46 protein-coding genes, 1 tRNA gene and 1 pseudogene (1 of these 48 running past the window's edge) are annotated in these 47,415 nt (G+C 36.9%); 37 read left to right on the top strand and 11 right to left on the bottom strand.

Annotated elements, in window-relative coordinates:
* Positions 1–2,310: hypothetical protein (locus FNW07_RS10135; RefSeq protein WP_221931746.1), on the bottom strand; the 2,310-nt coding region annotated here is incomplete at its 3' end.
* 808 nt (positions 2,311–3,118) lie between these two features.
* On the opposite strand from FNW07_RS10135, the gene FNW07_RS10130 reads away from it, so the two are divergent.
* From FNW07_RS10130 to FNW07_RS10090, 9 genes are all read left to right on the top strand, one after another.
* Entirely contained in the window at positions 3,119–3,439 is a 321-nt protein-coding gene (locus tag FNW07_RS10130; protein ID WP_158626882.1) for an anthrone oxygenase family protein, read from the top strand.
* A gap of 158 nt (positions 3,440–3,597) precedes the next feature.
* The gene (locus tag FNW07_RS10125) at positions 3,598–3,945 is read left to right on the top strand and encodes a hypothetical protein (protein WP_126744953.1); all 348 of its coding nucleotides are present in this window, start codon (positions 3,598–3,600) and stop codon (positions 3,943–3,945) included.
* A gap of 244 nt (positions 3,946–4,189) precedes the next feature.
* The gene (locus FNW07_RS10120) at positions 4,190–4,627 is read left to right on the top strand and encodes a DUF1801 domain-containing protein (protein ID WP_126744952.1); all 438 of its coding nucleotides are present in this window, start codon (positions 4,190–4,192) and stop codon (positions 4,625–4,627) included.
* Between the two features lie 117 nt (positions 4,628–4,744).
* On the top strand, positions 4,745–5,134 hold the full coding sequence (locus FNW07_RS10115) for a DUF1398 domain-containing protein (RefSeq protein ID WP_126744951.1): 390 nt from the start codon (positions 4,745–4,747) through the stop codon (positions 5,132–5,134).
* Positions 5,135–5,384: 250 nt separating this feature from the next.
* On the top strand, positions 5,385–6,437 hold the full coding sequence (locus FNW07_RS10110; RefSeq protein ID WP_185964640.1) for an ice-binding family protein: 1,053 nt from the start codon (positions 5,385–5,387) through the stop codon (positions 6,435–6,437).
* Between the two features lie 199 nt (positions 6,438–6,636).
* Complete coding sequence (locus tag FNW07_RS10105) at positions 6,637–7,053, top strand: hypothetical protein (protein ID WP_126744949.1); 417 nt, start codon at positions 6,637–6,639, stop codon at positions 7,051–7,053.
* Between the two features lie 120 nt (positions 7,054–7,173).
* Positions 7,174–8,403, top strand: coding sequence for an alpha/beta hydrolase-fold protein (locus FNW07_RS10100; protein WP_126744948.1), 1,230 nt, complete (start codon positions 7,174–7,176; stop codon positions 8,401–8,403).
* A 149-nt stretch (positions 8,404–8,552) separates the two neighbouring features.
* Entirely contained in the window at positions 8,553–9,023 is a 471-nt protein-coding gene (locus FNW07_RS10095) for a RidA family protein (RefSeq protein ID WP_255512749.1), read from the top strand.
* Between the two features lie 281 nt (positions 9,024–9,304).
* Positions 9,305–10,405, top strand: coding sequence for an ABC transporter ATP-binding protein (locus FNW07_RS10090; protein ID WP_126744946.1), 1,101 nt, complete (start codon positions 9,305–9,307; stop codon positions 10,403–10,405).
* Positions 10,406–10,585: 180 nt separating this feature from the next.
* On the opposite strand, the gene FNW07_RS10085 is transcribed toward FNW07_RS10090, so the two are convergent.
* Positions 10,586–11,239 (bottom strand): NAD(P)-binding protein, encoded by a 654-nt coding sequence (locus FNW07_RS10085; protein WP_126744945.1) that lies wholly within the window; start codon positions 11,237–11,239, stop codon positions 10,586–10,588.
* Between the two features lie 432 nt (positions 11,240–11,671).
* Between FNW07_RS10085 and FNW07_RS10080 the strand changes: the two genes are divergently transcribed.
* The 4 genes from FNW07_RS10080 to FNW07_RS10065 all read left to right on the top strand — a co-directional run bounded on the left by FNW07_RS10080 (position 11,672) and on the right by FNW07_RS10065 (position 15,593).
* Positions 11,672–12,688 carry a type I restriction enzyme HsdR N-terminal domain-containing protein gene (locus tag FNW07_RS10080; RefSeq protein ID WP_126744944.1) on the top strand — a complete coding sequence of 339 codons (1,017 nt, stop codon included), beginning with the start codon at positions 11,672–11,674 and terminating at the stop codon, positions 12,686–12,688.
* A 66-nt stretch (positions 12,689–12,754) separates the two neighbouring features.
* The gene (locus FNW07_RS10075) at positions 12,755–13,435 is read left to right on the top strand and encodes a hypothetical protein (protein WP_126744943.1); all 681 of its coding nucleotides are present in this window, start codon (positions 12,755–12,757) and stop codon (positions 13,433–13,435) included.
* 33 nt (positions 13,436–13,468) lie between these two features.
* Complete coding sequence (locus FNW07_RS10070) at positions 13,469–14,683, top strand: AbiH family protein (protein WP_126744942.1); 1,215 nt, start codon at positions 13,469–13,471, stop codon at positions 14,681–14,683.
* A gap of 145 nt (positions 14,684–14,828) precedes the next feature.
* A complete protein-coding gene (locus FNW07_RS10065; RefSeq protein WP_126744941.1) occupies positions 14,829–15,593 on the top strand; it encodes a hypothetical protein in 765 nt (254 codons plus the stop codon).
* A gap of 30 nt (positions 15,594–15,623) precedes the next feature.
* Here the strand turns inward: FNW07_RS10065 and FNW07_RS10060 are convergent, their stop codons facing one another.
* A complete protein-coding gene (locus FNW07_RS10060; protein ID WP_126744940.1) occupies positions 15,624–15,812 on the bottom strand; it encodes a hypothetical protein in 189 nt (62 codons plus the stop codon).
* Positions 15,813–16,045: 233 nt separating this feature from the next.
* Between FNW07_RS10060 and FNW07_RS10055 the strand changes: the two genes are divergently transcribed.
* Positions 16,046–16,477 carry a hypothetical protein gene (locus FNW07_RS10055; protein ID WP_255512748.1) on the top strand — a complete coding sequence of 144 codons (432 nt, stop codon included), beginning with the start codon at positions 16,046–16,048 and terminating at the stop codon, positions 16,475–16,477.
* 158 nt (positions 16,478–16,635) lie between these two features.
* Entirely contained in the window at positions 16,636–17,922 is a 1,287-nt protein-coding gene (locus FNW07_RS10050) for a DEAD/DEAH box helicase (protein ID WP_126744938.1), read from the top strand.
* A gap of 160 nt (positions 17,923–18,082) precedes the next feature.
* On the opposite strand, the gene FNW07_RS10045 is transcribed toward FNW07_RS10050, so the two are convergent.
* Complete coding sequence (locus FNW07_RS10045) at positions 18,083–19,618, bottom strand: YifB family Mg chelatase-like AAA ATPase (RefSeq protein WP_126744937.1); 1,536 nt, start codon at positions 19,616–19,618, stop codon at positions 18,083–18,085.
* 116 nt (positions 19,619–19,734) lie between these two features.
* On the opposite strand from FNW07_RS10045, the gene FNW07_RS10040 reads away from it, so the two are divergent.
* The 7 genes from FNW07_RS10040 to FNW07_RS10010 all read left to right on the top strand — a co-directional run bounded on the left by FNW07_RS10040 (position 19,735) and on the right by FNW07_RS10010 (position 25,217).
* On the top strand, positions 19,735–20,226 hold the full coding sequence (locus FNW07_RS10040) for a hypothetical protein (RefSeq protein ID WP_144265624.1): 492 nt from the start codon (positions 19,735–19,737) through the stop codon (positions 20,224–20,226).
* Positions 20,227–20,307: 81 nt separating this feature from the next.
* Complete coding sequence (locus FNW07_RS10035; RefSeq protein WP_126744935.1) at positions 20,308–20,685, top strand: PH domain-containing protein; 378 nt, start codon at positions 20,308–20,310, stop codon at positions 20,683–20,685.
* 131 nt (positions 20,686–20,816) lie between these two features.
* A complete protein-coding gene (locus FNW07_RS10030) occupies positions 20,817–21,251 on the top strand; it encodes an Rrf2 family transcriptional regulator (protein ID WP_126744934.1) in 435 nt (144 codons plus the stop codon).
* Positions 21,252–21,381: 130 nt separating this feature from the next.
* Complete coding sequence (locus tag FNW07_RS10025) at positions 21,382–23,511, top strand: cbb3-type cytochrome c oxidase subunit I (RefSeq protein ID WP_255512747.1); 2,130 nt, start codon at positions 21,382–21,384, stop codon at positions 23,509–23,511.
* A 5-nt stretch (positions 23,512–23,516) separates the two neighbouring features.
* Positions 23,517–24,530 (top strand): cytochrome c, encoded by a 1,014-nt coding sequence (locus FNW07_RS10020; protein WP_126744933.1) that lies wholly within the window; start codon positions 23,517–23,519, stop codon positions 24,528–24,530.
* Positions 24,531–24,548: 18 nt separating this feature from the next.
* Positions 24,549–24,803 carry a hypothetical protein gene (locus tag FNW07_RS10015; RefSeq protein ID WP_126744932.1) on the top strand — a complete coding sequence of 85 codons (255 nt, stop codon included), beginning with the start codon at positions 24,549–24,551 and terminating at the stop codon, positions 24,801–24,803.
* A 6-nt stretch (positions 24,804–24,809) separates the two neighbouring features.
* The gene (locus FNW07_RS10010) at positions 24,810–25,217 is read left to right on the top strand and encodes a cytochrome C (protein ID WP_126744931.1); all 408 of its coding nucleotides are present in this window, start codon (positions 24,810–24,812) and stop codon (positions 25,215–25,217) included.
* 73 nt (positions 25,218–25,290) lie between these two features.
* Here the strand turns inward: FNW07_RS10010 and FNW07_RS10005 are convergent, their stop codons facing one another.
* Genes FNW07_RS10005 through FNW07_RS09995 form a run of 3 tightly spaced genes read right to left on the bottom strand, consistent with a single transcriptional unit; the run spans position 25,291 to position 30,042 of the window.
* Entirely contained in the window at positions 25,291–27,375 is a 2,085-nt protein-coding gene (locus tag FNW07_RS10005) for a cytochrome c biogenesis protein CcdA (RefSeq protein WP_126744930.1), read from the bottom strand.
* Positions 27,372–28,685 (bottom strand): tRNA lysidine(34) synthetase TilS, encoded by a 1,314-nt coding sequence (gene tilS / locus FNW07_RS10000; RefSeq protein WP_126744929.1) that lies wholly within the window; start codon positions 28,683–28,685, stop codon positions 27,372–27,374. Before tilS ends, FNW07_RS10005 begins: the two co-directional genes overlap by 4 nt.
* 58 nt (positions 28,686–28,743) lie before the next feature.
* Positions 28,744–30,042 (bottom strand): anthranilate synthase component I family protein, encoded by a 1,299-nt coding sequence (locus tag FNW07_RS09995; RefSeq protein ID WP_126744928.1) that lies wholly within the window; start codon positions 30,040–30,042, stop codon positions 28,744–28,746.
* A 426-nt stretch (positions 30,043–30,468) separates the two neighbouring features.
* Between FNW07_RS09995 and FNW07_RS09990 the strand changes: the two genes are divergently transcribed.
* Positions 30,469–30,849 (top strand): DoxX family membrane protein, encoded by a 381-nt coding sequence (locus FNW07_RS09990; protein ID WP_126744927.1) that lies wholly within the window; start codon positions 30,469–30,471, stop codon positions 30,847–30,849.
* A gap of 55 nt (positions 30,850–30,904) precedes the next feature.
* On the opposite strand, the gene lpdA is transcribed toward FNW07_RS09990, so the two are convergent.
* The 3 genes from lpdA to FNW07_RS09975 all read right to left on the bottom strand — a co-directional run bounded on the left by lpdA (position 30,905) and on the right by FNW07_RS09975 (position 33,594).
* A complete protein-coding gene (gene lpdA / locus FNW07_RS09985) occupies positions 30,905–32,308 on the bottom strand; it encodes a dihydrolipoyl dehydrogenase (RefSeq protein WP_126744926.1) in 1,404 nt (467 codons plus the stop codon).
* A gap of 152 nt (positions 32,309–32,460) precedes the next feature.
* Complete coding sequence (locus FNW07_RS09980) at positions 32,461–33,057, bottom strand: DUF1579 domain-containing protein (RefSeq protein ID WP_126744925.1); 597 nt, start codon at positions 33,055–33,057, stop codon at positions 32,461–32,463.
* 78 nt (positions 33,058–33,135) lie between these two features.
* On the bottom strand, positions 33,136–33,594 hold the full coding sequence (locus FNW07_RS09975) for an Lrp/AsnC family transcriptional regulator (RefSeq protein ID WP_126744924.1): 459 nt from the start codon (positions 33,592–33,594) through the stop codon (positions 33,136–33,138).
* Positions 33,595–33,737: 143 nt separating this feature from the next.
* Between FNW07_RS09975 and FNW07_RS14015 the strand changes: the two are divergent.
* The 3 genes and pseudogenes from FNW07_RS14015 to FNW07_RS09960 form a co-directional block, all read left to right on the top strand.
* Positions 33,738–34,064, top strand: a pseudogene (locus FNW07_RS14015) (cystathionine beta-lyase); the annotation flags it as partial.
* Positions 34,065–34,174: 110 nt separating this feature from the next.
* A complete protein-coding gene (locus tag FNW07_RS09965) occupies positions 34,175–35,536 on the top strand; it encodes a T9SS type A sorting domain-containing protein (protein ID WP_126744923.1) in 1,362 nt (453 codons plus the stop codon).
* Positions 35,537–35,586: 50 nt separating this feature from the next.
* Positions 35,587–36,621: a leucine-rich repeat domain-containing protein gene (locus FNW07_RS09960; protein WP_126744922.1), complete on the top strand. Its 1,035-nt coding sequence runs from the start codon at positions 35,587–35,589 to the stop codon at positions 36,619–36,621.
* Positions 36,622–36,692: 71 nt separating this feature from the next.
* Here the strand turns inward: FNW07_RS09960 and FNW07_RS09955 are convergent, their stop codons facing one another.
* Entirely contained in the window at positions 36,693–38,372 is a 1,680-nt protein-coding gene (locus FNW07_RS09955; RefSeq protein WP_126744921.1) for an amino acid permease, read from the bottom strand.
* 263 nt (positions 38,373–38,635) lie between these two features.
* Here FNW07_RS09955 and FNW07_RS09950 point away from each other — a divergent pair, with 263 nt between their 5' ends.
* The 11 genes from FNW07_RS09950 to FNW07_RS09900 form a co-directional block, all read left to right on the top strand.
* Positions 38,636–39,271 carry a peroxiredoxin gene (locus FNW07_RS09950; RefSeq protein WP_126744920.1) on the top strand — a complete coding sequence of 212 codons (636 nt, stop codon included), beginning with the start codon at positions 38,636–38,638 and terminating at the stop codon, positions 39,269–39,271.
* Positions 39,272–39,277: 6 nt separating this feature from the next.
* On the top strand, positions 39,278–39,586 hold the full coding sequence (locus tag FNW07_RS09945; protein WP_126744919.1) for a co-chaperone YbbN: 309 nt from the start codon (positions 39,278–39,280) through the stop codon (positions 39,584–39,586).
* Between the two features lie 2 nt (positions 39,587–39,588).
* On the top strand, positions 39,589–39,846 hold the full coding sequence (locus FNW07_RS09940; RefSeq protein ID WP_126744918.1) for a hypothetical protein: 258 nt from the start codon (positions 39,589–39,591) through the stop codon (positions 39,844–39,846).
* 118 nt (positions 39,847–39,964) lie between these two features.
* Positions 39,965–40,462, top strand: coding sequence for a thiol peroxidase (gene tpx / locus FNW07_RS09935; RefSeq protein ID WP_126744917.1), 498 nt, complete (start codon positions 39,965–39,967; stop codon positions 40,460–40,462).
* A 9-nt stretch (positions 40,463–40,471) separates the two neighbouring features.
* The gene (locus FNW07_RS09930; RefSeq protein WP_126744916.1) at positions 40,472–40,846 is read left to right on the top strand and encodes a diacylglycerol kinase; all 375 of its coding nucleotides are present in this window, start codon (positions 40,472–40,474) and stop codon (positions 40,844–40,846) included.
* Positions 40,847–40,900: 54 nt separating this feature from the next.
* Entirely contained in the window at positions 40,901–43,363 is a 2,463-nt protein-coding gene (locus tag FNW07_RS09925; RefSeq protein WP_126744915.1) for a DNA translocase FtsK, read from the top strand.
* Positions 43,364–43,369: 6 nt separating this feature from the next.
* Positions 43,370–44,059, top strand: coding sequence for an outer membrane lipoprotein carrier protein LolA (locus FNW07_RS09920; RefSeq protein WP_126744914.1), 690 nt, complete (start codon positions 43,370–43,372; stop codon positions 44,057–44,059).
* 6 nt (positions 44,060–44,065) lie between these two features.
* A complete protein-coding gene (locus tag FNW07_RS09915; RefSeq protein ID WP_126744913.1) occupies positions 44,066–45,493 on the top strand; it encodes an LptF/LptG family permease in 1,428 nt (475 codons plus the stop codon).
* Positions 45,494–45,498: 5 nt separating this feature from the next.
* On the top strand, positions 45,499–46,632 hold the full coding sequence (ribB, locus tag FNW07_RS09910) for a 3,4-dihydroxy-2-butanone-4-phosphate synthase (protein WP_126744912.1): 1,134 nt from the start codon (positions 45,499–45,501) through the stop codon (positions 46,630–46,632).
* A 176-nt stretch (positions 46,633–46,808) separates the two neighbouring features.
* Positions 46,809–46,893: transfer RNA gene (locus tag FNW07_RS09905), tRNA-Ser, on the top strand.
* A gap of 181 nt (positions 46,894–47,074) precedes the next feature.
* Positions 47,075–47,415: the 5' portion of an alpha/beta hydrolase gene (locus FNW07_RS09900; protein WP_126742543.1), read on the top strand. 754 nt of this gene lie beyond the right edge of the window; only the first 341 of its 1,095 coding nucleotides appear in the window; its start codon is at positions 47,075–47,077; its stop codon lies beyond the right edge, outside the window.

Here is a 47,415-nt window from a genome sequence, read left to right as displayed (position 1 = left end):
TCCTCCGGTGAAAGTCCAATGCGCATTTCCTCCGGGAACATCGGTATAAAAAGTTCCGAAATCCAATCCGGCGCTTAGATCAGCTCCGCCAACACCTGTGGCTGTTCCGCTTGCACCATGAGATGCGGCATCGTAAACTCCGGTATAACCCACCACGGAAACCACTGCATCCGCTTTTGAAATGGTAATGGAAACATCGCCATTTTCATCCAAGTAATTCGTTCCTCCGGTGAAAGTCCAATGCGCATTTCCTCCGGGAACATCGGTATAAAAAGTTCCGAAATTCAGGCCGGCGCTTAGATCAGCTCCGCCAACTCCGGTGGCTGTTCCGCTCGCACCATGAGATGCGGCATCGTAAACTCCGGTATATCCAACAATGGAAACTGTTGCATCTGCTTTATTTACTGTTATCAAAACGCTTTTTGTCGCAGCATTGTAATTGGAAGTTCCTCCAACATTTACCTGAAGGGTTTGATTTATTCCAGCATTTAATAAAGTACCAAATGTAGGCGAATAGGTTACTGCTCCGGTGGGTGATCCCCCAACGACTCCAGTAACTGTTGCGTTAAGCTGGGTTGCACTCAACAATGTTCCATAAGTAATATCAGCAGGATTGCTCCATGTGATGATTTGACTGGCTTTAAGCACGTCTACTCTAACTGTCTTCGTTGCCGCATTGTAATTTGAAGTCCCCGCTGCATTTACCTGCAGGTTTTGATTCATCCCAGCATTTAATAAAGTACCGGCTGCGGGTGTATAAGTTAACGCTCCAGGTAATGTTCCACCAGCCACACCGGCAACTGTTGCGTTTAACTCTGTTGCACTTAATAATGCTCCATAAGTTATATTAGCAGGGTCGGCCCATGTAATATTTTGGTTTGCTTTATTTACAGTGAGTGACACTGTTTTAGTTGCAGCATTATAATTTGATGTTGCCGCTGCACTTACCTGTAAGATTTGACTTCCGGCATCTAATAAAGTACCTAAAGTGGGTGTATATGTAAATGCTCCCGGTGCCGATCCTCCGGCTGCACCGGAAACCGTTGCGTTAAGCTGCGTTGCACTCAACAATGTTCCGTATGTAATGGAGGACGGATTGGCCCATGTGATAGTCTGGTTGGCTTTATTTACATTGATTTGCACTGTCTTCGTCGCCGCATTATAATTTGTCGTGGCGGGTGCATTTACCACCAGGTTTTGACTTGTTCCTACATTTAATAAAGTTCCTGATATGGGTGTGTAGGTTAATGCTCCGGGGGTTGATCCACCCGCTACTCCTACAACAGATGCATTCAGTTGTGTCCCTCCCAATAATGTTCCGTAAGTAATATCAGCCGGATTGTTCCATGTGATTGTTTGATTCGCCTTAAGTACATTGATTTGTACTGTCCTTGTTGCCGCATTATAATTGGATGTTGCCGCAGCACTTACCTGTAAATTCTGACTTGCACCTGCAGTTAATAAAATCCCCGAAGCCGGTGTATAGGTTAATGCTCCTGGCGATGATCCACCGGCTACCCCGGCGACTGTTGCATTCAGTTGTGTCGCACCCAATAATGTTCCATATGTAATATCGGCCGGATTGGCCCATGTAATTGTTTGGTTGGCTTTACTTATTACTAATGTTGCTGTATCAGATTTTGAACCGGCCCCTCCCCCTCCTGTAGCAGTTACGGTAAATGACCCTGTTGGCACATTAGTGGTATTAGAGGTTTGAATCGTAAATACTACCGTTTGGGATCCATTGGGCGCAAGGGTAAATGATGTTGGCGAAAAACTAGCACTGACTATACCACTAGGTAAGCTGGTTGCACTCATGACTGCAGTAAAACTACCGGCACTATTATTAGCCGTAACATTAAAGGTATAGGTTACCGTACCGCCAATTCCATAGGTTAATGTCCCGGATTGCGCTCCAACAGTAAAGTTACTTAAGTTAGCATCCGTAAATACAACATCCGCATAATATCCGGAACTTTGTCCGGTAGCACTTGCCCGTAAAGTAGAATCCAGACAATCATCTTGACAGACATGCCAAGTGGTTACAAAATTACCACTGGCATCTGCCGTGACTTGCCAGGATCCATGGTCTTCTCCTGAATCCGGAGTTTCGTCGGCATGTAGTACCTGCATGTTCACCACCTCATTGGGGTAAAAACCGCTACCGGTAAATGTAGCCGTACTGCCAGGCGCATAATCAGTCTGATCAGAAGTTAAGGTTGCCTGTCCATAAGCCGTACCGACAAATATCAAATTTGTTATAAAAAAGATAATGGACAGAAATGTTGATTTAGGTATAAATGATTTCATATTAATGATATTAAATTTAAACAATTACGTATAACGACGAAGTCAATAAACAAACATAAGTATGGGACTTTACCTGTGAGCAGTAGGAAGCAATTAGTGTTCTGAAGGGGGATTCAGAGGAAGTTTACTTTCGAAAAAGTAAGGTAATTACATGTTTTTCAGGTATTTCTACACTAAGCTACATTATTCATAAAACATTTTTAAATATTTCGAAAGCTTTTCGATTAAAGACTAAAAAAAACCTGTGAAATGATATTTAACAAATTATTTATGAAAGAAAATGGAAAAGTTATTGTGAATGTTAAAAAAAAGTTATTGAATTCGGATGTAATTATTATTTTGCCAAAATTTTGAAGGAAATAATTAACTACATTAGCTTTTCAAAATATAAGACCGACATTAGTAAGAAATTCTAGAAATGAGTGAGGAACTCAACTTTATTGCAGGATAATTAATCAAAAAACGGACATATACATTGGAGTTGGAAAAGAAGGACTGACACCCACTAAATCGAAGTAGATACAATAAAAAAAGCCGATTCTTGCTACAACGCAAAAGAATATAATATCTCAAGGGATTTCTATGCAAGAGCATTTACAATTGAAACTAAAAATTCAAATAGTCTATATAACGCTCCTTGTGCAGCTGCATTAGTCAATGATAAAGTGAATGCATTTAATTGGTAAGCAACTACATATATGGCAAAATTTTTACGGTTTTCAAACATCCTGCTTGCAGCTATCTTTTATGGATTGGCTTTAATCCCAGTAATCTTTCCAGCAACACTTTTTTGGAACAACAACAAAATATGTTGAAGTCGCTCAATATTGTTATGGTTGCACTGGTTTCAATTGCAGCAATAATTACCCTAATTGCTGCATACTGGGAAAGAACCAATACATTGGCTTGCTATACTTTGCTGGTGGCCGCAGCTTGCTTTATATGCTGCATTTTAATTTCGCGATTTGGCAATGCACCAATTCAAAATGAAATGCTGATATGGAAAACCGAAAATATGCCATCCAATTGGACCGTCTTGAGAGACGAATGGTGGAAATGCCACAGACTCAGAACAATTGCTGAATTAATCGCTTTAATGCTGATTTCTTGGGTTCACATAAAAAAGTAAACCATCGAGTTCCTGGGCCTAACTATTTTTTACTTTTAAAAATATTGCAGAGAAAATCGATATATCATTTAACAATACTTTCTGACTTAACTACACTGGTTTTCTGTTATTTAGAGTTAAATTTATGTTTTATAGTTATTAACTTAAAAACATATATTATGAGTACAGATAATCAAGACAAAGGTCAGGGTAAACAAGGTCAGCATCAGGGCCAGGTAGGTCAAAACCAGCAGGGTCATGGCCAAAATGAAGTCAAAGGCCAAAAAGGTCAGGCGCAACAGGATCCATACAAAGGTCAGGGACAACAAGGTACATATCAAGGGCAACAAAATCCGGGTGAGCAGGAACAGCAAAAGCAGGAGCAGCAGGAACAGACCAAACAAGGACAACCCAAACAAGACCCGCAGGGTCAATATCAAAGACAACAAGGTCAGGACAAAAGAGGTCAGCAAGGTTCAATGAATTCACGCAGGGATACTGAAAATGAAGACAAATCTGACCAATAGAGAAACAAACATATAATCTACAGGAAAAGGGTATCTGAACGATATCCTTTTTTTTGTTTCTCCTGAACCCGGGTAGGTAAATCTGCATTTATTAGAATATATTTATTGTCATCACACACGCCAGTGTACTTAGTAGAAAAATTGACGTCTATTTAGAAAACTTATATATTTGATATAATTACTAGCATAGCGGTCATGGTCCCGGATAATAACAAACAATAAAAAGACAGAAATTTGAATATTTATGGCAAAAAATAAGACAACTGAAACAGCAATTAATGTCATTGACTTCATTAACTCCTATGTGGACAAGGACCAAAAGAAAGCGGATAGTTTTCAACTAATAGAATTAATGAAAAAATGGTCGGGGTTTGAACCCAAAATGTGGGGGCCGACAATTATAGGATTTGGTAGTTATCATTACAAGTATGCAAGCGGACACGAAGGGGATTCCCCACTAATTGGATTTTCGCCACGAAAAGCAGAATTCTCACTTTATGTATTCTCCCCAACAAAGGACAATGAACACCTATTGGACCACTTTGGAAAATTTAGGATGGGAAAAGCTTGCATTTATGTAAAAAAACTGGCAGATATAAATGTTTCTGTCTTAGAAAACCTTTGCAAAACAAGTATTGCTTATCTCAACGAACATCACGAATGTGCTTGCAGAGAGAGCTAGAAAATGATAAACAATGAGAATCAACTACTATGAGAAAAGTAAAATTATTACCGGACATTGAACAGTATACTTTTACGTAATTTCAAAAATCGTTTAACAAATTAAAAAAAAGAAAAAATGTTTACAGTAGAACAAATCAAAACAGCGCACAGCAAAGTGAAATCAGGCGCAGATTTTCCTGCATACATTCAGGAAATTAAAAAATTAGGCGTTACCTATTATGAAACTTTTGTCACGGACGGTCATACCGACTATTTTGGTGCAGATGATTATAGAACTTCAAGCCCCTCCAAATATGAGGCCTTAGCTATTACCGAAACCCCAAACAGTGAACAGTTTAAAATCGACATTCAGGCACACCAACAGGGAAAAACAAACTATCCAACTTTCTGTACTGATTGCGCCAAATCAGGCATTGAAAAATGGACTGTTTGTATGAGCAAAATGACTTGTACTTATTATGACAAGGCAAGAAATGAAATTTTGGTAGAAGAAATTCCTCATTAATTAAAAGCGACAAATTAGAAATAGAAAATAAAAAAGGGAGCTATCAATTTTGTCATTCTCATTAACGTAATTTACCCCTAGTGTGCTTTCGGCTAACATCTCTAAAAAAAGTGTGAATTATATAACTCTTCCATAAAGTTGTGTAACATATACGGAAGAGAGCTGCTGTAACTTTGTAGTGTGAAAATCATTCACAACTGGCCGCCAGTAGCGGAAATTAATCTGACCCAAAATGATTAAATTAAAAAAAATGTTTACAGCAGTTATGCTGGCAGCCGTTGTCTTAGTTGTAGGATGTGATAATAATGACGCTCCTGCTCCGACAACTCCGACAATTACAGCACAAAGTCCAAGCAGCAATGCAACTAACGTGGCACTCAATAAAGTAATATCCTTTACTTTCAGTGAGCCAATGAACCCTTCAACAATTAATACTACTACTTTTATGGTAAAGCAAGGTACCACAACGGTTTTAGGTACTGTTGCTTATGCGGGAACTACAGCCACATTTACGCCCTCAGTTGCTCTTACTGCTGGTACGATTTATACGGCTACGATAACTACAGGTGTTAAAAGCGCTGCAGGTGTTTCGCTTGCCGCTAATACCACATGGAACTTTACAACCGGAATCAATGCACAAGGTCTTGCGGCTGTTGACTTAGGAGCAGCAGGTAATTATGTTATCCTTGCAAAAACTGCCATCAACAATAACCCTACTTCAGCTATTACAGGTGATTTAGGATTAAGTCCGGCAGCTACATCTTATATCACAGGTCTTTCTTTAACAAATGCCACTGGATATGCGACTTCTGCACAGGTAACCGGAAAAATTTATGCCGCAGATATGGTAAGCCCAACATCGACAAACCTGACAACGGCAGTAAATAATATGATTACGGCTTATAATGATGCAGCTGGGCGCCCTTCACCTGATTTCTCTGAACTTGGTACAGGAAATATTGGCGGAAAAACACTTACAGAGGGTCTTTATAAATGGACTAATACGGTTACAGCACCTACAAACTTAATAATTTCAGGAAGTGCAACGGATGTTTGGATTTTCCAGATTGCGGGAGACCTTACGGTAAGTTCGGGAGTAAAAATTACCCTAAGCGGAGGAGCACAAGCCAAAAATATTTTCTGGCAGGTTGCGGGTACTGTAAGTATCGGGACCACGGCACAATTTAAAGGTGTGATATTGTCCAAGACAGGTGTTACACTTGCTTCGAAAGCAACATTAAGTGGCCGCGCCTTGGCACAAACTGCTGTAATTCTTGATGCTAATATCGTAACTAAACCGTAATACTATTAGCATAGTGTAATATACTTAAATTAAAATTTTAATAAAGCAAAAGGACAGGAACTAATCTTCTTGTCCTTTGTTTTTTACAAACTAATTGAAGCTGGTTACTATTTAACAATAGTTTCTGAGGCTATTGTATTGATTTTGTGATATTAAGGGTTAAATTTATGTTTACAGTTATTAATTTAAATTTAATATTATGAGCGCAACAGATAATAATAAAGATAAAGGGCAAGGTACACAAGGTCAACAGAACCAACAAGGAAGAGGTGTACAAAACCAAGGTCAGAGTCAGAACCAAAATCAGGGTCAAACAGGTCCAGGTCAAACCGGAGAACGCGCCAAGTGGCAGGAAGGCCAAAAACAAGTAAGTACTGATAAAGAGCGTAAACCAGGTCTGCCAGACCAAAATCCACAAGGTGGCCATGGTCAAAAAGGAGTGGGAGGAAAAATCCTGGGTCAAGAGGGTCAATATCAGGGACAACAATATAAACCCGGTGTACCAGACCAAAATCCACAAGGAAATTTTCAACAAGATCAAAGCAGATACCAAGGTGACCAGGGGAAAATGAAAACAGAAAATAGAGATGTCAATAAAGATGATGTCTCTGAATAATATAATTTAAATAATAAAAGGGTATCATTTAGATACCCTTTTTTTTTCTTATAACCCGAAGTTTATTTTATATTTGTAGCGATTCAGCGACAATTATGTCATTGCTGTACCATATAAATTATGAGATACATTTTTTACGTCCTTCTTTTTGTTCACGTATTTAGTTTTGGGCAGACATCCAACCAAATAGATAACAAGATTACTATTGGAACAATAAACACTATACATTCTGACATATTAAATGAGGAAAGGGAAGTGTTGATTTATGTTCCAAATTCAAGTACCCGCAACAGTAACGATAAAACTCGTTATCCGGTTCTCTACCTATTAGACGGCTATTCTTTTTTTCATTCTGTAACAGGTATGGTTCAATATTTAAGTGCTATTAGTAAGATGCCTGAAATGATAGTTGTAGCTATAGTAAATACAGATCGCGTTAGGGATTTGACTCCTACCCATAGCACTTCATGGTCGAATGGGGAGCAGGACGCAGCACATTTTAAAAATTCCGGAGGAGGCGAAAAGTTTCTCTCATTTGTCGAAAAAGAATTAATACCTTACATTGATTCTCACTACAAAACAGAACCGTATCGCATGTTTGTCGGTCATTCTTTGGGAGGTTTGACGGTGGTAAATGCGCTTATCAAGAATCCTGAATTATTCAATTCATATGTAGCAATTGACCCGAGTATCTGGTGGGATAATAAATCTCTTATGAAACAAGCTGCGGTTGTTTTGAAACAAAAAGAGTATTTAGGGAAGAAACTATTCTTTGCGTCAGCAAATACTATGAATAAGGAAATGGATACGATGAGAGTCGTAAAGGATACGGCAAATAGCAATTTACATGTGAGGGATAATCTTGAATTCCGTGAATTACTCAAAAAAAATAAAAATAAGCTGGACTGGAAATGGAAGTACTATGCTGATGACAACCATCTATCTATACCACTTATTGCCGAATATGACGCATTGCGTTACTTCTTTAAAGAGTATGAATTACCGAAAGATCTGGACGATAGCTCAATTAATGCCGGATATATTCAAAATCATTATCGAAATATTTCTGAAATGTTAGGGTATACAGTGTTACCCCCACAAAGCACCATCAATTTTTTAGGATATAACAATCTGTCAGGCAAACGGTATGACAAAGCATATGGCTTTTTTAAAATGAATATTGATAATTACCCCGCAAGTGCAAATGCCTTTGATTCAATGGGAGATTATTATATGGATAAGAATGATCGGAAAAAGGCAATAGAATCCTTTGAAAAGGCATTATCGCTGAAGGAAGTATCTGAAACCAGAAAGAAACTAGAGAAACTGCAAATTGGCTTAGTTCGGTGAATCTTTATTAAAACCTCCAACAACCAAACATTAATTTATATTTGTGAGGCTTAGTAACTTTTCATTCAGCTAAACCGACCGGAGCAAGCATCAAAAAACAAATCAAGAAAATGAACAATTACAAAGCATCACGCAAAATGACTATATTGATGGCAATTTTTCTTTTAGCTGTCACTTTCCAAAGCTGTAATCAGGAAACCAAAGTAGTCAAAGAAACCACAGTAAAAACCGAAACACCGGAATACTTTTTATTACGTCCGGAGTTGGAAAAATCTTTTGGTTACAGTCACGCAGTAAGAATTGGCGATGACCTCAAAATATCAGGAGCCGTTAGTATGGACAACAATGGAGTTCTCGTAGCACCGGGAAATATGGAGCAACAAATGAAAAATTGCTACAGTGACTTAGAAAAAATTCTAAAACATTACGGCTACACTTTTGACGATGTTGTTGTCGAAAACGTTTACACGACCAATATGAAAGACTTTATTAGCGTGTCGGGATTTCGTAACTCAATCTACAAAAAACAATATCCAACAGGAACTTGGCTTGAAGTAAAGGGTCTTGCAATAGAGGGACAGTTGATTGAGATAGATATGGAAGCGCATAAGTCAAAATAGCGGATCGGTTCTCCGAAAGGGAAACATTAAAAGAAATTACGGTTATTAAATAATCGCATAAAACTACAACCATCAAAGTTGTAGTTTTTGTTTTTATAAACGCCGTACATCTAACGTTCTGTCATTGCGAGGAGGAACGACGTGGCATTTCATCTATTGTTATAAGAAAATAACCATATAAATACTCCTTTGTACTATAAGTTGTATATATTTGGCGCTATCCCAAGTTAGTCGTCATTTTGCCCAAACTGAAACCGAAAAATATTAATTAAAATAATACTATGAATTCAACTGAAACGCAAAATAATACCAAATGGTTTCCAAAATTTACTTTAAGCTTTTTAGCAATAGTTGGTGCTATAAATACTGCTCTTTTTATAATCTTACCCCTTTTACCTTATAAACTTTCACAGTTTGTACTTCCTACAGGATTTTTGACTTTAGGATTGGCAATACTATTCTCAATTGGATTTTCTATTTATTGGCACAATAAAGAGAAAAAAGGAACTTTTAATTCAATAAAATATATTTCTTGGCTTCAAACTTTGTTACGTTATTGGATTGCATTTCTTCTTTTTGATTTTGGATTTCAAAAAATATTCGAAGTCAATTTTAATACCTCATACCATATAAATGATTCGCTAATAAGTGCATTAAATGGTCAGGAACTAACTTGGAAATATTATGCATTTTCTTATAGTCTTGCTGTAATTTTGGCATTATTTCAAATAATTGGAAGTTTTCTTTTGTTATTCAAGCGTACTGTTTTATTAGGTGTTGCAATACTTTTACCTGTAATAGTGAACATCGTTTTAATTAATGTCTTTTACAGCATTGGGCCAGTTACATTATTTACATCTGTTTTAATTACATCAGGCTTAGTATACTTATTACTGCAACGAAAATTGGAGATCATAAATATCTTTAATCAATATAAAAACACACTACCTTCTATTGGTAATAATAGTACACGTTCAATTGCTCGTATATTGTGTATTATAATTCCTTTCTTATTTGTTATCTATTATAATTATGACGTTCATCTTTCAAAAAAATATTTTGGAAAATGGAAAGTCGAATCTATGACTCGTAATGGAAAATTGATTGCTGAAAATGAATGGACAAAGGATAGTTTAGCGTGGAAAACAATCTATATTGAAGAACGCGGAAAAATATATTACTGTCCAAATCCCTATATGTATGTAGATAGTCTATCAATACTTATGAAGTATAAGTACGATAATAAAGAAAAAAATCCTGAAAAACCAGATACAATTCCTGTTCAGATTAACGATTTTAAAGATAAATCAATGCATTGGAAAATGATTTTCTATAAAGACACTATCCAAATGGAATTGAAGAAAATGAATCCGGAACAATAAAACTGCCCATAACAGCGGATTTCTACACGAGCAAAGCGAACTGACTAAGTAAACCGATTCCTCGGATAGGTCAGCGCAACGGCTGGCGCGGAGTTCACACGAGCGAAGCGAACTGCCGTACTAATCCGTCTATACTTCTTACAAGAATAAAAAACACTCAATCGAGTGGTTTTTATTAAACTATAAATTCTTAAAGGCATTCTGTTTAGCAATATTCATTCTCTCCAGATTGTTAAATAGCACTATGGCATTTTTAAGAGCTACTTCTATTGGCAGGTACTTATAATTGGCAAGTGTTCCTCCTGTGAAATAAACATTAGCAATCATTTCTGGATATGGATAATTTACAGTTCTGGAATAATCATTGGGATTTTCCGCAAAATAGGAATCAATAAGATTTTCAGAATATTGGTCCGAGGCTCCCGTAAAAAATAACTTTTCAAAGGTAATGTCATGGCCGATATCGAAATAATCCGTATTCAGCATAACCTCGATATAGGGATAATCAAGCATTTTTTGGAGCATTTGGGTATATCCGGAAATTGGTAAGGCGGTACACTCCAATGTATCGGTCTTTTCTTTTGTTACGGAATCCTGTCGCCATTCCGAAAATTGGGTAACATATTCCCAGACCTCATTTTCTGTCTTATGAAACAACGGGCAATTGTATTTAAAAACCAAACTTCCGTTTTTATCAATATAATCATAACTGTTTCCGGCAATGTGGTCACGCTTTTCAATAACCAGTACTTTCTTTTTAATGGAGGCATAATGTTGCGCCAATACACATCCTGATATCCCCGCCCCTACTATAATAATGTCGAATTTATTCATGATTCTCTATTTAGTGTTTTACAATTGCATTTTTGTGTGTTTCCTAAAATTATAACTTCTGAAAATGATATTGTTTAAAAAAAGAAAATAATCGTTTAACGATAAAAAAAAACAGTTTAAAGTAGCCCGCTGCGCAAAGTCTCCTGACTTTAAACCCGAAAAGAGAAGGTGAAAATGGTAATCCCGATAGCGCGGATTTGCACCGGAGGCTTTAGCCGAATTGACGAAGTAATCCGTGCAAAATACAATAATAAACTACAGCCCAAAAAGTTGTAGTTTTACATTTTTAGAAAAGCCATACATCACACTCTCTGTCATTGCGAGGAGGAACGACGAAGCAATCTAAGTATTAAAAATATCCTGAAAACTTTCAATCCACAAGTAATTATTTTTCTTACATTTGGAATCCAACCAATTAAAATCTATTTACTTATGAGTACACAATTACCAAAACAAGCTGTAGGACAATTAAAGAAAACATTAGATAACTTCAAATTAAACGATGCAATCGAATTGAGTAACAATGAAGCTCAAACCAGAAAGTTTTTAATAGAACCTTTCTTTATGATGTTGAATTATGTATCCAATGATTTGATTCCGGAATACAATGCTGATTTTGGTGATAGAGTAAGTAATAAAATAGATTACGCAATCGTATTGAATAAAAAAGATACAATTCTGATTGAAGCCAAAAAACATTCCAGCCGTCTGACAGATAAAGAAGCCGGACAATTGAATGGCTATTTTAACAACACCAAAAATTCAAAGATAGCCGTACTTACCAATGGTATCGAATACCGCTTTTACTCCGATGTTTTAGAACCGAATGTAATTGATCCTAAGCCGTTCTTCATTTTTAATTTGAGTAACTACAATGAGAAAGATATTGAAACTTTGATAAAGTTTGATAAGCGATTTATTAAGGTTAAGGAAATTGTTACCTCCGCACAGGAAGCGGCTTTCGTAGAAAGCTTTGAAGACACCTTATACAAAGAATTAAAAGCCCCTTCAAAAGACCTGTTGAAAATTGTTCATAGAAATATGCTTTTTAAAACAAAGTTTACCGATGAAACTCAACTTAAAATGATTTCATTGGTTAATTCAGCTTTACTGAAAAACATATATGACAGAAAAGTGTTGGAAGAATCAAAATCCAATTCACAAGGTGTCGTGACAACCGAATTTGAAATCCAGGCATACCACACCATTAGAACGTTACTGATTCAAAATAAAAAGATTCCTAAAGACAGAATTGTGTTTAAGGATTATAAAAGCTTTTTCAATATCAGTATCGATGACAATTCAAAAAAGGTAATCTGCAAATTAATATTCACCGATTCCAAATTGAAGATGCATATTGAGAATAATGAATATCACTTAGATCACATTGATGATCTGTTGAAACATAAAAACGAATTAACAAACCGTACACTTTCCTTGGTAGAATAATATATCTGATGGCTTTGTTCAGTTGCGCCATTGAGGCAAGCCACTGGAAGTTAGGTAAAATATAACATGAAAAAACTAAAAGAGATTTGGAAAGACCCAGTGTGGAGTAAAGTTATTTCAGCAGGAATAATAAGTTTATTGATTTTAATCTATAATGCTATTGATGGGTTAGCTACGGGTAAAGATTTTAAAACAAGTGTAATTACATTTTGGAATTTTAAAGTTAGCTTATGGATTATTGCTATTGTAATAATTACTTCAATAACCATCTTTACTTTTGTAAAGAAAATAAAAAAAATTAATATTATTGAATTTATATATGATGAAAAAACATTAGAACTTGATACGGCCTTATTCAATAAAATCCGTAATAACATGTTAACCATTCAAAACATCCATTGGTTACGGACAAACAATTTTGCTGGGTATAGTTTCAGAGATGAACTTTTGCATCCATTCGATTTAATTGAGGTTGAAATGGAAAGGCCAGATTTAGATTTTTTTAACCCAAAATTAGAATCTTTAAAAGAAGAATTATTAATTTATATAAAAGACTTTAATTCTTTCTTGCTTCCAAATATTTTTAGTGAAGGAGGTCTAAGATTAAGTGTACCATCGGAATGGGAAATGGAACAACCAGAAAGATTCAATAATGCAGTAGATGGTATCCACAGCCGTGCTCAATCAATTGCTATAAAATATGATGAATTCATAAAAAAGGGGCGCAAAATTTTAAAGGTTCAATAATTACGTCTTAAAGTAGACATTTAATTTAACATTATGCCTAAAATTCTAATCACAGGAAACGGATTCGATCTTAATATAGGTTTACCGACATCTTATAACGATTTCATTAAAATTTTATCATTTGTAGATGGACACCACTCTTTCGATTTTGAAACAGTCTATTCAAAAAGTGCTAATCATGAATCAATAGTTTCTAAATTTAACTCTTTCGAATTTGACACTAAAAATATTGAAAGTCTAAAACATCTAATTGGCAAAAATCAATGGTTTCGATTTTTCAAAAATGAATATGAGATTGAAACTTGGATAGATTTTGAGAATAAAATTGAATATGTCTTAAAGAATTTATTTGCCTCACTAGAATTCATAAAAGATAGCGCATTTTCAAAAGGTTCGCTTCTAGAAAATGAAATTTATTATGGTAGCGACCTCTTTAAAAATAATATCGAGATAATGGAAGTGTTAAGCAAGTTTGAGATAATCAGTTTGGACAACCATCGCAATATTACTTTAAACACAAAATTTTTGATTAGTAAATATGGCTACTTTATTGATATCGATTTAGATAAAATAACCAAGAATTTACTTTCCGAATTATATGTTTTTAAAAAAATCTTTAATTACTATTTTGAGATTTTTGTTATTCCACTCTATGAAAAATCCAAATCAAAGAGTTATCCATTTTTTTCAAAAATTAATAAACATTACACTTTCAATTATACTCCAACATTTGAGAAAATTTATGGAAATAAACAAATCACAAAATTTCTACACGGAAAAATAAATTCTGTAGAAAATAAAATAGTGTTAGGAATTAACGAAATACCTAAAAATGAATCACTGGAAAAAAGGCATTTTTTACCGTTCACTAAATATTTCCAAAAGTTAAATAATAATACAGATTACATTTTTATCAAAGAATTTGAAACTAAAGTCAATAATAATTATTCTTTCTTTTTTTGGGGTCATTCGTTAGACAAGTCTGATGAGGATTATCTTAATGAGGTTTTTGATTTTGTTAATGAGTTGAAGACAAAAACAAAAAAAATTATAATTATTTATCATAATGAAAAAGCAAAATCAGTATTATTATTAAATATTTTGAACGTTAGAGGTAAAAAAGATATTCAAGATTTGATGAGAAGCCAAGTACTTCAGTTTCTACATATTGAATCTAAAGAATTACAAAATGAATTAAATCGAGATATCTCTAGTCGTCCCATTGGTATAGCTACGTATAGTATATAACCCGATCGCGCGGATATGTCTCCGCAACGATAGCGCGGATTTGTAATCCGTGCCCTCAAAGAGAAGAAACAAAATCTTACAGCAACCTTCCCTGTAAGATTTTTTTTATCTAAATTCGCCGCCATAAACCCAACCAAACCATTACATGTCCACAACTACCGAAGCACCAATCCCCCCAAAGAAAAGCACAAGCGAAAAAGGCCACGCCGTAAACGTCGCCAATCTTCAGGAACTGATCGCTTTCGTAACCGGACTGGGAACCACTTACAACCCAAGTAAACCAAGCCTGAAACTGGCACAGCTCAATACGTTGGTTACAAATGCAAACGCACACTTGGCCAATGTAATCAACATCAACGTCGCCTACAACAACATGGTCAACGAACGGGTAAGCGCATTCAGAACATTGAAACCATTGGCAACACGATTAATCAACGCCTTGGACATTACCGATGCAACAGACGCAAAAGTAGCCGACGCAAAAGCATATAACAAAAAAATCCAGGGTCCTACCGCCAGAACACGCAGAAAGTTGGCACAGGCAACCGATACCGAATCCACCACAATATCTACCAGTCAGCAATCGTACGACATGCAAATCCAGCACTTCGCAGGACTCATCGCCACAATGCAATCCGAGCCCAGTTACGCACCCAATGAAACCGACTTAAAAATCGCAGCACTCGTCGCAAAACACACCGACCTGATTGCTAAAAATAAGGCAGTATCATCAGCGAATGCAAAAATCAACAATGCAAGAATTGCACGCGACACCACATTATACGCCCCCGATTCCGGATTGGTCGATACCGCCACAGAAGTAAAAAAGTACATCAAGTCCATATATGGAGGAACATCGCCGTATTTTGAACAGGTAAAAGGAATACAATTCCTGAAAGCTAAAAAATAGAGGTATTACAACGCAACTGTCATAGGGAGCCTATCGAAGTACAAGAAAAGCTTTTACAATTACGCCTCCCGCATTTGCAGTCGTCCCTCCCGCATTTGCAATTATGCCTCCCGCATTTACAGTTACATCTCCCGCAATTGCAGTTACGCCTCCCGCATTTGCAATTATCCCTCCCGCAATTACAATTATCCCTCCCCTATTTATATTTATCCCTACCAAAACTAAAATTTGCGAATTTGCGGTAAAAAATATCCCAACCCAAAAGAAAATTTGCAAATTCGCCGTAAAGAATATCATAACCCAACCGTCACACTGAACCTGTCGAAGTGCAGATACCGCTACCCTATCCCGTCAAAAATCACTATCTTTCAATACTTTAAAAACAAAATTCCCGTTTCTATACAAACACCACAAAAATGAAGAAAGTTATATTCCTTTTATGCCTCCTGATAATGGTCGGCTGTAAGTCCAAGAAAGCCCCGGCAAAACCCGTAGAGCCAACAATCGTGAAACTCGCGCCAAGCCAGATAGACAATTCCTTAAAAGAGAAAACCTATGAGTTAGGAACAAGGATCCTGATGACCTGCAACACCTCCAAATTCAAACCGTTCAACACCAGTGAGGCCACGCCCTCAGTAATCCAGAACACCACACAGACCCGCCTGACCAAAACCTGCCTGAAGTTCCGCTTGAAATACGGCGCCTTCAAAGACCTCGATCTGGTCGAAGTCATCCACAACAAAACAGAAAATATTAGAATCTTCCGATACAAGGCCCTCTACGAAAAGAAGATTGCCAACAAGGAACTGCGCGTAACTTTAAATCAGGATAATAAAGTCTCCGCCATCAATTCAAGGGACTGGATTAATGTCTATAAACCGTAAGACAGGTCTCCCAGTTAGGATAAGAATCCACTTACCGGGAGCGGGCTAAACCGGCTAAACTCCTCGAACAAACCACACAAGCAAGGCACATCGGAAAAATTGCCGTATCTTCGCGCACTCAAAGAAGTAAAATAATAGATACTTCATAAACATATTTCATGACATTCGACTCACTAGGTTTATCTGATGCCTTATTAAAAGCCATCAGCAAAAAAGGATACACAACCCCTTCCCCAATACAGCAAAAAGCAATTCCACCCGTTTTAGAAGGCAAAGATGTATTGGCATCGGCACAAACAGGAACCGGTAAAACAGCTGGTTTTACCCTCCCGATATTACAATTATTACAGGGGCAACACTTAAGACACAGGCCTATTCGTGCGTTGATACTAACCCCAACACGGGAGTTGGCAGCGCAGATATTGGCCAATATCAAGGAATACAGTGAATACGTGGACATACAAAGCACCGTTATTTTTGGTGGGGTGAACCAAAATCCGCAAGTCGCCAGATTGCGTCAGGGTGTCGACATCTTGGTCGCCACTCCCGGCCGATTGATCGATTTGCAGAATCAGGGTTTAATCTCACTTGCAAAAGTGGAGATCTTCGTTTTGGATGAAGCAGACCGCATGCTCGACATGGGTTTTGTACGGGATATTGACCGCATCATCAAAGTATTGCCTGCAAAGAGACAAAACCTGATGTTCTCCGCAACCTTCTCCAAAGAAATTAAGAAATTGGCAATGGGCATTCTGCACAATCCGGTTCATGTGGAAGCTACCCCGGAAAACACAACCGTGGATGCTATTATTCAAAAGATATATCCTGTTGCAAAAGAGAAAAAAACAGAACTGATAATCAAACTGATTACCGAAGGCAACTGGAAACAGATTTTGGTGTTTACGCGTACCAAACAGGGCGCCAATAAACTAACCGAAAGCATGAACAGTGCTGGTATTATCGCATCAGCGATACATGGCAATAAAGGTCAGGGTGCACGAACCAAAGCATTAGCCGGTTTTAAAGACGGGAGCGTAACGGCTTTAGTCGCTACAGATATTGCAGCGCGAGGTCTGGATATCCCATTGTTACCGCACGTTATTAATTTCGAATTGCCCAACATTCCCGAAGATTACGTCCACCGAATCGGCCGTACAGGAAGAGCCGGAGCAAGCGGAGAAGCGATTTCGTTATTCAGCCCGGACGAAACCACGTTCTTACGCGATATCGAAAAACTGGTTGGCCTGAAATTACCTAAAGAAAACATTAAAGGTTTTGAACCGGACCCAAACGCATCAACCGAACCTATTAAACAAGGACAGGGAAGACAGCAGCGCCATTCTGCTCCCAAGAAACCAATCACCACTTCCAACAGAAGCGCCAACAACAACTCCGGTTCCGGACGTCCGAAACCGAATAGTGACAGACGCCCTGCCAGATACTAAGGCAATCCTCTAAGTTATTTTATTTATTAGAAGCAGAATAATTCCGTTTCTTTTGAAGATAAGTCCCGCTGTCCGTTATATCTTTTGTTCTGAACCCCAGAACAAAAAGGATGTCACTGCCATCGGGGCTATTAAACCACGTTTAGTGGTTTCAGGTAAATCAACCCAACCATCCATCCCGATCTAAACTCCTGTACTGTATCGCTTCCGCGATATGATAAGACCCCACGCTCTCCGAACCTTCCAGATCAGCGATAGTTCGCGACACTTTCAGGATTCGGTCATACGCTCGTGCGGATAGATTCAGGCGTTCCATCGCGGTCTTCAATAATTCCTTCGAATGGTCATCCAGTTTACAGAACTCCCGGATATGTTTCGAATTCATCTGCGCATTGTAATGCAGGTGCTCCATTGCTTCAAACCTTGCCGACTGTAATTCCCTGGCTTTGGTAACTCTGGCTCGGATATCCACACTGCTTTCCGCTTTCCGGTCATCCGATAATTTCTCAAATGGAACCGGGGTCACTTCAATATGTATATCTATCCGGTCCAGCAACGGCCCCGAAATCTTACTCATATACCGTTGCATTTCATGTGGCGAAGAAGTTTGTGGCGCTTCGGGATCATTAAAGAACCCACTCGGACTCGGATTCATACTGGCCACCAACATAAATGACGACGGATATGTAACCGTAAACTTCGCTCTCGAAATCGTTACCTCCCGATCCTCCAGCGGCTGACGCATCACTTCCAACACATCCCTTTTGAACTCCGGCAGTTCGTCCAAAAACAAGACTCCATTATGTGCCATCGAAATCTCTCCCGGTTGCGGATAACTTCCTCCCCCGACAAGCGCCACATTCGAAATCGTATGATGCGGACTCCTAAACGGCCGTTGGTTCATCAACCCTACCTCCTTTAATTTACCCGCAACACTGTGAATCTTTGTGGTTTCTAACGCCTCCCGTAAAGTCATCGGAGGCAATATACTGGGCAGTCGTTTCGCAATCATTGTCTTCCCCGCTCCCGGCGGACCGATCAAAATAATGTTATGACCACCCGCAGCGGCAATCTCCATGCACCTCTTGATACTCTCCTGCCCTCTCACATCACTGAAATCAAACTCCGGAAAGTTAAGCGTCTTATGAAATTCGGCTCGTGTATCTATAATGGTTGGTTCCAAAATTCCTTTTCCTTCAAAGAAATCAATGATCTGCTGTAAATTCTCCAGACCATATACATCCAATCCGCTGACGATCGCCGCTTCATTGACATTCTGTTTTGGCAAAAAGAACCCTTTGAATCCTTCTTCCTTTGCTTTTATCGCAATAGGCAAAGCGCCCCGTATCGGTTGCAGGCTTCCGTCCAAAGAAAGCTCTCCCATGATAATGTACTTATTCACCTCCCCGGATTTTATCTGTGCAGACGCGACGAGAATCCCAATAGCCAACGGCAAATCATAGGCTGAGCCTTCTTTCCGTAAATCGGCTGGCGCCATATTGATGGTGATTTTTTTACCGGGCATCGCATAACCGTTGTTCTTTAAGGCGGCAGCAATCCGGTAACTACTTTCTTTGATGGCATTATCGGGTAATCCCACCAAATGATACCCGATTCCTTTATCCATATTGACTTCTATGGTGATCGTCGTGGCTTCGACACCAAAAACGGCGCTTCCAAAAACTTTTATTAACATGGCGTATATATTTTAAGGATGTAAACTTAGGCGATTTTACTTACAAAACGAAATTTATATTTGATGTCTTCCGGATGCCATCACGATTAATTACTACTTTTGACAAAAATTTACAAATGAAAAAAGTAGTATACGCTCTTTGTTTACTGTTGGTGTCGGTAAGTTGTTCAAATGATGATAATGCGGGCCATGCTTCCCTTTCATTTAAGATTGATGGTGTACTTCACGATTATAAAAATATTACAATCGTAAAAAACGAAGCGGATATGTTTGACCCTCTTTCATCTCCCTTCTATAATATTAGTGGTAGCAGCGTTACAAACAATTCCGTTCATAACGAAACTTTTCGTTTAGGAAGACGTGAACCTTATCTTGACTTCAACACTTTTTCATTAGAATTAACCCAAGCTTCTGGCCAGGTCCTGTATTCACAAATAGGACGACTGGTATGTGACTTCTCAGTAAGTGATGCTAACAGTGTTGTGGGAAGTTTTCACGGATATTTATCGGTAGGCAATACTGGTGAATCTGTGGAAATAACGGATGGCAGTATTGATATCGAATATGGTTCATCAAACTACACTGTATTCAATCCACATATTGATTAAGGCTGAAAATTTTATTACTTAATTGGCTTGTAAAACTTCCTAATATTGATTTCCTTTGATGTAACAATTAAAACGAAAGCCATGGGAATATTTAATGCCATTTTAGGCAATGCATCAGAAGTAAGTATTGAAATTGTTTCAAAAGAATTTGAACCGATATTAGTGGATGGCGAAATCATCGAAAAAGCCTATAAACTAATAAAGGACATGTTTATCTTCACTAACAAAAGATTAATTTTAGTAGAAAAGCAGTTGGTGGGAAGCAAAGTGGATTATCTGTCTATTCCGTATACGAATGTGATTAAGTTCTCAAAAGAAAGCGCAGGAATTTTAGATTTGGACGCCGAATTAAAAATTTGGATTAAAGGCGAGCCACAGCCTATCAGAAAACAATTTGGGAAAGGTGGCGACAATATCAATGAAGTATACAAAATCTTAAGCCAGCATATTTTGAAATAAGTTTGTAAGAGCCGCTATTATAGCGGCTTTCTTATTTTGGCTATTTTCAATTTAAATCAAATAAAAAAAGACCTAAAACTCTTTTATTATTAAATTTAATTTTTACCTTTGCTGCAACAATTAAGAAGAAGATGTTTTCAAAATCGTGCGAGTATGCAATCAAGGCAATGATATTTGTCGCTCAGAAATCGAAAGATGAAGTGAGAGTTAGCATAAAACAAATTGCTGAGGGAATTGACGCTCCCGAATCTTTTATTGCTAAAATATTACAGGATTTAGGAAAAAGGAAATTGATTAATTCGGTTAAAGGACCAAACGGTGGCTTTTATATTGATAAATTAAATCTGAAAAGTTCTATTGCAGATATTGTAAAAGCCATTGATGGTGATGGAATTTACAAAGATTGCGTGATTGGTTTAAAAGCTTGTTCAGAAAAAAAACCGTGTCCGGTACATTTTGAATATAAAGAAATCAAGAAGAATTTAATCCTGATGTTGGAAACCAACACTATTGCAGATTTTAAAGAAAAACTGGATACTAATAGTTTTTTCCTTAAAAACAAATAGCTTTTTTTTAAAATAATAAAAGATAAAAAGGTCTTAATATACATTTTCGTACTAACAAATTTTTAATTACTTTTATAGTAGATAGCTAGTTAATAAAAAAACATTTAAACCTAAAATAACAATCAATAATATGAAATTAGGCACAAAATTAATTCTCGCTTTTATATTGACGGTTGGGATAACAAAATCAGTTTTTGCCCAAAACCCGGATAATATGATTCCTGACCCGGGTAATTCTTTGGGATTGTGGTTATTGCTAATTCTAATTACTGTGCCAGCTTTTGTTTTCATTGGTGTCTTATACTTAAGGTTCAAGGACCAGTTTACCGAAAATAATGAGTGGAAAGGATTAAAAACGGAAGAACATTTTTCTGATTATCTCAAAAATTTAAGTAAAAATCAAATTCGGAAATTAATAAACTATAAAAACGACAATAAGTTGAAAGACATCAATTCGAAAACCCTAAAAACAATTGCATTTTTATTTTTTTCTCAGTGCCTTTTTGCACAAAATCCCAGTAATCCAAAAGAGAATTTTTTCAGCCAGCCTGGTATTATAATAACGATAATTATCGTTATGATTCCAATATTACTAGCCGTTATTTTTGCATTGATAAAAGCGAACAATGTTCTCAAAACGTATATTAATAAGGAAAAAAAGGATGAAGCGCGAAACTTTGCGGCACACATTGCAGCCTTAGATAGTGAAGAATTAGAAGAAAATTTATTAAAAAGAGAAAGTGCATTGGATTATAATTTATCCAATAGTGAGCTTTCCGGAACAGTACAAGCGCAAGACAAGATTGGGATCCTAAACAATATCCGTGAAAAACATGAAACGCATTTCGTTTCTTTGAAAAAGAAAGCTGTTCAAAAACCAAGTCTTGAGCCTAATATTGCCAAACTAATCATTTGGTATTTTGGTTGTGCCACTTTTTGGTTGGTTCTCGGAACAGGAATTGGAGAATATTTAGGGATAAAATTTGTAGCTCCGGATATCGACCATACCAGTTGGCTAAGTTTCGGAAGATTGCGTCCCGTGCATACCAACATCGTTTTTTGGGGCTGGGCTTCCTTAGGCATGATAGGTTTGGGTTACTATGTGGTGCCCATCGTCAGCAATGCGAAAATTTACAGCATCAAATGGGGCTGGATTGCTTTAGTGTTGACCAATTTGATGGTCATTCTGGGCACAATTTGCCTGATGAGCGGAATCAATAATGGTGGAGGCGAATTCCGGGAATACATTTGGCCGGTCATGGCATTTTTCGCTGCGGCACTAATCCTGACTTTAGCCAATTTTATTATGACGGTAGCGAACCGAACGACCAAGGAAATTTACATCTCTAATTGGTACATTGTTTCTTCCATTATTTTCACCATAATTGTCGCGTTAACGGCATATTTACCATTTTGGCAGGACGGAGTTTCAGAAACCATTGTGCAGGGGTATTTTATGCACTCCGGCGTCGGAATGTGGTTCACCCTTTATACTTTAGGATTGTTGTATTATTTTATTCCACAACAAATCAACAAACCGATTTATGCTTATAGTTTAGGGATTTTAGCATTTTGGACTCAAATTATTTTCTATACCATAATTGGAACGCATCATTTTATTTTTGCGCCTATTCCATGGTGGTTACAAACGGTTGCAATTGTTGGTAGTGCAGGAATGATTATTCCTGTAGTCGCGGGAACAATTAATTTTTCGATGACTTTCAGAGGAAATTGGAATAAAGTAACTTCGAGTTATACCTTACCCTTCTTTTTGCTTGCCGTTATATATTATTTCCTGGTTTCCATGCAGGGCACAGCTGAAGCTTTTAAATTTACCAATTTACTTTGGCATTTCACCGATTTTACAGTGGCTCACGCGCATTTAGGATTTTACGGAATTATAACTTTTACACTTTGGGGTGGCATTTATGTTGTTGTTCCAAGACTTACAGGCAAAGAACCACCACAGCATTTAGTAGGTGTCCATTTTTGGCTGGCATTCATCGGATTGTTATTTTATTCAGTACCGCTATCTATTGGCGCCACTTTGAGAGGCCTAATGTGGATGGAAGGCAAACCTTTTATCGACAGTGTTGTACTTATGTTTGACTTTTGGGTTTGGCGTGCGATAGGGGGCAGTTTAATGTTTATTTCGCATTTAATTTTCGCTTATAATTTCTACCGAATGACTGCGAAAGAAGTCGCAGAATTAGATGTAAAAGAAGAAGCATTCAAAATTTTAGAACAATCAAATAACTAATAGCCATGAACATTTTTAATAATCATAAAAGATTATACATTACAGCAGGGCTTTTATTTGCTTTGCTAACGTATTTGACTGCAATTATGCCCGCTTTTCAGAATCAGTATTCCAATATGCCTTTGCCGGGAACCAAACCGCTTTCGGGCGATGCCAGGGCAGGTAAACTAATTTATATTGCCGAGGGATGTGTGGGTTGTCACTCCCAACAGGTTCGTAATGTGGAAATGGATAAAATGTTTGGAAGTCGCCCAGGAATGGCGGCGGATTATGCCAATATTGGCAGAACCAGCATTTGGCAAAATACGGCAACGGTTATGGGGACCGAACGAACAGGTCCCGATTTGACCGATGTTGGAAACCGTCAATCCAGCAAAGATTGGAATCTAATGCACTTGTATCAGCCGAGAAGCGTCGTGGCGCAATCGATTATGCCTTCATACAAGTGGATGTTTGAAATGAAAGATAATCCGTCAAAAGATGATGTTGTCGTGAGTATGCCAGCCGAATTTCTTGAAGGAAAAACCGGGAAGTTAGTTGCCAAAAAAGAAGCGTTACAATTGGTTGCCTACATTCAATCACTAAAACAAACGCCATTACCGGAAGGAACACTTCCACAAGAATTTTTATATAAAAAAGAGGCACCTCAAGTTGCTGACTCCAAGACGGGTACCAAATCAGTAGACGGAAAAGCACTTTACGCCACCAATTGTGCCGCATGCCATCAGGCTAATGGAGAAGGGTTAAAAGGTGCGTTTCCTCCTCTCAAAGGAAGCCCAATTGTTACGGGAGATAACTTGGAATTTTATGTTGATATAATCATGAATGGTTACGACGCAAGAGCCGATTATGGCGTTATGGCTGCCGTGGGAACCAATATGAATTTCACAGAATACGATGTTGCCGCTATTATTAACTACGAGCGAAACTCATGGGGAAACAAAGGTAAAGAAGTAACACCGGAAGAAATTAAGAAAATTATAGATTTTATAAAACTTAAGGCTCCGGCTGATCAATAGGAAGTAAATTCTAAAACCATGAAAAAAATCCTAACATTCCTGGCACTAATCGCTTTTCAAATTACATTGTTTGCATGTCCGGTGTGCGAACGCAACCAACCCAAAGCTCTACGTGGCATTTTGCATGGCGCCGGACCGGATAGTAATTGGGATTATGTAAGTATTGGTATCACTATCGTTATCGCAATATTTGCATTGATTTATTCTGTAAAATGGCTGGTGAAGCCTAATGAAAATAATCCGAGTCACATTAAATATTCAATCTTTAAATAAATCAAAATGAAAAAAAATAGTTCTGTTTTTATATTTTTAGATGAAGAGATACAACCTTTTGGTGAATTTGTGGTTCCAATAAATTTCGAATTGGATACCACAAAATTAGTCGACGGCAATCACGTACTGAAAATTGTGAGCAAAGATCCTAACGGCAAAGAAGGTATCCGAATCATTCCTTTTATTGTTCGGAACGGTCCATCAATTGCAATCGAGGGTATCGCCGAAAATGATATCGTGGATGGCATCATTCCGATAATGATCAACGCTTACGGAAAAGGGGACCAAAAAGAATTTTTGATTGAAGGAAGTGAAACCCCGCAATCAACACCAGCTTGGTTTTGGGCAATAATAATCGGATTTATCGGATTTGCCATTTATTATTTTACAGTGGAAATGATAAAAGGGATCTAGTTTTCTATAGATTTTTAGGAAAACCCACTTGAAGATTAAAACAAAAATCCCAACCGATTAAGTTGGGATTTTTTTATTTTTTAAATTTTGAAATTCCTGTTTTGAGCCATAATTCGTACTCCGTTACATTCGGAGTGTAACTTATCGTTGGCTTAGTTTCATTAAGACTGTTTCCTTCCAAATCAGTAATGACATACAACGGCTGCGTATTGGTTTTGTATTTGGAAATCATGAAATCACTCCATTTATCTCCAATGGTTTCCAAAAGTTCTCCTGAAGTTGCGGAAACAACTTGAGCCGCTTTCGGTAATTCCCTTTTATCATCGACATATAAAGAAATTAGAACCACATCATTTTTTAAAATTGGCAAAATTTCATCTTCTGACCAGACATTATTTTCCATTTTGCGGCAATTTACACAGGCATGGCCTGTAAAATCCAGCATAATTGGTTTGTTTACTTTTTTGGCGTAGGCCAATCCTTTATCATAATCATCGAAAACCGTTATACCGTGTGGTCCAAATTTTGCTCCGTCAGGTAACGTTACACCAACCGTATTTCCCTCGGAGCCATCGATTCCAAAAGGACTTTCGCTGTATTCTTTTGGAGGCGGAAAGGCGCTGATTAATTTTAAAGGCGCTCCCCAAAGGCCCGGGATCATATATATCGTAAAAGACATAATCATCAGTCCCATGAACAATCTTCCGACAGAAATATGCATCAGCGGACTGTCATGTGGCATCGTAATTTTTCCAAATAAATAGAAAGCTAAAGTTCCAAAAATAACAATCCATATTGCTAAGAATACTTCTCTTTCTAATAAATGCAATTGAAGTACTAAATCTGCATTGGATAAAAATTTAAACGCCAAGGCTAATTCCAAAAATCCTAAAAACACTTTAACGGTATTGAGCCAGCCTCCAGATTTTGGCAATGAATTCAACCAGCCCGGAAACATCGCAAACAGCATAAACGGCAAAGCTAAAGCCAATGAGAAGCCGAACATTCCAATAATAGGTGCTATCCCTCCTTTAGAAGCTGCCTCAACCAGCAAAGTACCGACAATAGGTCCTGTGCATGAAAATGATACAATGGCCAGCGCTAATGCCATTGCTAGAATTCCTATAATTCCACCTCTGTCTGCTTGGCGATCCACTTTATTGGCCCAGGAGTTAGGTAACATTATTTCGAATGCGCCTAAGAAAGATGCGGCAAAAACCACTAGTAGAATAAAGAAAATTATATTAAACCAAACATTGGTTGAAAGCGCATTCAATGCATCCGCACCAAAAATCCAGGTAACCAAAAATCCCAATATTACATAAATGAAGATAATGGAAAGTCCATAAATAATGGCATTTTTAATTCCTTTTGCCTTGGTTTTACTTTGTTTGGTAAAAAAGCTTACCGTCATGGGTATCATAGGAAATACGCATGGAGTTAACAATGCAGCAAATCCCGAGAAAAAAGCAATGATAAAAATGGTAAATAACCCTTTTTTCTCTTCTTTCTTTTCCATTGGCTTAAGAGTTGATTTCTCTGTAACGAATGTATTCCCGGCAGTACTTAATTCTGGTGGGGTAATTGTATCTGCGGTAATTTTTGCATCTGGTGCCGCAACATCATCGCCTTTTGCAATTGTTGCTAAATTAAGAGCAGGTATTTTAAATTCAAATGTTTTTTCCTGTTGGATACACGCATCTTTACAAACCTGATATTCTACTTTTACTTTTATTGAATTCAAATTCGGATTGATAATTTTTACCAACTGGGTGAATTTAGCCTTGTTAGCAAAAAAATATTCGTCAATTTCAAAAATATCATTAAATTCCTTTGTATAGGTACTTTCTTTTGTTTTCCCAATAAGATGAAAATTTGCAATCGCGCCATTATAAACAAAAACAGTAGGAAGTGCACCCCCACCAGGTGTAAATTGTGAATACAAATGCCAATCAGCCTCAATCGTTGCATCAAAAATCAACAGTACCTCACTATCCGATATTTTTTCAAGAGAAGTTTTCCATTTTACCGGATTCAGGATTTGAGCGGATACATTTAGAAATGCAAAGAAAGCCAGGAGTAAAAAAAGTAACTTTTTGCCCGTTTGATTAGTTCGTGATTTTGGTTGGTTTAACTTTGGGGTTGGATTGAATTTCATTTTATAAGTGCGATTTGTAATCTATTTTGAGTTGTGTTAGTTATTTTAAAACGTTCGTCCTGACGTATTCCTACCACCCATACAATTTGGTTGGCACAGCATAAAAGCCAGCTATTTTCCTTTTCAATAAGGCTTAATTTCAGGTCTTTAAAAAGTTTGCTCACCTTTTTTGATTTACCATCCATTCCCAAAGGAAAAAACGAATCACCTTCCTGCCATCGTCTTAATACCAAAGGAAATGTCAGTTGGTCTTCGTCCACAAAGATAGCGGAATTTTCTTCCACTGAAATATCCGTCACTTGCCGAAAAGCAAGTTTTATAGGAAAATTAACTTCTGTTTGATTTTGCTCAATGACAAATTCTTTTGCTCTGTCAATATGTGAAAGAGGCGCAACTATTAAAAGGCCGCGGTCCTTTAGTAATCTGAAACTTTCTGAAAAAACCTGTTTTCCTGATTGCGCCTCTACAAGATCATAAATATCTCCCCAAGAAGTAAAACCGAATTCATTGAGCCATTGATACAAATACGACCTATAGTTTGGCAATCGCATCAATTGCTTCAAATCGAAATGAATAGCATCGCCTTCATCTTTAGCCACTTGGTGATAAACCATAATAGCAGCATCTTCCACCATTTTTGTGGCTTCCTGCAAATAGGTTTGTGTCTTTTGAAAAGCGGCTAGAAAGTCTGGATTTATTTCTTTGAGTACCGGCACAACATCATGGCGAATCTTGTTGCGTAAGTATTTGTCTGAGGCATTGCTGCTGTCCTCCCGCCATTGAATTTCATGCGAGACTGCATAATCCAAAATTTCGCTCCTGCTAAAGGCTAAAAACGGACGAATGACCTGACTGTTCTTCATCGGAATTCCATCAAGTCCTTCCAGACCCGTACCACGTGATAAATTGATGAGGAAAGTTTCCAGACTGTCGTCCGCATGATGGGCCGTCAGGATGTAATCGTATTTTTCGGTTTCCAAAAGCTCATAAAACCAGTTGTAACGCAACTCCCGGGCAGCCACTTGCGTGGAAAGTTTATAATCTTTGGCGAAAGCCTCGGTATCAAATTGGGTTACGAATAATCGAATTTCATTTTGAGTGGCATAGTCCTGTACAAAATTCTGGTCTTCAAAACTTTCTACTCCACGCAATTGAAAATTACAATGTGCCAGCGCAATTTCATAATCCAATTGATGGAACAAATCGGCCATTACCATACTGTCTAATCCTCCGCTGGTCGCTAAAAGAAGTTTTTTTCCAACAAGAAATGGAAGATTAGCGTGGAGATGATTTTGAAGTTTTTGTAACATAATCAAAAGTAAGAATTTTAGCGGACATAAAAAATTTACTTCAGCGACAAAAAGTGAGTCATTCCTGTTGATTATTCAATACCTGTCGCATTGCTTTTGCTTTCAACAGACATTCTTCATATTCATTTTCCGGAATGGATTGGGCTGTTATCGCGCTTCCAACCGAAAAAGAAACATATTGATTTTCGTGATTATATAAGATACTTCGGATGACAACATTGAAATCGAAGTTTCCATCAGGTGTGAAATAACCGATGGCGCCACTGTACAATCCGCGTTTGGTTTCCTCTAAATCTTCGATGATTTTCATGGCAGATATTTTGGGTGCCCCGGTCATGCTTCCCATGGGGAATGTGGTTTTGATAATATCTACCGGTGATATATGATGCGCCACTTCAGAAACAATCGTCGAAATCATTTGATGTACTTGCTTGAAAGTATAAATAGCACATAATTCTTCCACTTTTACCGAACCTTTTTCGGCAGTGTGCGATAAGTCATTCCGAACCAAATCGACTATCATTGTGTTTTCGGCCCGCTCTTTTGGATCAGCCTGTAAATCTTCCATGGCTTGATTATCGGCAATTAAATCGAAATTGCGTTTTGCTGTACCTTTTATCGGCTGGGTTATGACTTTTGTGCCTTCCTTCCGCAAATAGCGTTCGGGGGAAGCGCAAAGTAAAAATTGTTTGTTGTTTTTAAAGTAAGCGGCAAAGGGCGTTTCAGAAATGACATTAAGTTTATGATACATTTCCAAAGGATTAATCTCGGTATAATCAGCGTAAAACTCCATACAGAAATTAGCTTCATAAATATCGCCACGATGAATATGAACGAGCATTTCCTTAATCTTCAAAAGATACTGTTCTTTTGGGATTCGCTGTTGTATTTCGATAACAGTATTAGAGTCTTCAAGGATTGTTTCCAAATTCACGATTTCTTCCAAATCATCATGAAGTTCATCATCACACATATTAAGATAATGAATCTCCAGATCATTGTCTTTTAAAAGAAATATTTTTTTTGGCTGAAAGAAAAATAAATCGGGAAATTCGAGTTGATCTCCATTAGCAGATTGCAATTCTTCAACATCATTTTTTAAATCATAAGACAGGTAACCGAAAAGCCAGTCTTTAGTCGTTTGCTGATAAACTTTTAAATCCTCAAAAGCATTGTGATAATCCGTTTTTATGGAAGTGAACGCATCCACAGCAAGAACACAATCGTAAGAAGAATATTGTTGCGGATACTGATTGCTATCCAGAAAGATAACTTCACGAAAATGCTGTGCCCATACTAAAAGCTGCTGTTTGAACTGGGCCGGATTGGAAATGGAATGCTTAAAAGAAGTTCTCAAAAAACAGAATATTTATGAAATTCAAAATTACAATAAAAATTTTCGCGTGATGGGATTATTGCAAAAAATTGTCACGCTTTTTACGATGAAATCATATTCACATAAAAACCTGATTTAATTATCGATAAGGGCAGTTATGGGCTTTGGCTTTAATAGGAATTGTCATTTAATTCATTATAAAAAGAATTCAAAAAAATAAGAAAATAAATACATCGGTTCGATAGCATTTTCTTTTTAATTTAACTATAATATTGTATCTTTGATAGTGATTCGACAGCTTTAATTAAAAGTATGCAATAATCCGCACTATAAGACCCTATAGTTTCGATTAAAATTACGCCTGAAAAATTAGCATCAGGAAGTAAAGTATCCAATCAAAAACAGTAACGACGAGTACATCTATTAACCAACCAAAACTGCCTTATTATGAAAATCGCAACCATTATTGTTCGTGTATTGATTGGCCTTTTACTTCTCTTCGCCTCCATCAGTTACTTCTTAAATTTAGCTCCAGAACCGGTAGTAACCGGTAACTTTAAAGCTTTTCAAGTGGGATTGGTGGCATCTACCTATCTGATGCCACTAGCTAAATCCATTGAATTACTTTGTGGTATAGCCTTTGTTTCCGGTCGTTATGTAACATTAGCCAGCCTCCTGATTTTACCGATTACGATAAATATCTTATTTATCAACTTTTTTATGTCGCCTGAAGGAATTCCGGTTGCCCTATTTTTATTTTTAGGGAATTTATTTTTGATATACCGTCATTGGAACAATTACAAAGGAATATTTGTTGCTAAAGAATAAGCATAAAAAAACCGTCAGATGACGGTTTTTTTTTATAATAGAAATTTTTAAAGCCTTAAACATGCAACGCTCTGTTATCAGTTGCAGCAAGAGCCGCTTCTTTGATTGCTTCCGCAAAAGTTGGATGCGCGTGTGACATTCTGGAGATATCTTCAGCAGAGGCTTTAAATTCCATTGCAGTAACTGCTTCAGCAATTAAATCGGCACAACGGGCCCCAATCATGTGAACACCCAACACTTCATCGGTCTTGGCGTCAGCAAGAATTTTCACAAATCCGTCCAGATCACCACCCGCACGGGCACGGCCTAATGCTTTGAATGGGAAACTACCCGCTTTAAATTCGACACCGGAAGCTTTCAATTGCTCTTCTGTTTGTCCAACCGCAGCAACCTCCGGCCAGGTATACACCACACCAGGAATCAGGTTATAATCAATATGAGGTTTTTGTCCGGCAAGAATTTCAGCAACCATTACCCCTTCTTCTTCGGCTTTATGCGCCAACATTGCACCACGAACTACATCTCCGATAGCATAAATATTAGCAGCTGAAGTCTGCAGGTGATCGTTTACTTCCACTTGTCCTCTGTCAGAAATTTTCACACCGGCTTTATCGGCATTCAATCCATCTGTGTACGGACGACGGCCCACAGAAACTAAAGCGTAATTACCTTCCAACGTAATGGTTTCCCCTTTTGCATTCTCTGCCTGAACAGCAACTATATCCCCATTTCTTTCCACTGATTTCACTTTGTGTGAAACGTAAAATTTCATTCCTTGTTTTTTCAGGACTTTGGTTAATTCTTTAGATAATGAAGCGTCCATTCCCGGGATGATCCGGTCCATGAATTCCACTACCGAAACCTGTGCTCCCAAACGAAGGTATACTTGTCCTAATTCGATTCCGATAACACCACCTCCAATAATAACAAGGTGTTTTGGCACTTCTTTAAGTTTCAATGCTTCGGTTGAAGTAATGATTCTTTCTTTGTCTATTTGGATAAAAGGCAGCGAAGATGGTTTAGAACCGGTCGCTATGATAATATTTTTAGCTTCTAAGGTTTCAGCAGTTCCGTCAGCTTTGGCAACAGCCACATGAGTAGCATCAACAAAAGATCCGATTCCTTCAAAAACAGTGATTTTATTTTTATCCATCAGGAATTTCACTCCGCCAGAAGTCTGGTCAACTACCGCCTGTTTGCGAGCAATCATTTTTTCCAGGTTCACTTTTACGTCACCGGAAATTTCGATTCCGTGGTCAGCAAAATGAGCAATCTCGTCAAAGTGGTGAGAAGATGCCAATAACGCTTTTGAAGGAATACAACCTACGTTAAGACAAGTTCCTCCCAGCGTTGAATACTTCTCGATAATGGCAGTTTTCATTCCTAATTGCGCGCAACGGATGGCTGCTACATATCCTCCGGGACCAGAACCTATAATGACTACATCAAATGAACTCATAGTTTATTTTATTTTGTTGTGTTTTTTTTTAAAAATTGCGTGACAAAATTAATGAATTTTGTTCATAAAGCGGATCGTTTACTAAGGAAATAATATAAAAAGGGACAGCCGAAATGCAGCTGTCCCTTTTTGAGAATCAGAATTAATTATTCTTATTTTTTTACCGGCTGGTTCCCTACTCTTTTTAAAAGGATTTCCATGGTTTTCATTTCGGATTGCCCCGGCATCGTCATATACATTGTCATCTTATGATTGTTATTATCCATCATTGTGTAAACCTCCCTCACATCCATTTCCTGGCCACTGCTTGGATCGACACATTTTCCTTTGAAATTTACCGTTTTTGTTGCGGCATCCCAAGTTCCTTCCATAAACATTGTTCCTGTACCCATGTTATCGATCCAGGTGCTTTGAAATACTTTTTTTGCATTGTCATAACCTAGGGTCCCAAACCCCTCAAATTTTTTTCCGTCAAATGTACCAACGTGTTTGGATTCCTGATATCTGCCGCCCATAATCATTCGGTTAGTGGCTTTGGCTTTACTTTTTGTCGGTGGTGCCGAAGGATCCATCCACATCGTAATGTCTTCTGTCCAGACACCATCAGTGGAACTGAGCATTTTATGCATTTCTCCCGGTGCCATGTATTTTCCCCAGGATTTCATCATTTCCTCCTTATTAGGCGTTTGAGCCTGAAGGCTGAATGAGAAAGCAACCATAAAACCTGCCAATAAAATTATTCTTTTCATAATATTATATTTAATTGGTTATCAGTACAAATTTATAAAATTTATGGCTCAAACTAATGAAAATTCAGACAGTTTTTTCTATAAATTATAGATTGTGGTATTTTTTACTTCACCGATCATAAACGTACTGTGTGTACTTCCGATGTGCTGCAAGGTTGTCAGTTTGGTCACCATAAATTCCCTATATTCTTCCATGTCCTTGACACAAATTTTGAGAATGTAATCGTAATCCCCGCTAACGTGAAAACATTCCAATACCTCATTCAGCTGAACGACCTCTTTTTCGAATTGGGTAATGAATTCTTTGGTATGCTGCGTCAGTTTGAGATGGCAAAACACAACGAATCCTTTCTGGATTTTGCTCCGATTCAGCAACGCTACATATTTACTGATGATGCCTTCTTTTTCGAGTTTTTTAATCCGTTCGTACACCGCCGTAACGGAAAGATTTAGTTTTAAGGATAATTCTTTCGTGGTTTTCTTACTGTCTTCCTGAAGCAACCCCAGCAGTTTGGTATCTATGTTATCTAATGCCATAATTTTTGGTTTTAAGCCGCTTTAAGATAATCGGCAATTGCTAAATATTAAACAATTGTTGTGTAAATTTAACTTCAAAAATAGCATTTTATAGTTTTATAATCTAATTATTTGATTTTATTGACTTTTGACTGCTTATGAGTGAAGCTTATAAAAACAAGATTATTCCTGAGTATGGTTTTGAGGAATGATGACTTTGGATGTGGGAACACTGGACAAGCGAATGAAATAATGGAATTGATGCAAGAGCGAAACCTAGTTTAGAATTTTACAAAACTTTGCTCAGTGCTCCGGGAACTTTGACTTCATCATAAATTCCGTTATAAGAACAAGATGAAATGGAACTGGCAGTTGGTTTGATCCGGTTTTCTATCGGACTGGATAATGGTGTCCAACGCACCTTTGAAATGATGCAGGCCTGCATGACCGAACTGAGCGTTTTAAATTCAGAAACTACTGCAATACAATAGTTTACAGCTTACTTACAAGTCAAACTGTTTGAAAGAAATTTCAGACGGTTTTTTATTATTTTAACAATTATCTTACAGAAATTACTATCTTTGGCATCTAAATCTTTCTCATGAAAATTATCACTTATTTTCTTCTTCTGGCGTTATTTAGCTTGGGCAGTTCTGCGCAAATTATTACTATTCCGGATGCAGCTTTTAAAAACAAACTATTAGCAGCAAGCACTTCCAATGGCATAGCTAAAAATTCTGTTGGGGGTTCCATTAAAATTGACATAAATAACAATTCCGAAATTGAAGTTGGCGAAGCATTGAGTGTCTCTCAATTGGATGTTTCTACAGCAACCAACAATACCATTAACGACATTTATGATTTGGAAGGAATTCAAAATTTTTTAAATTTGAAAATACTAAATTGTGATGGCAATCAAATTACATCTCTCAATTTAAATAATTTGATCTTATTGGAAAATATTCATTGTGGCCGTAATAATATCAGTTCGTTAAATATAAATGGCTTGGTAAATTTAAAAAGTTTATTTTGTTATTACAACTCCTTAACATCATTAAATGTAAACGGTCTGACCAATTTAGAGACCTTATTTTGTCAAAATAATGCTATCAGTACGTTGGATTTATCAGGTTTAAATAACATTAAATATGTTTTATGCAATGACAACCAATTAACAAATTTTAATATAGCAAATGTTACTAGTCTTAGCGAAATCGTATGTGCAAATAACAATTTAAATTCTATTGATTTAAGCGGTTTGATTAACTTACATTATTTAAATATTTCAAACAATAATATTACTTCAATAAATTTGCTTCCAATAGCTTCGATTATTGACTATTTAGACTGTAGTTTAAATCCAATTTCCAGTATTAATGTAACTAATTTTAATTTATTAACATACTTAGGTATGAACTCTACATTAGTTTCCTCCATAAATTGCAGCCAATCAGGAGTTACACAATTATTTTGTTCTGACAATCCTAATCTTACTTCTATTAACGTGAAAAATAATGTAGGTTCAACCAGCGACCCTGACATGTTATTTTTTGCATTCCGATTTGATAATTTACCGTTACTTACTTCCATTTGCGTTGATGCCGGAGAGGAAAATAACCTGGCCTACACTAATTATAACAGTAGCGGGAATGTAATTATATATACCGGGCCGACTTGTTCTACAGTTGTTACGATGAAAGCGGCTGCTTTTGAGTTTAGTAATTATTTTACTTTATATCCAATTCCGGCACAAAACACTCTTACTATTTATGCAAAGGAACCAATTAACATACAATCATTTGCAATTTATAACAACGTGGGGCAAGTGATACAAACAGTTTCAAATCCTAATTTTAATACTTCTAACGCGATTGATGTTTCACAATTACAGGCCGGTCATTACTTCATCAAAATTATTACTGATAAAGGAAAAACAACAGCGAAATTTATTAAAATCAAGTAACTTTCAATAATAAATCCGTTCTAGAAGTAGCAACGAAAACATCAAATTTTATGAAAAAAATTCATATAATGTTCTTCATTTTAATTTTGGATTTTTCAGTAAACGCTCAAATAATTAATATTCCTGATGTTAATTTTAAATCCAAACTTATTGAAGCTGATGCTTCAAATGGTATCGCTGATGATATTAATGGAATTCATATTATAGTGGATATAAATAATGATAATGAAATTCAAGTTAGTGAAGCATTAACTGTTTATTCTTTGCACCTCAGCTCGCGAACCATAACCAATCTGACAGGAATAGAGAGTTTTACTAATCTTCAATTTATTGAATGCCAAAATAACCAAATTACAAATTTACCTTTTTCTACTTTGGCAAATCTGGAAGGGATAATTTGCAGTAATAATCAAATTTCTTCATTAAATGAGATTGAAAATTTAACTCACTTAAAAGAATTATGGTTTTCATTCAATCAAATAACAAATGTTAATTTTCAGAATTTATCACAGTTAGAAGAGATTCAATGTAAAAATAATCTTTTGACAGAAATAAATTTGTGTGGTACGAATGTTAGATTTCTTTGGTGCAGTAATAACCCGAATCTCCAAGCTTTATATCTTAAAAATAATGTTATTTCTGAGGTAATTGCAACTGCAAAATTAACACCTCCTCCATTACATAATTTTATGTTTAATAATTTACCTTCCTTAACAACAATTTGTTACGATTCTGGTGAACTTGATGCGGTGAATGACGGACTTAATTTTAATACAAATGGTATTAATTTCACGACTTCCTGCGATACAAATTGTTTATTAAACACTGATGATATTGATTTTAATACCTCGTTTACATTATATCCAAATCCTGCAAAAAACACACTTACTATCAATATCAAAGATGCCATTTCAGTAAAATCAATCAATGTTTATAATAACCTTGGTCAATATATACAAACCGTTGCAAATCCTAATTTTGATAGTTCTTTTATTTTAGATGTATCAAAACTGCAATCTGGATGTTATTTCATGACTATCATTCATGATAAAGGAATAGCGACAACAAAATTTATAAAAAATTAAATAGTCCAGTTATTTCAACAAAAAAATCCGTTTCTAGTATTTAGAAACGGATTTTTTTTTATAAAATCGTCTTACTTCTTAGCGTTCAGTTTACTGTTTTTATATCCATAACAGAAATAGAACACCAAACCGATTAATAACCAAACTCCAAACCATTTCCAGTTGGAAACTGCCATTCCGGTCAATAAATAGCAGCAGGAAATCAAGCCCAATAGTGGGATTAAAGATAAGTTTTTAAGAAACGATATGACTGCCATTACGATACATAATATAAAGAATATGACCATAGTGATATTGGTTGCCATTTTATCGCCAGAAAAATCAAAAGTCTCAGTAAAGAATGTTGGAAACAGATAATAAATCAAAGCGGCTGATCCAACAACAATTACAGGGAAAATAAATTTGGAATTGATATACGGAATTTTGAATTTACCCTTGGTCTGACGCTCTGCGATTTCAGCCTCACTTTGTGGCGATAACATTAAAACCCCACCGCACACCAATACAAAGGCAAACAAAGTCCCAATACTGGTAAAATCCAATACAAAGTTTTCGTCCGTGAAGAAAATTGGGACACCCACAACCAATCCTGTCACGATAGTGGCAAAACCGGGAGTTTTATATTTTGGATGAATATTGGCAAATTTCTTCGGCATTAATCCGTCACGACTCATGGTCATCCAGATACGGGGCTGTCCCATCTGGAACACCAACATTACACTGGTCATCGCCACTACCGCTGCAATTGACACAATGAATAACATCCATTTTACACCTTTCAATGCAAAAATTTCTGCCAAAGGATCGCTTACACCTAATAAAGTATAAGAAACCATACCGGTAATAATTAACGCCAGGATAATATAAACAACGGTGCATATCACTAAGGAGTAAATCATACCACGCGGTAAATCCCGTTGCGGATTCTTGCTTTCTTCTGCAAGGGTCGACACTGCATCAAAACCAATATAGGCAAAGAACACTGCCGAAACACCGCCCATAACTCCTTTAAAACCATTTGGCATAAATGGAGTCCAGTTGTCAATATCAATGTAAAAAGCACCCACGATAATAACCAGTACAATAATAACCAACTTGATCATTACCATAATGTTACTGATATTCTTGGATTCTTTTGTACCTCTGTAAACCAAATACGTAATCAATAAGTTAATAACAACGGCCGGCATGTCGAATATCACTTTCAAACTACCGATCATTGGGGCATTTTGCCACGCTGAGAATCCTTCTCCGGCTTTATTCTCAAGAAAAGCAGAATGTGCCGACTGGTAATTGATTGTCAGCCATTCAGGCAGATGAATCGAAAAGGTTTCCAATAGGTTGGTAAAATAACCGCTCCATGAAAAAGCGATATAGATGTTTCCAATCGAGTATTCCATAATCAACGCCCAACCGATAATCCATGCAAAAATTTCCCCGAAAGAAACATACGCATACGTATAAGCGCTGCCGGAAACTGGAACACGGGAAGCAAATTCCGCATAGCACATGGCTGTAAAACCACAGGCAATGGCACAAATAACATAAAGAATTACGACACCAGGACCTCCTGAAAAACAGGCATTTCCAATAGCACTGAATGTTCCTCCACCAATAATAGCAGCAATTCCGAAAAAAGTAAGGTCACGAACAGTTAAAACTTTGTGAAGACCGGAATGTTCTTCACCATCGCCGCCTTGTTTTAATATAGTTGTAGTGGATTTTCTTCTAAATAAGTTTGAAAAGGACATAAATAATTTTTCTTCTAAAGTGTTGGTTTTATGGCAAAGTATCGGTCAAATTAGTATCGATACTGCGTTTTTTTTAGCAAAAACAAATATATAAAACCAATTCTAGAAATAGAGGTTTGTCCAATAAAATTTAAATGGCTCGTTTCAATCGTCAAAAACTATCACTTCATAAAAATATATAATTGAAATCGATACTATAGTACTGAGCGTATTCCCTATTTTTGCATCATAAAATTTAAACATTAACATTAAAAAATATAATTATGTCATTAGTAGGTAAAAAATTTCCAAGCATTGCAGTTGACGCCATTTCTGAAATGGGGGACAACATGAAAATCAACATTTTCGAAGAAGCTACCAAAAACAACCAAAAAGTTTTGTTATTCTGGTATCCAAAAGATTTCACATTCGTATGCCCAACGGAATTGCATGCATTTCAGTCTGCGTTGCCTGAATTCACAAAAAGAAATACTATCGTAATTGGCGCTTCATGCGATACCAACGAAGTTCACTTTGCGTGGTTGAACACACCAAAAAATAATGGTGGAATTGAAGGAGTGACCTACCCTATTTTGGCAGACACTAACCGTAATTTATCTAATATTCTTGGAATCCTTGATATTGATTCAACCGGTTACAGTGACGAAACTGATTCGATTATTATTGAAGGTTCAAACGTAACTTATAGAGCTACCTATTTGGTTGACGAAACCGGTAAAATTTTTCACGAAAGTGTAAACGATATGCCATTAGGAAGAAACGTAAACGAATACTTACGTCTGATTGATGCATACACGCACGTTCAGACTAAAGGTGAAGTTTGCCCTGCGAATTGGGAAGAAGGTAAAGAAGCGATGCATGCAACAAGAGAAGGTGTTGCGACTTACTTAAACAACTAATTCGCTATGTTAATTGAATTAAACGAAGACACCTTACAGGATTTGGTTACCAAAAACGAAAAAGTAGTCGTTCAATTTTCTGCTTCCTGGTGTGGAAACTGCCGCATTATGAAACCTAAATTCAAGAAATTAGCTTCCGAAAATGAAGGGATTGCTTTTGTTTTGGTCGATGCTGAAAATGCTCCGGAATCCAGAAAGTTAGCCAACGTAAGCAACCTGCCTACTTTTGCGACTTTTATCAACGGTAAATTGGTCAACGAAACCCAAACCAACAAAGCTGAAGTTTTAGCCGAATTGGTAAACGAAATTCTATAAAGATGAAATTACCCGTAATTAAACATCTGACCCAATTTATTGAAGATAACGATCAGGATTACCTGATTGAAACCATTGAAGTACTGGAAGCATTAACCGAAATCCCTTCATTAAAAGATGAAGAACTAGATGTAATCGGCGAATTGATTTCCAATATGTATGGTGCGCTTGAGGTCAATAAAATGGTCAAAGGCGGAATGGATAAAAAAGAAGCGCTGAATGGTTTCATGCAACGCGTTTTAGGTTCCATAGATAAGTAAACTTATAAATAAAATTCACTTGAAAACTCTTCTGATCCGTCAGAAGAGTTTTTCTTTTTTAAGTAATTTTCACAAACATATTTTTCATACTTTTGAAGCTCAAAAAAAATCTAAAAAAATGGCATCTATAACCCTTGCAGGAAATCCTATAAACACTAATGGTGAATTACCAAAACCCGGTTCTAAAGCAACCGATTTCAAATTGTTGAAAACCGATTTATCGACTGTAAGCTTATCTGATTTTGCGGGAAGTAAATTGGTCCTGAATATATTTCCAAGTATCGATACCGGAACGTGTGCGACTTCTGTTAGAAAATTCAACGAACAGGCCAGCACATTGGATAATACCAAAGTATTGTGCATATCAAGAGATTTACCTTTTGCACAGAAACGTTTTTGTGGTGCTGAAGGACTTGAAAATGTCGTTAATCTTTCTGATTTCAACACTGGGGATTTCGGTAAGAACTACGGATTGGAAATTACTGATGGCGTACTTGCCGGTTTACATTCAAGAGTTATTATTGTAATCGATGAAAACGGAACAATTACACATACTGAACAAGTGAGCGAAATTGTGGATGAGCCTAATTACGATTCTGCTTTAGCTGCCCTTTAATATCAGATAATGGAATTTCAAAAAGACAATACTTTTTTTACCGGCAGGTTAAAAAGCATGAACTTTGCCCTTAAGGGTGCATTGAAGCTGATAACTACGGAACATAGCGTAATGGTTCAGTTCTCACTGGCTATTTTACTGATTTTTGCTGGTTTTTACTTTGAAATTACGGCCTCCGAATGGATGTTTCAGACCTTAGCAATTGGGTTGGTACTTGCTGTGGAAAGCCTGAACACTGCCGTCGAAAAGATAGCCGACTTCATCCATCCCGACTATCATGAAAAAATCGGTTTTATTAAAGATATTGCCGCCGGTGGAGTTTTTTTCGCCGCAATGGCAGCAATAGCCATTGGGTTAATGATTTATGTGCCCAAATTTTTATAATGGTAAAAATTCAATTTTAATTATATATTTTTATAGCAATTATCACAACAACGAATGGCAAAAAAGGTAAAAGATTCATCTTCCGATAAAAAAACTGAAAGTAATTCTGAAGGTAAAAAACCTTGGAAAATAACCCGCCAGCATAAAATCCTGATTGGAAGCGTATTCGTTTTATTTTCAATCGCTTTGCTACTGGCTTTTATTTCATTCTTCATCCACGGACAGGAAGATCAAAGTGCAGTTAACGAACTGACCGACCGTTCCGAAACCGTAAATAACTGGTTAGGTAAGTTTGGTGCTTTCCTGGCCGACCTTTTTATTTACAAAGGATTTGGTGCTGCTTCATTTTTATTTGTCAAATTATTTTTTCTGACCGGAGCGTATTTAGTTTTGGACATATCTGTAAAAAAACTGAAAAGCATCTGGTTCTGGGACTTATTTGTAATGGTGATATTGTCAGTTCTGTTGGGGTTTTTCGCAACTACTTTACCTGAATTAGGCGGTACCATCGGATATGAGTTGAACATTCTTTTACAGGATTACATCGGTAAATCCGGAACGCTATTAGTGTTGGTTTTCGGTTTGTTGATTTACCTGATTTTTAAAATCAAAATATCTCCGGACGCTATAAAATCTTTTTTCGAAAGCACTAAAAAAGAAATTGACGCCGATTTGACTCCGGTTGTGACCGAATCCCAAAGCATTTATAATTTGGAGGAATTTGCCGTTCGTGAAGAAGAACAAGAAGAGGAAGAATTATATGCAGAACCGGTATTAAAACCCGTTTCCCAATTTGAAATTAATCGAGAGGAATTAAAACCTACCATTAATAATTCTTCCGAAATAAACATGTCACCAACATTGAAGGTCGCACCTACTCCAATACCATTAACTATGGTAGCTGAACCGGAAATAATCACAACTAACGACGAATCATTTGTGATTGAAAAAGCACATGAAGAGGATGTCGTCGAAGAAAATCAGGCTTCCCGTTTGGTGGCCGATTTTGGATTGTTTGACCCTACTTTGGATTTATCCAATTACAAATTCCCAACCCTGGATCTATTAAAAGAATATTCTTCAGGAGGGATTACTATCAATCAGGAAGAACTCGAGGAAAATAAAAACCGGATTGTAGAAACCTTGCGTAACTACAAAATCGAGATTGCGCAAATTAAAGCGACGGTCGGACCATCGGTAACTTTATACGAAATTGTTCCTGAAGCTGGAATCCGTATTTCAAAAATTAAAAGTCTTGAGGACGATATTGCGTTGTCGCTTTCGGCATTAGGAATTCGTATTATTGCGCCAATTCCAGGAAAAGGAACCATTGGTATTGAAGTTCCGAACAAAAATCCAACGATGGTTTCGATGAAAAGTGTGATTGGTTCCGCTAAGTTTCAGGAAGCCGAAATGGAACTGCCAATTGCTTTGGGAAAAACCATTTCAAATGAAACCTTTGTAGTGGATTTGGCTAAAATGCCACACCTTTTAATGGCTGGTGCAACCGGTCAGGGTAAATCGGTGGGTTTGAATGCGGTGTTGACTTCACTACTTTATAAAAAACATCCCGCGGAAGTTAAATTTGTTTTGGTGGATCCTAAAAAAGTGGAATTAACGCTTTTCAATAAAATAGAAAGACATTATTTAGCAAAATTACCGGATGCGGGAGATGCGATTATTACTGATAATACCAAAGTAGTCAATACGTTGAATTCGCTTTGTGTCGAAATGGACAACCGCTATTCCTTATTAAAGGATGCGATGGTCCGGAACATTAAGGAATACAACGATAAATTCAAATCCCGAAAACTGAATCCTGAAAATGGGCATCGCTTCCTGCCGTACATTGTATTGGTAGTTGATGAGTTTGCCGATTTGATTATGACTGCCGGAAAAGAAGTGGAAACCCCGATTGCGAGATTGGCACAATTGGCCCGAGCTATCGGAATCCATTTGATTATTGCCACGCAAAGACCATCGGTAAACGTAATTACCGGGTTGATTAAAGCGAATTTCCCGGCAAGGATAGCTTTTAGGGTAACCTCTAAAATTGACTCCAGAACTATTCTGGATACCCAAGGAGCGGATCAGTTGATTGGTCGTGGGGATATGCTTTATACAAACGGGAACGATGTGGTGCGTGTTCAGTGTGCATTCATAGACACTCCGGAGGTGGAAAAAATTACCGAATTCATTGGTTCACAAAAAGCATATCCGGATGCATATCTGCTTCCTGAGTTTGTTGGGGAAGAAAGTGGCATTACTCTTGATATGGATATATCAGACAGGGATTCGTTGTTCCGTGAAGCCGCTGAAATAATAATAACGGCACAACAAGGTTCGGCATCACTTTTGCAAAGAAAACTGAAACTGGGTTACAACCGCGCCGGAAGATTGATTGATCAATTGGAAGCCGCCGGAATTGTAGGACCTTTCGAAGGCAGTAAAGCCCGAAGTGTCAACATTCCAGATTTAGTAGCTTTGGACCAATTTTTCAACAATGAACAAAACTAAATTAAAATGAAATCAACTACACACAAATACGAGAACAAAAATAACGGAAGCATGACCAAAAAATTTCTTCAAATTACTTTACTGTTACTTTTCGGCTTTAGTGTTCAGGCACAAGATAAAAAAGCCAAAGAGCTTTTGGATGACGTGACTTCTAAAATTAAGAGTTACGAGAATATTGTCATTGATTTTAAATATTCACTGAATAATTCCAAAGAAAATATCAATCAGGAGAGTAAAGGAAATGTTACGATGAAGAACAATATGTATGTGTTGAATCTGATGGGTGTTACCAAAATATACGACGGAAAGAAAACCTATACAATCAATCCTGAAGATGAAGAAGTTTCGATTACCAAAGTGAATGAGAAAGATGACAGCGCGATTACACCGTCAAAGATGCTGACTTTCTTTAACAATGGGTATAAATACACTTGGGATATACTTCAGAATGTAAAAGGAAGAAAAATTCAGTATATTAAATTGATTCCGATAAGTTCAAGAGATCAACGAAAAGAAATCCTTTTAGGTATTGATATTCAGACTAAAAATATCTACAATTTAATTGAAATTGGAAAGAACGGAACAAAAACAACTTTGACTGTTAATTCTTTTAAAACCAATCAGCCATTGTCAAAAAATCAATTTATATTTGCTGAGAGTAAGTACCCAAATTACTACATCAATAAATTAGATTAATTTGAAGTGAAGATTCTTGACAAATACCTTCTAAAAACATTCATGATTACATTTACTACGGTATTTGTAATCTTGTTTTTTATATTCATACTGCAAACCGTCTGGCTGTTTATCTCCGAATTGGCAGGTAAAGATTTGGATTTTGTCCTGATCATCAAATTCCTTCTTTTTTCGATGCCAAGGATTATTCCATTGGTACTGCCACTATCTGTGTTACTTGCGTCGATTATGACTTTTGGCAACCTGGCTGAAAATTATGAATTTGCCGCGATGAAATCTTCCGGAATATCCTTGCAGCGAGCGATGAAGAGCCTGACGATATTCATTTTATTGCTAAGTGCCCTGGCCTTTATTTTTGCCAATAATGTGATTCCGTATGCCGAATATAAATTCATCAATTTCCGGAAAAACATAGCACAAAGAAAACCTGCAATGGCTATTGCCGAAGGACAGTTTAGCGAAATTGGCAATTACAGTATTAAAGTCGACAAGAAATCCGGAGAAAACGGAAATATACTTAGCGGAATTACTATCCACAAAAAATCGGATCAGGGTATTGGGGTTAATACCGTTATCCGTGCCCAAAAAGGCGAATTGGTCAGCAGCGAAGATTCAAATATTTTAAAGCTTGTTTTATTCGATGGCTACTATTACGAAGATATTATTCCGAAGAAATACGAAGAACGAAAAAATATTCCTTTTGCAAAAGCCTCCTTCAAAAAGGATATCATCAATATGGATTTATCCATTTTAAACAAAGTGGCTGATGATGGTAATATCTCGAATACCAATACGATGCTGAATGTAAACGAATTGACCTATACTCTTGATTCGTTGCATAAAAATTACAATAAGGATTTGACTTCTTTTGCTGAAAATATTTACCAACGAACAGGTGTTACTAATATAACTCTTACTCCAACAGTCAAATCAGGCAAAATTCCGGAAAATTTATTGTCATTATACAACGCCGCCGAGAAAGTAAATATTTTACAGATTGCCAATAGTAACGTCAGTAGTACCGGTTTCTCCATTGAAAGTTCTAAAGATGAGATGAATTTCAAGCGCAAAAATATCAATAATCACTGGCTGGCATTATATGATAAATTTGTAATTACATATGGGTGCATTCTTATGTTTTTCATAGGGGCTCCGTTGGGTGCCATCATCCGAAAAGGAGGTCTAGGATTACCGATTGTTTTTGCTGTTTTAATATTTATCACTTTTCATTTTATCAATACTTTTGGAAAAAGATTGGCCCAAGAAGACGGAATTTCTCCATTTATGGGAGCCTGGATGTCCTCATTTATACTTACTCCACTTGCCATTTTATTGACCTATAGGGCTACCAATGATATTGGATTAATCAATATGGATATAATCCTGCAGCCATTTCAAAAACTTTTTCAGAAATTATTTCCATCCCAAACATAAATACCATGTTAATCGAGAACCTTAAGCTCAACACCATTGAAGAAGCTATTGAAGATATCCGTCAAGGAAAAATAATTATTGTTGTTGATGATGAAGACCGGGAGAATGAAGGTGATTTTCTAGCTGCCGCTGAAAAAGTAACCCCAGAAATGATTAATTTCATGGCTACACACGGAAGAGGTTTAATTTGCGCTCCATTGACCGAAAGCCGTTGCAAAGAATTAGGACTTGGCGTAATGGTAAATAACAACACCGACCCCATGGAAACAGCCTTTACCGTTTCAGTGGATTTGAGAGGTAATGGTGTTACTACAGGAATTTCGGCATCAGACAGGGCAAAAACCGTTTTAGCCTTAGTTGACCCAAATACAAAACCACACGACTTGGCGCGTCCCGGTCATATTTTCCCATTAATAGCAAAACAAGGCGGAGTTTTAAGAAGAACCGGACATACAGAAGCCGCTATTGATTTTGCACGTCTGGCAGGTTTTAAATCAGCTGGTGTGATTGTAGAAATCATGAACGAAGACGGAAGCATGGCCCGGTTACCGGAATTAGTGGAGGTTGCCAAAAAATTTAATTTAAAATTAGTATCGATCGAGGACTTGGTAGCTTACCGGATGCTTCACGATAGTCTTATTGTCAAAAAGGAAGATTTTGATATTGAAACGCGTTTTGGAACGTTCCGCTTAAGAGCCTATCAGCAAACGACAAATAAGCAAATACATGTTGCCTTAACAAAAGGCACTTGGAATTTGGGTGACCCGATATTAACACGCATCAATTCAACTTTAGTCAATAACGATATCTTGGGAACGCTAACCAATAATGCGGACAAAAAACTGGACGATATGTTTACACTGATCAATGAAGAAGGCCGTGGTGCCATTATATTCATCAATCAGGAGTCACAATCGGCCAATTTACTTAACCGGATTTCAGAATTAAAATCGTTGCAACAACAAGGAGTTTTCAAAGCGCCAAAAATCATAATGGACAATAAAGATTTTGGAATCGGTGCACAAATCCTGCACGATATTGATATTTCCAAAATTAAATTAGTGTCCAATACCGAACAGACCAAACGTGTCGGAATGATTGGTTACGGACTTGAAATCACCGAATACGTTCAATATTAGAACCGAAAAATCCACTTCATTTTTTATATTCGAAAATAAATTGCTTCTAAACCATACGAAATGAAACGGTTAAAAATTAAGACATTATTTTTCTATAACTTTTAAATAAAAATGTTTTAGAAATCAAAAAAGGTTACTATATTTGCACTCGCAATCAGCAATGAGGGCAACATACTGGAGAAATGGCAGAGCGGTCGAATGCGGCAGTCTTGAAAACTGTTGACTGTAACAGGTCCGGGGGTTCGAATCCCTCTTTCTCCGCAAAAAAACCCGAAACGAAAGTTTCGGGTTTTTTGTTTTCAGTGTCACTCCAACTCTGCAATTTAATCGTTAAACAGAGATTCGCCAAATAAAAGGAATAAATTGAATAGCTTTACGAAACAATTAGATTAATCTGAATAGCTGAAAATTCTGTAAGGTGGATTTTATAAATTTAAAATCAATGAAACAAAGTATAATACTAATATTACTTTTGTTCCAAAACGTCTACTCCCAAAATACGCATGTGCTGTTCGGAGAACGCGACTTGAGAGACAATAAATCGGCTATCTATTTTGATAAGGACGGTAGCATTTATCCTGACTATTTAATTCCAGACACTGCCTTGGCAAATAGTGAATCGTCATTGCTGAAATGGTATAAAGCTAACCCGGTAGATTTTTACAATATTGCAAAACTTTACAAATGTCCATTTACAATTTACAATGACGAAAATTTTAAAATTTTAAATGATTCCATTGCAAACAATCTAAAAAAGAAAATCATCCGTAATGGATCTTATGC

Source organism: Flavobacterium sp. GT3R68 (assembly GCF_007109225.1).
GTDB lineage: Bacteria > Bacteroidota > Bacteroidia > Flavobacteriales > Flavobacteriaceae > Flavobacterium.
This window is presented reverse-complemented; position numbering and strand designations above follow the sequence as displayed.

Excerpts from the sequence above, each read along its gene's own strand:
- FNW07_RS10130 (WP_158626882.1), top strand. The coding sequence starts at position 3,119 with ATGTTGAAGTCGCTCAATATTGTTATGGTTGCACTGGTTTCAATTGCA.
- FNW07_RS09960 (WP_126744922.1), top strand. The coding sequence starts at position 35,587 with ATGAAAAAAATTCATATAATGTTCTTCATTTTAATTTTGGATTTTTCA.
- FNW07_RS10045 (WP_126744937.1), bottom strand. The coding sequence starts at position 19,618 with ATGTTAATAAAAGTTTTTGGAAGCGCCGTTTTTGGTGTCGAAGCCACG.
- FNW07_RS10120 (WP_126744952.1), top strand. The coding sequence starts at position 4,190 with ATGGCAAAAAATAAGACAACTGAAACAGCAATTAATGTCATTGACTTC.
- FNW07_RS10075 (WP_126744943.1), top strand. The coding sequence starts at position 12,755 with ATGAAAAAACTAAAAGAGATTTGGAAAGACCCAGTGTGGAGTAAAGTT.
- FNW07_RS10085 (WP_126744945.1), bottom strand. The coding sequence starts at position 11,239 with ATGAATAAATTCGACATTATTATAGTAGGGGCGGGGATATCAGGATGT.
- FNW07_RS10115 (WP_126744951.1), top strand. The coding sequence starts at position 4,745 with ATGTTTACAGTAGAACAAATCAAAACAGCGCACAGCAAAGTGAAATCA.
- FNW07_RS10125 (WP_126744953.1), top strand. The coding sequence starts at position 3,598 with ATGAGTACAGATAATCAAGACAAAGGTCAGGGTAAACAAGGTCAGCAT.
- FNW07_RS09950 (WP_126744920.1), top strand. The coding sequence starts at position 38,636 with ATGTCATTAGTAGGTAAAAAATTTCCAAGCATTGCAGTTGACGCCATT.
- FNW07_RS09955 (WP_126744921.1), bottom strand. The coding sequence starts at position 38,372 with ATGTCCTTTTCAAACTTATTTAGAAGAAAATCCACTACAACTATATTA.
- FNW07_RS10070 (WP_126744942.1), top strand. The coding sequence starts at position 13,469 with ATGCCTAAAATTCTAATCACAGGAAACGGATTCGATCTTAATATAGGT.
- FNW07_RS09990 (WP_126744927.1), top strand. The coding sequence starts at position 30,469 with ATGAAAATCGCAACCATTATTGTTCGTGTATTGATTGGCCTTTTACTT.
- FNW07_RS10065 (WP_126744941.1), top strand. The coding sequence starts at position 14,829 with ATGTCCACAACTACCGAAGCACCAATCCCCCCAAAGAAAAGCACAAGC.
- FNW07_RS09975 (WP_126744924.1), bottom strand. The coding sequence starts at position 33,594 with ATGGCATTAGATAACATAGATACCAAACTGCTGGGGTTGCTTCAGGAA.
- FNW07_RS09945 (WP_126744919.1), top strand. The coding sequence starts at position 39,278 with ATGTTAATTGAATTAAACGAAGACACCTTACAGGATTTGGTTACCAAA.
- lpdA (WP_126744926.1), bottom strand. The coding sequence starts at position 32,308 with ATGAGTTCATTTGATGTAGTCATTATAGGTTCTGGTCCCGGAGGATAT.
- FNW07_RS10040 (WP_144265624.1), top strand. The coding sequence starts at position 19,735 with ATGAAAAAAGTAGTATACGCTCTTTGTTTACTGTTGGTGTCGGTAAGT.
- FNW07_RS10035 (WP_126744935.1), top strand. The coding sequence starts at position 20,308 with ATGGGAATATTTAATGCCATTTTAGGCAATGCATCAGAAGTAAGTATT.
- FNW07_RS09940 (WP_126744918.1), top strand. The coding sequence starts at position 39,589 with ATGAAATTACCCGTAATTAAACATCTGACCCAATTTATTGAAGATAAC.
- FNW07_RS09980 (WP_126744925.1), bottom strand. The coding sequence starts at position 33,057 with ATGAAAAGAATAATTTTATTGGCAGGTTTTATGGTTGCTTTCTCATTC.
- ribB (WP_126744912.1), top strand. The coding sequence starts at position 45,499 with ATGTTAATCGAGAACCTTAAGCTCAACACCATTGAAGAAGCTATTGAA.
- FNW07_RS10110 (WP_185964640.1), top strand. The coding sequence starts at position 5,385 with ATGTTTACAGCAGTTATGCTGGCAGCCGTTGTCTTAGTTGTAGGATGT.
- FNW07_RS10095 (WP_255512749.1), top strand. The coding sequence starts at position 8,553 with ATGGCAATTTTTCTTTTAGCTGTCACTTTCCAAAGCTGTAATCAGGAA.
- FNW07_RS10055 (WP_255512748.1), top strand. The coding sequence starts at position 16,046 with ATGGTCGGCTGTAAGTCCAAGAAAGCCCCGGCAAAACCCGTAGAGCCA.
- FNW07_RS10025 (WP_255512747.1), top strand. The coding sequence starts at position 21,382 with ATGAAATTAGGCACAAAATTAATTCTCGCTTTTATATTGACGGTTGGG.
- FNW07_RS09930 (WP_126744916.1), top strand. The coding sequence starts at position 40,472 with ATGGAATTTCAAAAAGACAATACTTTTTTTACCGGCAGGTTAAAAAGC.
- FNW07_RS10105 (WP_126744949.1), top strand. The coding sequence starts at position 6,637 with ATGAGCGCAACAGATAATAATAAAGATAAAGGGCAAGGTACACAAGGT.
- FNW07_RS10100 (WP_126744948.1), top strand. The coding sequence starts at position 7,174 with ATGAGATACATTTTTTACGTCCTTCTTTTTGTTCACGTATTTAGTTTT.
- FNW07_RS09920 (WP_126744914.1), top strand. The coding sequence starts at position 43,370 with ATGAAATCAACTACACACAAATACGAGAACAAAAATAACGGAAGCATG.
- FNW07_RS10015 (WP_126744932.1), top strand. The coding sequence starts at position 24,549 with ATGAAAAAAATCCTAACATTCCTGGCACTAATCGCTTTTCAAATTACA.
- FNW07_RS10050 (WP_126744938.1), top strand. The coding sequence starts at position 16,636 with ATGACATTCGACTCACTAGGTTTATCTGATGCCTTATTAAAAGCCATC.
- FNW07_RS09965 (WP_126744923.1), top strand. The coding sequence starts at position 34,175 with ATGAAAATTATCACTTATTTTCTTCTTCTGGCGTTATTTAGCTTGGGC.
- FNW07_RS10020 (WP_126744933.1), top strand. The coding sequence starts at position 23,517 with ATGAACATTTTTAATAATCATAAAAGATTATACATTACAGCAGGGCTT.
- FNW07_RS10080 (WP_126744944.1), top strand. The coding sequence starts at position 11,672 with ATGAGTACACAATTACCAAAACAAGCTGTAGGACAATTAAAGAAAACA.
- FNW07_RS10010 (WP_126744931.1), top strand. The coding sequence starts at position 24,810 with ATGAAAAAAAATAGTTCTGTTTTTATATTTTTAGATGAAGAGATACAA.
- FNW07_RS09925 (WP_126744915.1), top strand. The coding sequence starts at position 40,901 with ATGGCAAAAAAGGTAAAAGATTCATCTTCCGATAAAAAAACTGAAAGT.
- tpx (WP_126744917.1), top strand. The coding sequence starts at position 39,965 with ATGGCATCTATAACCCTTGCAGGAAATCCTATAAACACTAATGGTGAA.
- FNW07_RS10005 (WP_126744930.1), bottom strand. The coding sequence starts at position 27,375 with ATGAAATTCAATCCAACCCCAAAGTTAAACCAACCAAAATCACGAACT.
- FNW07_RS10030 (WP_126744934.1), top strand. The coding sequence starts at position 20,817 with ATGTTTTCAAAATCGTGCGAGTATGCAATCAAGGCAATGATATTTGTC.
- tilS (WP_126744929.1), bottom strand. The coding sequence starts at position 28,685 with ATGTTACAAAAACTTCAAAATCATCTCCACGCTAATCTTCCATTTCTT.
- FNW07_RS10090 (WP_126744946.1), top strand. The coding sequence starts at position 9,305 with ATGAATTCAACTGAAACGCAAAATAATACCAAATGGTTTCCAAAATTT.